This is a genomic window from Xanthomonas bonasiae, assembly GCF_014836395.1.
GTDB lineage: Bacteria > Pseudomonadota > Gammaproteobacteria > Xanthomonadales > Xanthomonadaceae > Xanthomonas_A > Xanthomonas_A bonasiae.
Window position 1 is genome coordinate 303,285 of record NZ_JACSQX010000007.1, and the last position, 55,505, is coordinate 358,789.

General features: G+C 69.1%; 57 protein-coding genes (1 of these 57 only partly in view). 42 read left to right on the forward strand and 15 right to left on the reverse strand.

Translation table 11 applies throughout. The features are described from left to right. From sufB to H9658_RS13645, 14 genes are all read left to right on the forward strand, one after another. Positions 1–160, forward strand: partial view of a Fe-S cluster assembly protein SufB gene (gene sufB, locus H9658_RS13580; protein ID WP_191825726.1) — the 3' end only. It extends 1,283 nt beyond the left edge of the window; only the last 160 of its 1,443 coding nucleotides appear in the window; its start codon lies off the left edge, out of view; the stop codon is at positions 158–160. A 165-nt stretch (positions 161–325) separates the two neighbouring features. After that, positions 326–1,090, forward strand: coding sequence for a Fe-S cluster assembly ATPase SufC (gene sufC, locus H9658_RS13585; protein ID WP_191825727.1), 765 nt, complete (start codon positions 326–328; stop codon positions 1,088–1,090). After that, positions 1,090–2,352 carry a Fe-S cluster assembly protein SufD gene (sufD, locus tag H9658_RS13590; RefSeq protein WP_191825728.1) on the forward strand — a complete coding sequence of 421 codons (1,263 nt, stop codon included), beginning with the start codon at positions 1,090–1,092 and terminating at the stop codon, positions 2,350–2,352. Before sufC ends, sufD begins: the two co-directional genes overlap by 1 nt. Beyond that, positions 2,349–3,602, forward strand: a complete 1,254-nt coding sequence (locus tag H9658_RS13595; protein ID WP_179566180.1) for a cysteine desulfurase — start codon at positions 2,349–2,351, stop codon at positions 3,600–3,602. Before sufD ends, H9658_RS13595 begins: the two co-directional genes overlap by 4 nt. Positions 3,603–3,708: 106 nt before the next feature. Then, a complete protein-coding gene (locus tag H9658_RS13600; protein ID WP_053841579.1) occupies positions 3,709–4,245 on the forward strand; it encodes a GNAT family N-acetyltransferase in 537 nt (178 codons plus the stop codon). Further along, positions 4,242–4,574, forward strand: coding sequence for a non-heme iron oxygenase ferredoxin subunit (locus H9658_RS13605; protein ID WP_053841580.1), 333 nt, complete (start codon positions 4,242–4,244; stop codon positions 4,572–4,574). The genes H9658_RS13600 and H9658_RS13605 overlap by 4 nt, the downstream gene beginning before the upstream one ends. Before the next feature lie 300 nt (positions 4,575–4,874). Further along, on the forward strand, positions 4,875–7,181 hold the full coding sequence (locus tag H9658_RS13610) for a catecholate siderophore receptor Fiu (protein ID WP_191825729.1): 2,307 nt from the start codon (positions 4,875–4,877) through the stop codon (positions 7,179–7,181). A gap of 67 nt (positions 7,182–7,248) precedes the next feature. Beyond that, on the forward strand, positions 7,249–7,941 hold the full coding sequence (locus H9658_RS13615; protein ID WP_179566184.1) for a Fe2+-dependent dioxygenase: 693 nt from the start codon (positions 7,249–7,251) through the stop codon (positions 7,939–7,941). A 149-nt stretch (positions 7,942–8,090) separates the two neighbouring features. Then, positions 8,091–8,732, forward strand: coding sequence for a PepSY-associated TM helix domain-containing protein (locus H9658_RS13620; RefSeq protein ID WP_191825730.1), 642 nt, complete (start codon positions 8,091–8,093; stop codon positions 8,730–8,732). 34 nt (positions 8,733–8,766) lie between these two features. After that, positions 8,767–9,279, forward strand: coding sequence for a DUF2271 domain-containing protein (locus tag H9658_RS13625; protein ID WP_191825731.1), 513 nt, complete (start codon positions 8,767–8,769; stop codon positions 9,277–9,279). Positions 9,280–9,308: 29 nt separating this feature from the next. Next, positions 9,309–10,115 carry a DUF4198 domain-containing protein gene (locus H9658_RS13630; RefSeq protein ID WP_191825732.1) on the forward strand — a complete coding sequence of 269 codons (807 nt, stop codon included), beginning with the start codon at positions 9,309–9,311 and terminating at the stop codon, positions 10,113–10,115. A gap of 43 nt (positions 10,116–10,158) precedes the next feature. Then, positions 10,159–11,148 (forward strand): FAD:protein FMN transferase, encoded by a 990-nt coding sequence (locus tag H9658_RS13635; RefSeq protein ID WP_191825733.1) that lies wholly within the window; start codon positions 10,159–10,161, stop codon positions 11,146–11,148. Beyond that, positions 11,145–12,776 (forward strand): sulfite reductase subunit alpha, encoded by a 1,632-nt coding sequence (locus H9658_RS13640; protein WP_191825734.1) that lies wholly within the window; start codon positions 11,145–11,147, stop codon positions 12,774–12,776. Before H9658_RS13635 ends, H9658_RS13640 begins: the two co-directional genes overlap by 4 nt. Before the next feature lie 553 nt (positions 12,777–13,329). Further along, positions 13,330–14,298, forward strand: a complete 969-nt coding sequence (locus H9658_RS13645) for a phosphotransferase family protein (protein ID WP_191825735.1) — start codon at positions 13,330–13,332, stop codon at positions 14,296–14,298. 400 nt (positions 14,299–14,698) lie between these two features. On the opposite strand, the gene xopAW is transcribed toward H9658_RS13645, so the two are convergent. The 4 genes from xopAW to H9658_RS13665 all read right to left on the reverse strand — a co-directional run bounded on the left by xopAW (position 14,699) and on the right by H9658_RS13665 (position 18,096). After that, positions 14,699–15,400: an EF-hand domain-containing protein gene (gene xopAW, locus H9658_RS13650; protein ID WP_191825736.1), complete on the reverse strand. Its 702-nt coding sequence runs from the start codon at positions 15,398–15,400 to the stop codon at positions 14,699–14,701. Positions 15,401–15,769: 369 nt separating this feature from the next. Next, a complete protein-coding gene (locus tag H9658_RS13655; protein WP_225209954.1) occupies positions 15,770–16,480 on the reverse strand; it encodes a response regulator transcription factor in 711 nt (236 codons plus the stop codon). 121 nt (positions 16,481–16,601) lie between these two features. Continuing rightward, entirely contained in the window at positions 16,602–17,198 is a 597-nt protein-coding gene (locus H9658_RS13660; protein ID WP_191825769.1) for a HutD family protein, read from the reverse strand. Positions 17,199–17,688: 490 nt separating this feature from the next. After that, a complete protein-coding gene (locus tag H9658_RS13665) occupies positions 17,689–18,096 on the reverse strand; it encodes a ComEA family DNA-binding protein (RefSeq protein ID WP_179566202.1) in 408 nt (135 codons plus the stop codon). A 132-nt stretch (positions 18,097–18,228) separates the two neighbouring features. Between H9658_RS13665 and H9658_RS13670 the strand changes: the two genes are divergently transcribed. From H9658_RS13670 to murU, 4 genes are all read left to right on the forward strand, one after another. Further along, a complete protein-coding gene (locus H9658_RS13670; protein WP_191825737.1) occupies positions 18,229–19,719 on the forward strand; it encodes a M20 family metallopeptidase in 1,491 nt (496 codons plus the stop codon). 192 nt (positions 19,720–19,911) lie between these two features. Then, a complete protein-coding gene (locus tag H9658_RS13675; protein ID WP_179566206.1) occupies positions 19,912–20,181 on the forward strand; it encodes a GlsB/YeaQ/YmgE family stress response membrane protein in 270 nt (89 codons plus the stop codon). An 83-nt stretch (positions 20,182–20,264) separates the two neighbouring features. Beyond that, positions 20,265–21,293 carry an aminoglycoside phosphotransferase family protein gene (locus H9658_RS13680; protein ID WP_191825738.1) on the forward strand — a complete coding sequence of 343 codons (1,029 nt, stop codon included), beginning with the start codon at positions 20,265–20,267 and terminating at the stop codon, positions 21,291–21,293. Next, a complete protein-coding gene (murU, locus tag H9658_RS13685; RefSeq protein WP_191825739.1) occupies positions 21,290–22,021 on the forward strand; it encodes an N-acetylmuramate alpha-1-phosphate uridylyltransferase MurU in 732 nt (243 codons plus the stop codon). Before H9658_RS13680 ends, murU begins: the two co-directional genes overlap by 4 nt. Positions 22,022–22,220: 199 nt before the next feature. On the opposite strand, the gene hda is transcribed toward murU, so the two are convergent. Genes hda through H9658_RS13700 form a run of 3 tightly spaced genes read right to left on the reverse strand, consistent with a single transcriptional unit; the run spans position 22,221 to position 25,221 of the window. Beyond that, complete coding sequence (gene hda, locus H9658_RS13690) at positions 22,221–22,940, reverse strand: DnaA regulatory inactivator Hda (protein WP_179566212.1); 720 nt, start codon at positions 22,938–22,940, stop codon at positions 22,221–22,223. After that, on the reverse strand, positions 22,937–24,106 hold the full coding sequence (locus H9658_RS13695; RefSeq protein WP_185822641.1) for an AI-2E family transporter: 1,170 nt from the start codon (positions 24,104–24,106) through the stop codon (positions 22,937–22,939). The genes hda and H9658_RS13695 overlap by 4 nt, the downstream gene beginning before the upstream one ends. Then, complete coding sequence (locus H9658_RS13700) at positions 24,103–25,221, reverse strand: DUF2066 domain-containing protein (RefSeq protein WP_191825740.1); 1,119 nt, start codon at positions 25,219–25,221, stop codon at positions 24,103–24,105. The genes H9658_RS13695 and H9658_RS13700 overlap by 4 nt, the downstream gene beginning before the upstream one ends. A 128-nt stretch (positions 25,222–25,349) precedes the next feature. Between H9658_RS13700 and purM the strand changes: the two genes are divergently transcribed. From purM to H9658_RS13730, 6 genes are all read left to right on the forward strand, one after another. Then, positions 25,350–26,375 (forward strand): phosphoribosylformylglycinamidine cyclo-ligase, encoded by a 1,026-nt coding sequence (gene purM, locus H9658_RS13705; protein ID WP_179567929.1) that lies wholly within the window; start codon positions 25,350–25,352, stop codon positions 26,373–26,375. 5 nt (positions 26,376–26,380) lie between these two features. After that, positions 26,381–27,007 carry a DUF2238 domain-containing protein gene (locus H9658_RS13710; protein ID WP_191825741.1) on the forward strand — a complete coding sequence of 209 codons (627 nt, stop codon included), beginning with the start codon at positions 26,381–26,383 and terminating at the stop codon, positions 27,005–27,007. A 52-nt stretch (positions 27,008–27,059) separates the two neighbouring features. Beyond that, positions 27,060–27,464, forward strand: a complete 405-nt coding sequence (locus H9658_RS13715; protein ID WP_225209956.1) for a hypothetical protein — start codon at positions 27,060–27,062, stop codon at positions 27,462–27,464. Then, entirely contained in the window at positions 27,461–28,114 is a 654-nt protein-coding gene (gene purN, locus H9658_RS13720) for a phosphoribosylglycinamide formyltransferase (protein ID WP_191825743.1), read from the forward strand. Before H9658_RS13715 ends, purN begins: the two co-directional genes overlap by 4 nt. A 65-nt stretch (positions 28,115–28,179) precedes the next feature. Continuing rightward, on the forward strand, positions 28,180–29,031 hold the full coding sequence (locus tag H9658_RS13725; protein WP_179566223.1) for a DUF3108 domain-containing protein: 852 nt from the start codon (positions 28,180–28,182) through the stop codon (positions 29,029–29,031). A 2-nt stretch (positions 29,032–29,033) separates the two neighbouring features. Beyond that, positions 29,034–29,717: a DUF3108 domain-containing protein gene (locus tag H9658_RS13730; RefSeq protein WP_191825744.1), complete on the forward strand. Its 684-nt coding sequence runs from the start codon at positions 29,034–29,036 to the stop codon at positions 29,715–29,717. Between the two features lie 174 nt (positions 29,718–29,891). Here H9658_RS13730 and H9658_RS13735 read toward each other — a convergent pair whose 3' ends face one another. The 4 genes from H9658_RS13735 to H9658_RS13750 form a co-directional block, all read right to left on the reverse strand. Next, complete coding sequence (locus H9658_RS13735) at positions 29,892–32,873, reverse strand: TonB-dependent receptor (protein WP_191825745.1); 2,982 nt, start codon at positions 32,871–32,873, stop codon at positions 29,892–29,894. Positions 32,874–33,411: 538 nt separating this feature from the next. Next, positions 33,412–33,723: an EF-hand domain-containing protein gene (locus tag H9658_RS13740; protein ID WP_179566229.1), complete on the reverse strand. Its 312-nt coding sequence runs from the start codon at positions 33,721–33,723 to the stop codon at positions 33,412–33,414. After that, positions 33,720–34,994: a UDP-N-acetylglucosamine 1-carboxyvinyltransferase gene (murA, locus tag H9658_RS13745; RefSeq protein ID WP_191825746.1), complete on the reverse strand. Its 1,275-nt coding sequence runs from the start codon at positions 34,992–34,994 to the stop codon at positions 33,720–33,722. Before murA ends, H9658_RS13740 begins: the two co-directional genes overlap by 4 nt. A gap of 44 nt (positions 34,995–35,038) precedes the next feature. Further along, positions 35,039–35,269 (reverse strand): BolA family protein, encoded by a 231-nt coding sequence (locus tag H9658_RS13750; RefSeq protein ID WP_003478139.1) that lies wholly within the window; start codon positions 35,267–35,269, stop codon positions 35,039–35,041. 52 nt (positions 35,270–35,321) lie between these two features. Here H9658_RS13750 and H9658_RS13755 point away from each other — a divergent pair, with 52 nt between their 5' ends. From H9658_RS13755 to H9658_RS13835, 17 genes are all read left to right on the forward strand, one after another. After that, positions 35,322–36,323, forward strand: a complete 1,002-nt coding sequence (locus H9658_RS13755; RefSeq protein WP_179566231.1) for a KpsF/GutQ family sugar-phosphate isomerase — start codon at positions 35,322–35,324, stop codon at positions 36,321–36,323. Between the two features lie 90 nt (positions 36,324–36,413). Beyond that, complete coding sequence (locus H9658_RS13760; RefSeq protein WP_179566232.1) at positions 36,414–36,962, forward strand: KdsC family phosphatase; 549 nt, start codon at positions 36,414–36,416, stop codon at positions 36,960–36,962. Further along, entirely contained in the window at positions 36,959–37,525 is a 567-nt protein-coding gene (gene lptC / locus H9658_RS13765) for an LPS export ABC transporter periplasmic protein LptC (protein WP_191825747.1), read from the forward strand. Before H9658_RS13760 ends, lptC begins: the two co-directional genes overlap by 4 nt. Beyond that, entirely contained in the window at positions 37,503–38,084 is a 582-nt protein-coding gene (lptA, locus tag H9658_RS13770; protein WP_191825748.1) for a lipopolysaccharide transport periplasmic protein LptA, read from the forward strand. Before lptC ends, lptA begins: the two co-directional genes overlap by 23 nt. Then, positions 38,084–38,803 (forward strand): LPS export ABC transporter ATP-binding protein, encoded by a 720-nt coding sequence (gene lptB / locus H9658_RS13775; protein WP_191825749.1) that lies wholly within the window; start codon positions 38,084–38,086, stop codon positions 38,801–38,803. Before lptA ends, lptB begins: the two co-directional genes overlap by 1 nt. Before the next feature lie 85 nt (positions 38,804–38,888). Beyond that, positions 38,889–40,295, forward strand: a complete 1,407-nt coding sequence (locus H9658_RS13780) for an RNA polymerase factor sigma-54 (RefSeq protein ID WP_406848130.1) — start codon at positions 38,889–38,891, stop codon at positions 40,293–40,295. Positions 40,296–40,353: 58 nt separating this feature from the next. Continuing rightward, the gene (hpf, locus tag H9658_RS13785) at positions 40,354–40,671 is read left to right on the forward strand and encodes a ribosome hibernation-promoting factor, HPF/YfiA family (RefSeq protein WP_003478125.1); all 318 of its coding nucleotides are present in this window, start codon (positions 40,354–40,356) and stop codon (positions 40,669–40,671) included. A gap of 22 nt (positions 40,672–40,693) precedes the next feature. Further along, positions 40,694–41,149, forward strand: a complete 456-nt coding sequence (locus H9658_RS13790) for a PTS sugar transporter subunit IIA (RefSeq protein ID WP_179566238.1) — start codon at positions 40,694–40,696, stop codon at positions 41,147–41,149. A 2-nt stretch (positions 41,150–41,151) separates the two neighbouring features. Continuing rightward, positions 41,152–42,102 (forward strand): HPr(Ser) kinase/phosphatase, encoded by a 951-nt coding sequence (hprK, locus tag H9658_RS13795; protein WP_179567931.1) that lies wholly within the window; start codon positions 41,152–41,154, stop codon positions 42,100–42,102. After that, entirely contained in the window at positions 42,099–42,977 is an 879-nt protein-coding gene (gene rapZ / locus H9658_RS13800; protein ID WP_179566240.1) for an RNase adapter RapZ, read from the forward strand. The genes hprK and rapZ overlap by 4 nt, the downstream gene beginning before the upstream one ends. A 145-nt stretch (positions 42,978–43,122) precedes the next feature. Beyond that, positions 43,123–43,515 (forward strand): PTS sugar transporter subunit IIA, encoded by a 393-nt coding sequence (locus tag H9658_RS13805; RefSeq protein WP_179566242.1) that lies wholly within the window; start codon positions 43,123–43,125, stop codon positions 43,513–43,515. Further along, positions 43,508–43,777, forward strand: a complete 270-nt coding sequence (locus tag H9658_RS13810) for an HPr family phosphocarrier protein (RefSeq protein ID WP_009591660.1) — start codon at positions 43,508–43,510, stop codon at positions 43,775–43,777. The genes H9658_RS13805 and H9658_RS13810 overlap by 8 nt, the downstream gene beginning before the upstream one ends. A 58-nt stretch (positions 43,778–43,835) precedes the next feature. Further along, the gene (gene ptsP, locus H9658_RS13815; protein ID WP_179566244.1) at positions 43,836–45,542 is read left to right on the forward strand and encodes a phosphoenolpyruvate--protein phosphotransferase; all 1,707 of its coding nucleotides are present in this window, start codon (positions 43,836–43,838) and stop codon (positions 45,540–45,542) included. A 446-nt stretch (positions 45,543–45,988) separates the two neighbouring features. Continuing rightward, the gene (gene mgtE / locus H9658_RS13820; protein WP_179566246.1) at positions 45,989–47,347 is read left to right on the forward strand and encodes a magnesium transporter; all 1,359 of its coding nucleotides are present in this window, start codon (positions 45,989–45,991) and stop codon (positions 47,345–47,347) included. 225 nt (positions 47,348–47,572) lie between these two features. Beyond that, positions 47,573–48,406, forward strand: coding sequence for a carboxylesterase family protein (locus H9658_RS13825; protein WP_191825751.1), 834 nt, complete (start codon positions 47,573–47,575; stop codon positions 48,404–48,406). Between the two features lie 322 nt (positions 48,407–48,728). Beyond that, positions 48,729–49,178, forward strand: coding sequence for a hypothetical protein (locus H9658_RS13830; RefSeq protein ID WP_191825752.1), 450 nt, complete (start codon positions 48,729–48,731; stop codon positions 49,176–49,178). 427 nt (positions 49,179–49,605) lie between these two features. Continuing rightward, positions 49,606–50,874 carry an arsenic transporter gene (locus H9658_RS13835; RefSeq protein ID WP_191825753.1) on the forward strand — a complete coding sequence of 423 codons (1,269 nt, stop codon included), beginning with the start codon at positions 49,606–49,608 and terminating at the stop codon, positions 50,872–50,874. Positions 50,875–51,014: 140 nt separating this feature from the next. On the opposite strand, the gene H9658_RS23140 is transcribed toward H9658_RS13835, so the two are convergent. Together H9658_RS23140 and H9658_RS13840 are read right to left on the reverse strand one after the other, a co-directional pair. Then, complete coding sequence (locus H9658_RS23140) at positions 51,015–51,149, reverse strand: hypothetical protein (protein ID WP_263604333.1); 135 nt, start codon at positions 51,147–51,149, stop codon at positions 51,015–51,017. A 158-nt stretch (positions 51,150–51,307) separates the two neighbouring features. Further along, on the reverse strand, positions 51,308–52,702 hold the full coding sequence (locus tag H9658_RS13840) for an amino acid permease (RefSeq protein WP_191825754.1): 1,395 nt from the start codon (positions 52,700–52,702) through the stop codon (positions 51,308–51,310). Positions 52,703–53,352: 650 nt separating this feature from the next. On the opposite strand from H9658_RS13840, the gene H9658_RS13845 reads away from it, so the two are divergent. Then, the gene (locus tag H9658_RS13845) at positions 53,353–53,835 is read left to right on the forward strand and encodes a hypothetical protein (RefSeq protein ID WP_191825755.1); all 483 of its coding nucleotides are present in this window, start codon (positions 53,353–53,355) and stop codon (positions 53,833–53,835) included. 222 nt (positions 53,836–54,057) lie between these two features. On the opposite strand, the gene H9658_RS13850 is transcribed toward H9658_RS13845, so the two are convergent. Both H9658_RS13850 and H9658_RS13855 read right to left on the reverse strand, forming a co-directional pair. Then, positions 54,058–54,651 carry a hypothetical protein gene (locus H9658_RS13850; protein WP_191825756.1) on the reverse strand — a complete coding sequence of 198 codons (594 nt, stop codon included), beginning with the start codon at positions 54,649–54,651 and terminating at the stop codon, positions 54,058–54,060. Between the two features lie 200 nt (positions 54,652–54,851). After that, positions 54,852–55,505, reverse strand: a 654-nt coding sequence (locus H9658_RS13855) for a methyl-accepting chemotaxis protein (protein ID WP_225209957.1), incomplete at its 5' end; no start/stop codon positions are given.

A 55,505-nucleotide genomic window follows, 5' to 3' on the forward strand; every position in this document is an offset into this window, starting at 1 on the left:
CCAGCTGTTCTACTGCCGCGCCCGCGGCATCGACCAGGAAAACGCGGTGTCGATGATCGTCGACGGCTTCTGCAAGCAGGTGTTCCGCGAACTGCCGATGGAGTTCGCGGTGGAAGCCAAGAAGCTGCTCGAAGTCTCGCTGGAAGGCAGCGTCGGCTGACGCCTTACCCTTCTCCCACCGGGAGAAGGTGGCGCGAAGCGCCGGATGAGGGTACGGGCGAAGCCTCGCGTCCCCAAATCCACGAGACGCTTCGCGCCGTACCCTCACCCCAACCCCTCTCCCGGCGGGAGAGGGGCTACACAAGAATTCTGACGGATCATCTGCATGCTCAACATCGAAAACCTCCACGCTTCCGTCGCCGGCAAGGACATCCTCAAGGGCCTGTCGCTGCAGGTGCAGCCCGGCCAGGTGCACGCCATCATGGGTCCCAACGGCGCCGGCAAATCCACGCTGGGCAATATCCTCGCCGGCCGCGACGGCTACGAAGTGACCCAGGGCAGCGTGCGCTTCGAAGACCGCGACCTGCTCGAGCTGGAACCGGAAGAACGCGCCGCCGCCGGCGTGTTCCTGGCCTTCCAGTACCCGGTGGAAATCCCCGGGGTCAACAACACCTACTTCCTGCGCGCCGCGCTCAACGCGCAGCGCAAGGCGCGCGGCGAGGCCGAACTGGATTCGATGCAGTTCCTGAAGCTGGTGCGGCAGAAGCTCGCCGTGCTGCACCTGAAGGACGAACTGCTGCACCGCGGCGTCAACGAGGGTTTCTCCGGCGGCGAGAAGAAGCGCAACGAGATCTTCCAGCTGGCGGTGCTGGAGCCGAAGCTGGCGATCCTCGACGAGACCGACAGCGGCCTGGACATCGACGCGCTGAAGACCGTCGCCGAAGGCGTCAACGCGCTGCGTTCGCCCGACCGCGCGTTCCTGGTCATCACCCACTACCAGCGCCTGCTCGACTACATCAAGCCGGACGTGGTGCACGTGCTGGCCGACGGCCGCATCGTGCAGAGCGGCGGCCCGGAACTGGCGCTGGAACTGGAAGCGCATGGCTACGCATGGTTGAAGGACCGTGTGGCGCCGGAGGCGACGGTCTGATGAGCGCCCTGCTCGACTCCCTGGCGGCCGCCTTCCACGGCGACGGCGCACGCCGCGCGCCGCTGGAACAGGCGCTGCGCGACGGCCTGCCCGGCCCGCGCAGCGAGGCGTGGAAGTACACCTCGCTGCGTGCGCTGGAGCGGCGCAGCTTCAGCCCGGCGCCGAGCGCGGCGCCCGCCGTGGATGCGGCCATCGTCGACGGCATTCCTGCGCCGCGGCTGGTGTTCGTCAACGGCCGCGCCAGCGATGCGCTGTCCGATCTGGCCGGCCTGCCGGCCGGGGTCGAACTGCAGCGCCTGTCCACGATCCTGCGCAGCGGCGACGATGCGATGCGCTTCCTCGGCCGCCGCTTCGAGCGCAGCGACGAAGTGTTCGCCCAGCTCAACGCCGCGCTGGCCGACGAAGGCAGCGTGCTGCGCGTGGATGCCGGCGTGCAGGCCGCGGTGCCGCTGCACCTGGTGTTCGTGTCCACCGCCGGCGCCGGCGACCATGCCTGGCACCATCGCCACCTGATCGAACTGCGCCAGGACGCGGCGCTGTCGCTGGTCGAGCATCACCTGCACCTGGGAGAGGCCGCGCACCTGAGCAACACCCTGGCGCACGTGCACCTGGCCGCCGGCGCGCAGCTGACCCACGCGCGGGTGCAGGCGGACGCGTCCGGCGTCACCGCGCTGCTGCGCACCGATGCGGTGCTGGCGCGCGACGCGCAGTACCGGCGCATCGACCTGGAGCTGGGCGGCGCGCTGTCGCGGCACGAGCTCAACGTCCGCCTGGAAGGCGACAACGCGCGGCTGGTCGCCAACGGCGTGCTGCTCGGCAACGGCCGCCGCCAGATCGACACCCGCCTGGGCATCGAGCACATCGCCCGCGACACCGCCTGCGAACTGCTGTGGCGCGGCGTGGCCGCGGCGCGCAGCCGGGTGGTGTTCCATGGCGGCATCCACATCCGCCAGGGCGCCGACGGCAGCGATGCCAACCTGTCGAACAAGAACCTGCTGCTGTCCGCCGATGCCGAGATCGATACCCAACCGGTGCTGGTGATCGACGCCGACGAGGTCAAGGCCGCGCACGGCGCCACCGTCGGCCAGCTCGACGCCAATGCGCTGTTCTACCTGCGCTCGCGCGGGCTGCCGCGCGAGCGTGCGCAGCAGCTGCTGACCGCCGCGTTCTGCCGCGAACCGCTGCGCGTGCTGGATGCATCGCTGAGCGAATTCCTGGTCGCGCGCCTGGACCAGGCGCTGGCCGCCGCGGGCGTGGCATGAGCAGCGTCGCCCCGCACAAGACCGCGCCGGACCAGGCGCCGGACTGGGACAAGGTCCGCAGCGATTTCCCGCTGCTGATGCGACAGGTGCACGGCAAGCCGCTGATCTATTTCGACAACGCCAACACCGGGCAGAAGCCGCTGCAGGTGATCGCGGCGCTGGACGAGTTCTACCGGCGCTACAACGCCAACGTCAGCCGCGCGGTGCACGCGCTGGGCACCGAGGCCACCGACGCCTACGAGGGCGCGCGCAACAAGCTGGCGCGCTTCCTCAACGTGCGCGCCGACGAGCTGGTGCTGTGCAGCGGCACCACCTTCGCGATCAACCTGGTGGCCTATTCGTGGGCCTTGCCGCGGCTCAAGGCCGGCGACAGCATCCTGGTGTCGCGGATGGAGCACCACGCCAACATCGTGCCGTGGCAACTGGTCGCGCAGCGCACCGGCGCCACCATCAAGGTCGCCGAGATCACCGCCGACGGCGCGCTGGACCTGGACGCGCTGCGCAAGGCGATGACCCCGGACGTGAAGCTGCTGGCGCTGACCCACGTGTCCAACGTGCTGGGCACGGTCAATCCGGTGCGCGAGATCTGCCGCGAGGCGCGCAAGCGCGGCATCGTCAGCGTCATCGACGGCTCGCAGGCCGCGCCGCACCGCGCCCTGGACGTGGCCGCGATCGGCTGCGACTTCTACGCCATCACCGGACACAAGATGTGCGGCCCTACCGGCACCGGCGCGCTGTGGGCGCGGCGCGAGCATCTGCAGGCGATGCCGCCGTTCATCGGCGGCGGCGAGATGATCAAGGAAGTCAGCTTCGACGGCACCGTGTTCAACGATCCGCCGCACAAGTTCGAAGCCGGCACCCCCAACATCGCCGGCTTCGTCGGCCTGGGCGCGGCGGTGGACTACCTGACCGGGCTGGGCCTGGAACACGTGGAAGCGCGCGAGACCGAACTGCTGGCGCATTTCACCGAGGAACTGCAGAAGATCGACGGCCTGCGCATCTTCGGCACCGCGCCGGGCAAGGCCGCGGTGGTGTCGTTCCTGGTCGAGGGCGCGCACGCCCACGACCTGGCCACGCTGCTGGATCTGGAAGGCGTGGCGGTGCGCTCCGGCCAGCACTGCGCGCACCCGCTGCTGCAGTTCTACGGCGTCGCCGCCACCTGCCGCGCCTCGCTGGCGTTCTACAACACCCACGCCGAGATCGAGCGCTTCGTGGCGGCGTTGCTGAAGGTGCGCAAGCTGTTGATGTGATTGGAGCCGGGATTGGGGATTCGGTATTGGGGATTCGCAAAAGCGCTGCCTTGGCGAATCCCCAATCTCCACTCCCGAATCCCGGCCGCCAGGCTAAAATCGGCCCATGCACACCCTCACCTTCCGCACCGCCACCGTCGCCGATCTCGACGCCATCGCCGCCCTGGTCACCTCGGCCTATCGCGGCGACAGCAGCCGCATCGGCTGGACCACCGAAGCCGACCTGCTCGACGGCAACCGCATCGACCGCGAGGTGCTGCGCGCCGACATCCTGCGCCCGCGCAGCCTGGTGCTGCTGGCCGAGCGCGACGGCGACCTGATCGCCTGCGCGCACATCGCCGACGACGACGGCGCCGGCTATTTCGGCATGTTCTCGGTGCAGCCGCAGGCGCAGGGCGGCGGCCTGGGCAAGACCGTGCTGGCCGAGGCCGAACGCATCGCCTGGCAGGAATGGCAGCTGCCGGTGATGCGGATGGCGGTGATCGACGTGCGCGACGAACTGATCGCCTTCTACGAGCGCCGCGGCTACCGCCGCACCGGGATCAAGAAACCCTTCCCCTACGGCGACGCACGCTTCGGCGCGCCCAAACGCGACGACCTGCGCTTCGAAGTGCTGGAAAAACCGCTGGGCGGCGCCGCATGAGCGAGACCTGGACCTTCGTCTGCGCCGACGGCGCGCTGGCGCCGGGCGAGACCGCGACGGTGTGGGACGAAGTCACCGCCACCCCGATCGTGGTGTTCAACCTCGACGGCACCTTCTACGCGTTGGAGGACCGCTGCAGCCACGAGGACTACGAGTTGTCCCCCGGCACCTTCGATGCCGCCGCCGGCAGCATCGAATGCCTGCTGCACGGTGCCCGTTTCGACATCCGCGACGGCCGTCCGTTGTGCGCACCGGCCTACAGTCCGGTGCCCAAGTTCCCGGTGAAGTCCGAACACGGCGGACTGTGGACCCGCGACGACCGCGACTGAGCGCGCCGCTGCGCTCGCCCCCTAAAATCTTTATCTTTCAAATATCTACAGCGGAACAAGCTGCTTGCGCGGCGATCCCGGGAGCAGCGCCACCGGCCGCCATGTAACGCAATGTAACGAAAGCTATTGCAAATAATTCGCATTTGCGCGGAAATAGATGTGATGTCCGCGTTAAGCGGCCAGCGGCAGCCGGTCCATCCGGCCACCCTCCGACCTTTCGCACGCGCTTCCCTGTCCTTGCGGACACGGCGGCAGCGTGCGCGGCGGACCGCCCTTCCATCCTGCATAGCCGAACCCTCCATGACCTCCCCGATCAAGAGCCGCAAGCACGCCGTTTCCCGCCAGGTCTCCGCGCAGACCCTCACCGCCGCCGCACTGCTGAGCGGCCTGAGCCTGCTGTCCGCTCCGGCGCTGGCCGCCGATGCCGCGGCTGCCGACCAGCCCACCACCCTGGACAAGGTCGACGTGGAAGCGCAGCGCGCCAAGCGCTACCTGGTGGAAACCCCGGACTCGCCCAAGTTCACCCAGCCGCTGATCGACACCCCGCAGACGATCAACGTGATCAGCAAGGACCTGTTCAACGAACAGGGCGCCACCACGCTGACCGAGGCGCTGCGCAACAGCCCGGGCGTGGGCACCTTCTACGTCGGCGAGAACGGCAACACCACCACCGGCGATGCGATCTACATGCGCGGCTTCGACAGCTCCAGCAGCATCTTCGTCGACGGCGTGCGCGACCTGGGCTCGATCTCGCGCGATGTGTTCAACATCGAGCAGATCGAGGTCGAGAAGGGCCCGGCCGGCACCGACAACGGCCGCAGCGCGCCGACCGGCGCGATCAACCTGGTGACCAAGCAGGCGAACCTGACCGATGCTGTCAGCGGCACGCTGTCCGGCGGCAGCGACAACCAGCGCCGCGTCACCGCGGACTGGAACCAGGCGCTGGGCGCCAGCAGCGCGCTGCGGGTCAACGTCATGGGCCAGGACAGCGATGCGATCGGCCGCGACCACGTCAACAACAAGCGCTGGGGCCTGGCCTCGTCGCTGGTGTTCGGTCTCGGCAGCGACACCCGTTATTACTTCGACCTGCTGTACGTGAAGCAGGACAACGTGCCCGACGGCGGCGTGCCGACCTTCGGCCTGCCCGGCTACACCTCGCCCGATCCGGCGCGTCCCTGGCTGACCAACGCCCCGCGCGTGGACAGCGAGAACTTCTACGGCACCCGCTACGACCACGACGACGTGACCGCGAAGATGGCGACCTTCCGCTTCGAGCACGACTTCTCCGACACGGTCAAGCTGACCAACACCGCGCGCTGGGGCCGCAACGAACAGGACTACCTGCTGTTCGCGTTCATGCCCAACACCGCCAACCTGCGCACGCCGAACCCCGCCGACACCTCGACCTGGACGGTGGCGCGCAGCCTGCCCACGTTCAAGGACCAGCAGTACACCATCCTCACCGACCAGCTGAACCTGCGCGTGGACTTCGCCACCGGCGCGGTCCAGCACAACCTCAGCACCGGCGTGGAAGCCGCGCGCGAGGAGCTGCAGAGCTGGGGCCACAACATCGTCAACCGCGCTGCCTGGCTGGCGGCCAACCCGGCCAACGTCTACGCCCCGGACTGGAACACCACGCCGCTGCTCACCGCGCGCAACGGCGCGCACAGCAAGGGCACCACCACCACGTTCTCGGCCTACGCCTTCGACACGCTGAAGTTCGGCGACAGCTTCCTGGTCACCGCCGGCGTGCGCGCCGACCGCTACAAGACCGACTTCAACAGCCTGACCTGCACCACCGCCACCTCCACCGCCGTGCCCTGCACCACCGCGGTCGGCGTGGACGCGGACGTGTCCGATACGCTGTTCAGCTGGAAGCTCGGCGCGGTCTACAAGGCGGCCGACAACGTCAGCCTGTACGCCAACTACGCGATCTCGCAGCAGCCTCCCGGCGGCAGCTCGCTGGAACTGAGCGCGTCGGCCAACAACGCCAACAATCCGAGCTTCGACCCGCAGAAGGCCAAGACCGCCGAAGTCGGCACCAAGTGGAACTTCCTGGACGACAACCTGTTCGTGACCATGGCGCTGTTCCGCACCGACGTCAGCAACGAGATCGCGCAGGGCAGCGACGGGCTGTACTACCAGACCGGCGAGAAGCAGGTGCAGGGCGTGGAACTGTCGGCGGTCGGCAAGCTCAGCGACAACTGGTCGATCTCCACCGGCTACACCAAGCTCGACGCGCAGGTGAAGCAAGGCGCCAAGGTGTCGCAGGACGGCAGCATGGACCTGGCCTACACCCCGGACAGCGCGTTCACCGCGTGGACCACGTACACCCTGCCGTTCGGCCTGACCGTCGGCGGCGGCGCCCGCTACTCCGGCGAGATGAAGCGCGGCACCGACGGCGCGGTGGGCACGCCGACCCTGGTGAAGTCGTATACGGTATGGGACGCGGTCGTGACCTACCCGATCAACGACCACTTCAACCTGCGCCTGAACGTGTACAACGTGTTCGACAAGGACTACGTCGCGGCCATCAACAAGAGCGGCTTCCGCTACACGCCCGGCGCGCCGCGCTCGGCGATGCTGAGCGCCGAAATCAAGTTCTGACCGCCGCTTCGTCCATCCATGCGCAGCGGCCGCCTTCGCTCGAAGGCGGCCGCTGCCGGAGCGCCCCATGCTGCTGCACATCCCCGATATCCTCAGCGCCGACGAAGTGGCGCGCTTCCGCCAGGCGCTCGACGGCGCAGACTGGACCGACGGCCGCGAGACGGTCGGCGCGCAAGGCGCGCAGGTCAAGCGCAACCTGCAACTGCCCGACGCCTCGCCGCTCAAGCACGAACTCGGCCAGGCTGTGCTCAACGCGCTGGCGCGCAGCCCGCTGTATTTCGCCGCCGCGCTGCCGCTGCGCACGATCCCGCCGCGCTTCAACCGTTACGAGGGCGGCGGCGAGTACGGTTTCCACGTCGATGGTTCGGTGATGACCCTGGCCGCCAGCGCCACGCAGCCGGCGCTGACCCTGCGCACCGATCTGTCCTGCACCCTGTTCCTGTGCGAACCGGAGGAGTACGACGGCGGCGAACTGGTCATCAGCGACACCTACGGCGAGCACGAGGTGAAGCTGCCGGCGGGCGACCTGATCCTGTATCCGTCGAGCAGCCTGCACCGCGTGCTGCCGGTGACCCGCGGCGCGCGCCTGGCCTCGTTCTTCTGGGTGCAGAGCCTGGTGCGCGACGCCAGCCGGCGGCAGTTGCTGTTCGAGCTGGACACCTCGATCCAGGCGCTGACCGCAACCAAGGCCGACGCCGCGGCGCTGCTGCGGCTGAGCAACGTCTACCACAACCTGTTGCGCGACTGGTCCGAGACCTGACCCGGGCGGTCAACCGGGACGGCGCCGCTGCGTTTGAGGTGTAGCCCGACCATTGCCGGGCCGCATCTGCGGCGGCAGCACCGCCGCAATTGCGACTAATTCTCATTTATGTAGAATGCATCCCGCCCTACTTCGATTCGACCGCCGCGTTGTCCGACTCCTCCTCTCCCGATCTGGCCACGGCGCAGCAGCGCCGCGGTTTCTGGCTGCGCACGCTGCACCAGTGGCACTGGATCAGCTCGGCGCTGTGCCTGATCGGCATGCTGGTGTTCGCCGCTACCGGGCTGACCCTCAACCACGCCGCGCGCATCGAGGCCAAGCCGCAGGTGCTCAATCGCACGACGCAGCTGCCGGCCACGTTGCTGCAGCGGCTCGGCGCCCATGCCGATGGCGACGCGCCGCTGCCGCGGCCGGTGTCGGCCTGGCTGGAACGCGAACTGGCGCTGAGCCTGGGCCGGCAACCGGCCGAGTGGTCGGCCGACGAGGTGTACCTGGCGCTGCCCGGTCCCGGCCGCGATGCCTGGCTGAGCATCGACCGCAGCAGCGGCGCGGTCGAGTACGAACGCACCGACCGCGGCTGGATCTCCTATTTCAACGACCTGCACAAGGGCCGCAATGCCGGCCCGGCGTGGGGCTGGTTCATCGACCTGTTCGCGGTGGCCTGCCTGGTGTTCTGCATCACCGGCCTGTTCCTGCTGCAGCTGCATGCGCGGCAGCGGCGCTTGACCTGGCCGCTGGTCGGGCTGGGCCTGCTGATTCCGCTGCTGATCGCACTGCTGCTGATCCACTGATCCGATCCACCTCTTTCACCCCATGGAGCCTCGCATGCGCGTCACCCTGACCATCGCCCTGAGCGGCCTGCTGTCGATGCCCGCGTATGCGGCCACGCTGGAACTGGACGTGGAGATTCCCAAGCTCAACGTCGCCGAATACCACCGCCCCTATGTCGCGATCTGGGTGGAAGGCGCCGACCAGCAGGTCGCGCGCAACCTGGCGGTCTGGTACCAGTCCAAGGACACCGCCGAAGGCCACGGCACCAAGTGGCTGCCGGACCTGCGCCAGTGGTGGCGGCGCAGCGGGCGCACGCTGCAGATGCCGGTGGACGGCGTCAGCGGCCCGACCCGCCCGGCCGGCAAGCACGCGCTGACGTTCACCGACGCGCAGCAGCTCAAGGGCCTGGCGCCGGGCCAGTACACGCTGGTGGTCGAGGCGGTCCGCGAAGTCGGCGGCCGCGAGCTGCTGAAGATCCCGTTCGCGTGGCCGGCCAAGGCCGGCGCAACCGGCAGCGCGCAAGGCAGCAGCGAACTGGGCGCGGTGCGCCTGAGCGTCAAGCCGTGATTCCCTCTTTCGTCGCAAGGAGCAAGTCCATGAAGCGTTCTTTCGTGCTGGCATTGGCCATCGCCGCAGTGCTGCCGTTCTCCGCCCTCGCCCACAAGGCCTGGCTGCAACCCTCGCAGACCGTGCTCGCCGGCGAGCGGCCGTGGATCACCGTCGATGCGGCGGTGTCCAACGACCTGTTCTACTTCAACCACGTGCCGCTGCGCCTGGACAACCTGGTCATCACCGCGCCCGACGGCAGCGCCGTGCAGCCGCAGAACCCGGCCACCGGCAAGTACCGCAGCGTGTTCGACGTGGAACTGGCGCAGACCGGCACCTACCGCCTGGCCCTGGTCAACGACGGCGTGTTCGCGAACTGGAACGAGAACGGCCAGCGCAAGCGCTGGCGCGGCAACGCCGCCAGCTTCGCCAGCGAAGTGCCGAAGGGCGCGAAGGATCTGCAGGTGTCGCAGTCGCTGGGCCGGGTGGAAACCTTCGTCACCAACGGCGCACCCAACCAGACCGCGCTCAAGCCCAGCGGCCGCGGCCTGGAACTGGTGCCGGTGACCCATCCCAACGACCTGTTCGCTGGCGAGAAGGCCACCTTCAAGCTGCACATCGACGGCAAGCCGGCGCCCGGGCTGGACGTGGAGATCGTGCGCGGCGGCACCCGCTACCGCAACGCGCAGGACGAACTGAAGCTCACCACCGACGCGCAGGGCAGCTTCAGCGTGACCTGGCCGGAAGCGGGCATGTACTGGCTGGAAACCAGCAGCGAGGACACCAAGACCTCGATGCCGCAGGCCAAGCAGCGCCGACTCAGCTACGTGGCGACGCTGGAAGTGCTGCCGCAGTGACGGCGACAGCGCGCACGCCCTGCGCATGGCGGCACGTAGCGGCATGAACGCGCCGCTCGCGCCCCAGGCCGATGTCGAGACCGAGATCGCCACGCTCGGCGGCCAGAGCATGGGCACGACCTGGAGCGCGAAGCTGGTACTGCGCCGCCGTCGCGACCTGCATCCGCTGCACGCGGCGATCCAGGCGCAGCTCGACCAGGTGGTCGCGCAGATGAGCACCTGGGAGGCGGACTCGGACATCGGCCGCTACAACCGCGCCCCCGCCGGCAGCGTGCACGTGCTGCCCGCGGCGTTCGCCGAGGTGCTGCGCTGCGCGTTGGACATCGCGCGGCGCAGCGACGGCGCGTTCGATCCCACCATCGGCGCGGTGCTGGGCCTGTGGGGGTTCGGCGCCGATGCCAGCCGCCAGCGCGTGCCCGATGCGGATGCGTTGCGCCAGGCGCGTGCCGCTGGCGACTGGCGGCAACTCGTGCTGGACGAGAGCGGCGCCAGGCTGCGCCAGCCGGGCGGCCTGCGCCTGGATCTTTCGGCGATCGCCAAGGGCTACGGGGTGGATCTGGCGGTGCGCGCACTGCAGGCGCAGGGCGTGGCCAGCGCGCTGGTCGAGGTCGGCGGCGAACTCTACGGCTACGGCCGCAAGCCGGATGGTCAGCCATGGCGGGTGCTGGTGGAATCGGCGCCGGACGAAGACGCGCAGGCGCCGACGCCGCCGCGGGTGCTGGCGCTGGACGGCCGCGCGGTCGCCACCTCGGGCGATCGCTGGCACCGCTTCGAACAGGACGGCCAGCGCTACAGCCATACCCTGGATCCGCGCAGCGGCAGGCCGATCGCGGCGACGCTGGCGGCGGTCAGCGTGGTCGCCACGGATGCGATGCAGGCCGATGCCTGGGCCACCGCGCTGAGCGTGCTCGGCGCCGACGCCGGCCTGGCCTGCGCCGAACGCGAACGGCTGGCGGCACGCTTCCTGCTGCGCGATGGCGAACGCGTGCAGGAGCGGCTCAGCAGCGCCTTCGCCGCGCTGCTCGACGCATGACCCGGCCGCGGCCGCAACGCAACTGGAATGCCGTCGGGCATGTGGCGACGTTCGCGTTGCTGGGCGCGATCGGCTATGCGCTGCTGCGGCTGCACCCGCAGCCATGGTGGAACGGTGCGCCATCGCAGCAGCGCATTCTCTACGCGGCGCTGGCAGCGGGCAGCTACGCGGCAGCCTGCCTTTGGCTGTGGTGGCGCGTTCGCCGCGGCGCGAAGCGCACCGGCAAGCAGGGCGACGCGCCGCTGCTGCTGGCCTGGGCCAGCCAGACCGGCTTCGCCCAGCAACTGGCGCTACGCAGTGCCGCGGCCTTGCGCGCGGCGGGCCAGGCGGTACGCGTGCTGCCCTTGCAGAACGTCACCGCGGCCGACCTGGCCGGCGCAACGCAGGCGCTGTTCGTGGTCAGCACCAGCGGCGAAGGCGATCCGCCCGACCACGCGCTGCCGTTCCTGCGCAAGACGATGGCGCAGTCGCAGGCCTTGCCGCAGCTGAGCTACGCGCTGCTGGCGCTGGGCGATCGCCGCTACGACCATTTCTGCGCATTCGGCCGCCAGCTCGATGCCTGGCTGCGCCAGCACGGCGCGCATCCGCTGTTCGACCGCATCGACGTGGACAACGCCGACGACGCCGCACTGCGCCACTGGCAGCAATTGCTCGGTCAGCTCGCCGGCGGCAGCGAGCAACCCGACTGGAGTCCGCCGGCCTACCAGCGCTGGCAGTTGCAGCAGCGGCGCCTGTGCAATCCCGGCAGCGTCGGCGGCGCGGTGTTCGAACTGGCGCTGCTGCCTGCCGACGGCGCCCTGCCTGCGTGGCAGGCCGGCGACCTGGCCGAGATCGGTCCGTGTCATGGCGACAGCGTGGTGCAGGCCTGGCTGCAGGCCAGCGGCGTGGACGGCACGGCGACGCTGCAGCGCCCCGGCCAGGCGCCGACGACGCTGGCCGCGCTGCTGGCGCGCAGCCACCTGCCGGAGCCGGAGCAGCTCGCCGGCACCGCGCCCGCCGCCGTGGCCGCGCGCCTGCAACCGCTGCCGCACCGCGAATACTCGATCGCCTCGATGCCCAGCGACGGCGCGCTGCGCCTGTTGCTGCGCCGGGCGCTGCACGCGGACGGCACGCCCGGCCTGGGCAGCGGCTGGCTATGCGACACCGCGCCGATCGGTGCCGAGATCGCGTTGCGGCTGCGCCCGAATCCGCACTTCCATCCGCCGGCCGATCCGGCGCGGCCGCTGATCCTGATCGGCAACGGCACCGGCCTCGCCGGGCTGCGCGCGCACCTGCGCGCGCGCATCGACGCCGGCGCGACCCGCACCTGGCTGCTGTACGGCGAACGCCATGCCGCGCACGACGACCATTACGGCGAAGAACTGCGCACGTGGCTGGCGCACGGCGCACTGCAGCGGCTGGATGCGGTGTTCTCGCGCGACGCCGGCGCGCACCGCTACGTGCAGGATGCGCTGCGCGCGGCCGCAGCGGACCTGCGCGACTGGGTCGCGCAAGGCGCGGCGATCTACGTCTGCGGCAGCCTGCGCGGCATGGCCCCGGGCGTGGACGCGGTGCTGGAGGAGGTGCTGGGGCGGCTGGGCAAGGAAACCCTGCTGCTGGAAGGGCGCTATCGGCGCGACGTGTACTGAGGCCAGCGCTTGCGCCGGCGTCGGGGCAATGCGATCCAGGCGTGGCCATGTGCGATAGCGGCTTGCGCAACCTGCCGGTGCCGCTTGCCATGTCGACACTGCCCCTGACCGACTCGATCAGCAGCCTGACGCAACGCTCCATAGGACCTGCGGTGCGCGGGCCGATCACGCCGTTGCGTCTGGCCATCGCGGTGGGTACGACGCCGCTCGGTGCGCCCCATCGTCGGCTGGGTCGTCGACGCATTCGGTCCACGCCGGGCACTGGGCATCGGTGCGGCCGCGAGCATCGCCGCGGCAATGGTCGCGCTCACCTACTTGGTAAAGCACCGTCACCTGCACCTACGCTTCGACGGTTGGCGTCCGCGCTTCACCAAGTAAGTGCGATGGTTCGCCACGCGCGCGTCGTCCCACTACCGACAATGGGATGACGCGATCTCGCAGACTGCTTTCCTGCCCGATACATGACACATGCAAAAGGCGCGAAAGCCCGCGCGGCGGCGGCGGCAAGGCGTGCCGGCGTATGATCGCGTGCGCAACGCCAGCACCTTCCGCAATGAAAATCTCCGTTGCCTGTTTGCCCGAACAACCCAGCATTGCCCAGTCCTGCGAGCTCATCGCGCGCGCGCCATTGAGTGACTGGATGCCGGTACTGGACCGGCTTCGACAAGCGTTTCGATTGCCGGGCGATCGCTGGACGCGGATCCCCGAGGGCGCCAATGCCTTGTTCCAGCTTGGCGACGAGGTGATCGTCAAATTGGTGCCGCCCAACTGGCGCCAGCAAGGCGAAAAGGAGCGCCTCGTCGCACCGTTGCTGGACGGCACATTGTCGCTGCAGACGCCGCGTCTCCTTGGCGGCGGCGTGGTCGACAATTGGGTGTTCGTGATCTGCAGCCGACTGCCGGGCTCCTCGCTCGCCGATGTCTGGCCGGCGCTGGAGGTCGGCCAGAAGCGTTCGATCATGCTGCAAGTGGGAACGCTGCTGCGCGAGCTGCGCAGCGTCGCGTTCGATGCCGACATCGCGATCCGGGTGGAGTGGCGCCACTACATCGCCACGCTGATCTCCGATTGCCTCGCGCGGCATCGGCGCAATGCGATGCCCGCGCATCTGGCGGCACAGGTCCTGCCCTACATCGAGGCGGCGGGCGATTTTTCGCCACCCGCGCAGCCGCGCTTCATTCACATGGACATCCATCCCTGGAATTTGATGGCGCACCACATCCAGGGGAAATGGACCCTCAGTGGGCTGCTCGATTTCGGCGACGCGATCGTCGGCCACTGCGATCTGTTCGAGTTGCTGACGCCACTGATCTTCATGGCGCAAGGCGACCCGACCCTGGTGAAGGCGCTGCTCGATGCCTACGGCCTGCTCGACGGCTACGATGCGCCAACCCTGCGCCGCCGGCTCATGGCCACCGCCTTGATCAGGCCCGATTCCGACATCGGCTTTTGCATGCAGCAGGTTCCGATCAGCGGACCGCGCGACACCTGGGAACAGATCGCCTTGCAGCTGTTCCCGTTGTGAGCCGGGACCGGCGCTGAACTGCGCGAGCGCGTCGTCGGCCGATCGCCTGCGATGCACGTTGCCGGACACGGCGCCGGCGCAGCACGCCGGCGCCTTGCGCTGGCCGAGGCACAGGGCGAACGTGACCTGTCGCGAGAAACGCGGAAGCAGCCGTACGCCATCGCTCCACTGCGCGCCGATGCGCATGAAGCACGATCATGCGAGCCAGGTCGGCAATGCCGTCGAGTGCGCGCTTACCGCTGTCCGCAGGCGTGCCCCGAGACATGCGGGATGCGCAATGCGCGCGCCGATGCCGTGCGAATCGCCTGAATGATCCCTGCGCTGCGTCGGCACCGGACGTGCCGTGCGCCAGCGGCGCACCACGGGGCGGACGGTCCGCCACGAGGGCGGACCGCCGCGGTCAGGCGGCGACGGAGAACGAACTCGATGCGCTGGCGGCGCCGCCGAAGCTGCGGTATTGGTTCGATGCCAGCTGGGCCAGCAAGGCATAGGCATCCTGCGCGCTGCTGTCGCTGCTTGAACCGGAGGCGCTGGAACTGCCGGTACCGGCGCTGGCGGCATCGCTGCCCTCCGCCCCCCGCGGCGGCGGCGGTCCCATCGGACGCGTGCCTTCCTTCAGCTCCTGCAGGCTGATCCCCCCATCCTGGTCGCTGTCGAGCGTGGCGAACAGATCGCTGCTGTCGCTGCCCTGGCTCGCTGCGCTCAACTCCTCGCTGCTGATGGTGCCGTCGCCATCGGTGTCCAGGCTGTTGAGCAGCGATTCGGCGTCCACCTTGTCGCCACCGCCATCGCCACGCGGCGGCGGCGGCTGCAAGGCCTGGGCGAACTCGCTTTCGCTGACGGTGCCGCCGCCATCCTGGTCGAGCATGCCAAGCAAGCCATCGATATCGATGCTGGAATCGGTGTCGCTGTCGCTGGACTTCAACGCCGTGCTCAGCTCGGAACTGCTGAGGCTGCCGTCGCCGTCGCTGTCGATGCTCTTGAACAATTGCTGGAGCGGATTCTGCTTTTCGGCCTGCATCGTCTGCGCTAGCGCACTGCTGGCCGTGCTGGTACGGCTGACGGCATAGGCCGAACTGCCACTGCTGATGCTGCTGATCATGTTGACCCCCTGTGGTCATGAAGTGCAGTCGTGGAATGCAGCCATCGCTGCGGTCATGGCTGCGCCGACGCGGCAACCCGACGTAGGCAGTGTCGATGCAGGGTTTGTCAGCCAGATATCGGCTTTGTATCGATATTGAAACACGCGATAAACATCACATTGCAGCCGCGACCGACAATGCGAAGCGGCGCGCGGCACCCGCTGGTCGAACACGTGCCGCGCGCGCCGGCAGTCTCATCGCGCCAGCCGCATGGGCGCGGCCATGCGCGGCACCGCGAGCGGTACCGGCAGCTGACACGCGGATCGGCGATGCCCGGCGTGCAGGCACGACTGAAGCGATCTCCATGCCGCCTGCAACGCGGCACGGGATCAGCGTGCGGCAGGCATCCCCAACCGATGCGGCTCGAACAGATAGCCCTTGCCGCGCACGGTGCGGATCCATTGCGGCACCAGCGGGTCGTCGCCCAGCTTCTGCCGCAGCCGCGAGACCTGCAGATCGATGCCGCGACCGCCCTGGGGAACGCTGCCGTCGCTGTCGCCGATCGCCGCCCGCAGGTCCTCGCGACTGAGCACGTTGCCAGGCTGCTCGAGGAACACCGCCATCAAGCGCAATTCGCTGGGCGACAACGGGATCGCGCGCCCATCCGGCGCCACCGCCTGGTGCCGGTAGGCATCGACCTGCCACGCGCCGTCCTGCGCCGGCGCTGGCGGCGGTGCCGCACGGGTACGCCGCAACACTGCGTTGAGCCGCGCCACCAGTTCGCGCAGGTCCAGCGGCCGGCTCAAATAGTCGTCCGCGCCCAGATCCAGGCCGATCACCCGATCCACCGGCTCCGCCTGGTCGGCCATCATCACGATCGCGATGCCGCCGCGGTCGCGCAGCTGCCGACACAGGTTCAGCCCTTCGCCGCCGCCGAGGCCGGCATTGAGCAGCACCGCGTCGTAGCGATCGGCCGCCAGCTGCGCATACAGCTGCACGCCGTTTTCGGCATCGTGGGTCTGCAAGTTGAAACGGGCCAGATAATCGCGAATCCGGTCGCGCAAGGCCGCGTCGTCGTCCACTACCAATACTTTCGCCAACCACCTGCTGTTATCCGAGGCCACCTGTTCGTTCCGGTCCACGGCTCCGGGATAGCCGCGTTCGCGCATTGGACGCGGTCGGCGGCAACCCCGCAAGAGCCACGCGCGTGGCGTAGGAAGCTCAGTCGGCGGGCATCGCCAGCGGCTCGATGCGGATTGCCAGCAGCTCGCCGCCACCGCTCAAAGCGAAGCGCTGCCTGGTGTTGGCGGCCAACCAGGCGCTGTCGCCGGCGGCCAGCGGCGGCAATCCGCAGCCCTCATCGAACTGCGCCTGCCCTGCCAGAAGATGAACGACCCAACGGATTCCAGGTTCGGCGAAGAACAGCATCGGCCCGACCAGAGGCCGATGCAGCAGTTGCGTGCGCAGGCGGTCGCGACGCCACATCAGGTTGAAGTCGTGGGTGGGGCCGTCGAGCAGTTCGCCGCGCAGCGGCCGCTCGCCGGCGAAGCGCAGCCGCGCATACGGCGGCTCGAGCAGGTGCACCGCGCCGTCGTCGAAGCGCAGGCGCAGGCCGGCGCCGCGCAGCAGCACCAGTTCCCGATCGATGCCGGGAAAACTGGAAAAGGCCGCGTCCTGCTCGATCTCGGCGATCGACAGGCGCAGCAGCCAGTCGTCGCTGTCCGCTTGCGGCAGGCGCAGGATCTCCCGCGTCCAACCCAGTCCGTTACGCCAGCGCTCGCGGCGGTAGTCGTTGGCGGGGATCACCCGCGAAGGCATGTTGCACCAGTCCATCGGCGCATTCTGCACGATCCGGCGGCGCTGCCGGAGGCAGCGACATCGGCAGGCATCTGCGGTTTCCCGCGCCTACCCCCCAGCCGTCGGCAAGTACGAACGGCGTCGGCGAGCACCAGCCAGCGGTCTTGCGAGAATCGCGACGGGCCATCACCCGTTCGGCGACGTCGGCGGGTCTCGCCAGCGCAGGCGCATCGGCGCGCCGCTCTGGCAGCCACCGATAGCAGGAGTACCGGATCGCGGCGAGCAGACCGGCGCGAAGCGCCCGACAAAAAACCTTCGCCCATAAAAAACGTCGCCCGGCTGCACGTCATTGTGCAACACCGGGCGACGATGTACGTCCTTGTCGGCTTCCTGCCTCCCCCGCTGAGCGTCCTGCTCAGCGAGGTCGCGACCGCGCGTCCTGCGCCAGCCGTATCCTCTGTCCTTTCAAATCCCTTGAATGCCTTTAAATCCGTTTAATCCTTAAATCCGTTTAACGCCTTTCCACCGGCTTGGCGGCTGCCGTCTTGGCTACCGTCGGCGTGGTCGCCTTCGTGGCTCCCACTTCGATCCGGTCGTGGTTCCGTTCGACCGTCTTGAGTCCGATTCCCTTCACCTGCGTCAGGTCCTCGACGCTTTTGAAGGGGCCGTGTGCCTGTCTGTAGTCGACGATCGCCTGTGCCTTGGAGGCACCCACGTTCAACAACACCCGGTCGATTTCCGCTGCACTAGCGGAGTTGATGTTGACCTTGTCCGCGGCGAGCGCGGAACCGGTCAGCAGCAACGCCAGGACCAGAGACTTCAGGACCACGATAAAAGACTGCATGGCAACACTCCTTGTGACTTGGATGGGGACTTCACCGGCCTCTCCTGCCGGTGTCGAAAGCATCCCTCGCCACATGGGTACAGCCTATCGCCAACGCCCTTTCCAAACAGCAGGTAAACGGCGCGTCAACGTGTAGGAAAAACCCTACACGGCGGTCGCGGCGTAGAATGTGCGTCACTTTCTTTTGCAACAAAGCTGGAGTGCTCCATGGACAGTGCCAAGATCGACCGTTTCCTGAGCGAGAAGTGGGACGAGGACATCGTCCCGCAACTGGTCGATTACATCCGCATCCCCAACAAATCGCCGATGTTCGACGCCGATTGGGTCGCCAATGGCTACATGGACGATGCGGTGCGGCTGATGGAGCGCTGGGCGCGCGCGCAGGCCATCCCTGGCCTGGCGGTGGAGGTGGTGCAGTTGGAAGGGCGCACGCCGCTGATCTATCTGGAAGTGCCGGCCACCGGCGCGGAGACCGGCGCGGACACGGTGCTGCTGTACGGGCACCTGGACAAGCAGCCGGAAATGACCGGCTGGGACGACGACCTGGGTCCGTGGACGCCGGTGCTCAAGGGCGACCGCCTGTACGGCCGCGGCGGCGCCGACGACGGCTATGCGCTGTTCGGTTCGCTGGCCGCGATCCTGGCGCTGCAGGACCAGGGCATCCCGCATGCGCGCTGCGTGATCCTGATCGAGGCCTGCGAGGAATCGGGCAGCTACGACCTGCCCGCCTACGTCGATCACCTGGCCGAACGCATCGGCAAGCCGTCGCTGGTGGTGTGCCTGGATTCGGGCTGCGGCAACTACGAGCAGCTGTGGTGCACGACCTCGCTGCGCGGCCTGGCCGGCGGCAACTTCAGCGTCAAGGTGCTCAGCGAAGGCGTGCATTCGGGCGATGCGTCCGGCGTGGTGCCGTCCAGCTTCCGCGTGCTGCGCGACCTGCTGTCGCGGCTGGAGGACGAGGCCACCGGCAAGATCAAGATCGAGGGCCTGTATTCGGAGATTCCGGAAGAACGCCTGGCGCAGGCGCGCAAGGTCGCCGAGGTGCTCGGCGACGAGGTCTACAGCAAGTTCCCGTTCCTGCCGGGGATGACCCCGATGGACGAGGACCTGACCGAACTGGTGCTCAACCGCACCTGGCGCCCGGCCCTGTCGGTGACCGGTGCCGACGGCCTGCCGCCGCTGGCCTCGGCCGGCAACGTGCTGCGCCCGCAGACCGCGGTGAAGCTGTCGCTGCGCCTGCCGCCGACGCTGGACGGCAAGCGCGCCGGCGAGTTGCTGAAGGACGTGTTGCTGCGCGATCCGCCGTACGGTGCCGAGGTGTCGCTGGCGCTGGAGAAGTCGTCCTCGGGCTGGAACGCGCCGGCGCAGTCGCCGTGGCTGACCGACGCGATCGAGGCCGCCTCGCAGGCGGCGTTCGGCAAGCCGGCGATGTACATGGGCGAAGGCGGCTCGATCCCGTTCATGGGCATGCTCGGCGAGAAGTTCCCCGGTGCGCAGTTCATGATCACCGGCGTGCTCGGCCCGCACTCCAACGCGCACGGGCCCAACGAGTTCCTGCACATTCCGATGGGCAAGCGGGTCACCGCCTGCGTGTCGAGGGTGATCGCCGAGCACCATGCGGCCAGCGTGCGCGGCGAGACCACCGGCAGCGCCGCGGTGGCCGGCGGCGAGCAGCACGGCGGGCACGGCTGCTGCTGAGCGTGCGGCGGCCGTCGGCGACGACGGCCGCCATGCTGCAGGCGCGGCCAGACCCGGTGCATCGCTGCAGCGCCTGCACGAGCCGCGCCTGCACGGCCGCTTAAAGGGCGTCGCCCGCCACTGCGCCATGTACGCCGCGTAGCGGCCGAATCTGGCACGATCCGCTTCACTTCCACGTTTCGGTACGCTCCCATGCACAACCTGTTCGGCAGCGACAGTTGGCTGTACGTCATCCTGGTCGGCTTCGTGGTCGGCCTGCTGGCGCGCTTCCTGGGTCCGAGCGGCGGCCGCTCCGGCTGCCTGTTCACCGTCGTGCTCGGCATCGCCGGCGCGCTGGTGGCCGGCTGGTTCGGCCACTACATGGGCTGGTACAGCCGCGGCGAGCCGGCCGGCTTCCTCGGTGCGCTGCTCGGCGCCATCGCCCTGCTCGCGCTGTTGCGGCTGTTCCTCGGCAAGCGCTGAGGCCGCACCGCGGCGCCGGCACGGCTCGCCATGCCGACGCCGCACGTTTACGCTGTGCGGCCAATGTCCGCCGCAGCGTACCGATGAGTTCCAGCACCGATCTTCCCGACGCGCCGGACCTGCGCGCAGCACAACGCCAACACTGGGCGCGCACCGCATTGGGCGATACGCAGGCGACGCTGCAGCGCGCGTCGATCGACGCCGGCTGGCGCAGCTACTGGCGCAGCCACGGCGCAGGCGCCAGCCGCGTGCTGATGGATTCGCCGCCCGGCCTGGAGGACGTGCGTCCGTGGTTGCACATGCATGCGCTGCTGCAGCAAGGCGGCGTGCGCGTGCCGGCGATCCTGGCGCAGGACGCGGAGGCCGGCTTCCTGCTGCTGGAAGATCTGGGCGGGCCGACCCTGGCGCAGACGCTGGACGCTGCCTCGGCCGATGCCCACTTCGATGCCGCGCTCGGGCAACTGCTGCGGCTGCAGGCGATCGCGCCGCCGCCGGAACTGGGCGTGTTCGGCGAGGCGCTGCTGCAGCGCGACGCCGGCTTGTTCGACGAGTGGTTCCTGCGTCGGCACCTGGGCCTGGACCTGGACTGCGCCGAAATCGACGCGCTCGAACTGGTGCAGCGCCGCTTGATGGACAACGCGCTGGCGCAGCCGCGGGTGCTGGTGCACCGCGACTTCATGCCGCGCAACCTGATGCCGGTGGCCGACGGCCCGGCGGTACTGGATTTCCAGGACTGCGTGCTCGGCCCGGTCGCCTACGATCCGGTCAGCCTGTTCAAGGACACCACGGTGAGCTGGCCGCTGGCGCGGGTCGATGGCTGGCTGGCGCGCTACCACGCGCGCGCGCTGCAGGCCGGGATCGCGCTGCCGCCGCTGGCCCAGTTCCTGCGCGATGCGGACTGGATGGGCGTGCAGCGGCACCTGAAGAACCTGGGCATCTTCGCGCGGCTGAACTACCGCGACGGCAAGGCCTGGTACCTGGACAACGTGCCGCGCTTCATCGGCTACCTCGACGAGGTGTTGCCGCGCCACCCCGCCCTGCAGCCGCTGGCGCAGTTGCTGGAGACGCGGATCAAGCCGGCGCTGGCGCAGCGCGCGGCGGCCGACGCATGAAGGCGCTGATCTTCGCCGCCGGCTTCGGCGAACGCATGCGGCCGCTGACCGAACGCACGCCCAAACCGCTGCTGAGCGTGGGCGGCACGCCGTTGATCGTCTGGCACCTGCGCAAACTCGCCGCACTCGGCGTGCGCGACGTGGTGATCAACACCTCGTGGCTGGCCGAGCAGTTCCCGCAGGCGCTCGGCGACGGCAGCGCGTTCGGCCTGCGCATCGCCTATTCCTACGAAGGCGCCACGCCGCTGGAGACCGGCGGCGGCATGCTGCACGCACTCCCGCTGCTCGGGCCGGCGCCGTTCCTGCTGGTCAACGGCGACATCTGGACCGATTTCGATTTCGCGCAGCTGGCGCCGGAGCCGGCCGGGCTGGCGCAGCTGGTGCTGGTCGATCCGCCGGCCTACGCGGCGCACGGCGATTTCGCGCTGCATGCCGACGCCACGCTGCGCAGCGACGGCGCGCCGCTGCTGACCTACGCCGGCGTGGGCGTCTATCGGCCGGAGCTGCTGCGCGATTGGCAGGCGGCGTTCGCTACGCCGATTGCCGACCACGGCACGCCGCCTCGATTCGCCTTGGCGCCGATCCTGCGTGCGCACATGCGCGACGGCGCCATCCATGGCCTGCACCATCGCGGCCGCTGGACCGACGTCGGCACGCCGCAGCGGCTGGCAGCGTTGGATGGAGAGCTGGGAATGGGGAATGGGGAATCGGGAATGGGGAAAAGCTGAGGTTCCCGCGGGGTTGCCCGCGTCACGCTGGCGCGCAGCCCCCTCCAAGAACGTCGATTCCGAGAACGGCACGCCAGGGCACGGCCGATGAAATGCGAACGCGTGCGTCGAGTTCTTGGGAGATCGGGGACGTCCGTGCATCGCCCAAGCAGGGAAAATCGCGTACCGAGTTCGCAGCACGGCTTCCGGTTGCGGAGTGTCAGCTCTTCCCCATTCCCGATTCCCCACTCCCCATTCCCAGCCTGCGCAAGAACGGCACCGTGACCCGCCGCTGCGCCGCCAGCGATTCGCGGTCCAGCCGCTCCAGCAACGCGACCAGGCCGGCCAGGTCGCGGCCGGCATGGGTCAGCAGCCAGTCGATCGCCGCATCCTCCAGCACCAGCCCGCGGCGTTGCGCGCGCTCGCGCAGCACCGCGGCGCGGCCGGCGTCGTCCAGCGGCGACAGCGCGATGCGCGTGCATTGCGCCAGCCGCGAGCGCAGGTCGGGCAGATTCAGCGCCAGCCCGTCGGGCATCGCCTGCGCGGTGTACAACAGGGTGCCCCCCGCGCTGCGCGCGCGGTTGTGGAAATCGAACAGCGCCACTTCGTCCTCGCGCTGCCCGGCGATCGCCTCCAGCCCGTCCAGCGCGACCACGTCGCGGCCTTCCAGCGCTTCCAGCGCGTCGCGCAGGCGCCCGGACGCGGCCTGCAGCGGCAGGTAGGCGGCGCTGCGCCCGGCCTGCTCGGCCGCCGCGCACAGCGCCAGCGCCAGATGGGTCTTGCCGGTGCCGGCGGGACCGGACAGGTAGATCCAGTCCACGTCGCGGCCGTCGGCGACGGCCTGCAATTGCGCCAGCAGGCCGGCCGGGGCGCCGACATAGCGGTCGAAGCGCTGCTCCGGCGGATAGCGCAACGCCAACGGCAGCTGCGGCACGCTCACGGCTGGTCGGGGCTACGCGGCGGCAGTTCGATCAGCGGCGCGCGCTCGGCGCTGCCATCGAGCAGGATCGCCGACTTGTCGCCGGCATACAGTTCGCTCTGCCGGTACTGCTCGTGCAGGTAGTGCAGCAGCACGTTGGCCACCGCCGCCACCGGCAGCGCCAGCAGCATGCCGAGGAAGCCGAACAGCTGCCCGCCGGCCATCACCGCGAAGATCACCGCCACCGGGTGCAGACCGATCTTGTCGCCGACGATGCGCGGGGTCAGCACGTAGCTTTCCAGCAACTGGCCGACGGTGAACACCACGCCGACCAGGATCATCAGCTGCAGGTCGAAACCCTTGGACTGGACCAGCGCCGCCAGGATCGCCAGCAGGATGCCGGTGGTCGCACCCAGGTACGGGATGAAGCTGATCAGGCCGGCGACGATGCCGATCAGCAGGCCCAGATTGAGCCCGATCAGGCTCAGCCCGCCGGCGTAGATCACCCCCAGCGCCAGCATCACCAGGAACTGGCCGCGGATGAACGCGCCCAGCACGTCGTTGGACTGCCGCGCCAGGCGGCCGACCGTGGCGACGTGGTTGCGCGGAATGGTCGCGGCCACGCGCTCGACCAGGATGTCCCAGTCGCGCAGGAAGTAGAAGGTCAGGATCGGCAGCAGCACCAGGTTCACCACCCAGGTGACCATCGCGAAACCCGAGCGCGACAGATAGCCGAAGAAGGTCGCGGCGACGCCGCCGGCCTGCTGCCAGTGGCCGCGGATCCATTCGATCAGCCGCTCCGGATCCAGCCAGGCCATCAACTGCAGCCCGGTCTTCTGCTCGGCCCACGGGATCGCGGTGCCGGTGAACCAGTCGCGCGCCTGCGGCAGCACATCGATGAAGGTGACGATCTGCCGCTCCAGCATCGGCACCAGGATCAGCAGCGCCAGCACCAGCAACAGCAGCATCAGCACGAACACCAGGGTCACCGCCATGTTGCGCGAACGGCCGGCGCGCTCCAGGCGATCGACCAGCGGATCGCCGAGCCAGCCCAGCAGCAGCGCCAGCACGAACGGGGTCAGAATCGGCGCCAGCAACGCGATCACCCACAGCACGCCCAGGATCACCGCGGCCCATTTCAGGCGGCGCAGGAACTGGGCGATTTCCGCTTCGGGGGACAGCGTCATTTGAGCCGGTACTCCGTGCGCTCGGTATTGAGGATGATCGGACCGCCCTCGACCGGCACCGTCACCGGCTGCAGCGGACTGTCGGCGCCGAGCATGCGGTTCAGCCCGGACACGCCGCTGAGCAGGTCCAGATCCAGTTCCAGGCGGTCGCCGCTGGCCTGGATCGGCACGATGCGCCGCACCACCGAGGTGTTCTGCAGCGCCGCGGACACGCGCAGGTAGTCGTCGGCGCTACGGATGCCGCTGATCACCACCCGGTACACGCCGGCCGGCCCGGTGCTGGCCGCCTTGGCGTAGCGCTTGACCAGCGCGTCGGCGGCACCGTCGGCGCCGGCGGCCATGGCCCGGCGCGCGTCGGCGTCGCTGACCGACCAGCTGGACAGCGTCTTGCCGCTGTCGACGAACACCCAGTCGGCGGTCCAGCCGCCGGACTTGCTGCGGTACAGCTTGCCGATCAGCTGCATCGGCGGGCTGTAGCGCGACGAGGCGCTGGCCACCGCGGCGGTGTCCTGGCGCCAGATCGCGCCGACCAGCGCCTGCTCGGCGGCGCTGCCGGTAGGCAGGCCGAGCCGGTAGCCGCGCTCGATCGCCCGGTCCAGCACGCTGCGCGCGGCATTGGACTGCTGCACGCCGACCAGGCGCGGGCCGCTGCCGTCGTCGATCGCCAGCCACAGCACCGGCTTGGGCCGCGGCTGCGGCCACAGCGGCAGGCCCAACGCCGCGGCCAGGCCGTCGACGTCGCTCTGCCGGAAGCGCGCGATCAAGGTGGTACGGAAGGTCGGCGCGCCGCTCGGCGAGGTGCCCTGGTCCTGGCGGTAGTCGTAGCTGTCGACGAAGTTCTTGGCGTTGCGCAGCGCCTGGGTCACCCCCGGGCGCGACATCACCGCGCGGTCGCCGGAGATCTTGCCGAGCACCACGCCCAGCGCGCGCGCCACCGCGCCGTTGCGGTCGGCCTCGCTCTGGCTGTTGACCGGCACCTCGGCGTCGTAGGGGCTCTGCGCGCCGGCGACGTCGCCTTCGGTGCGCAGACCGGCCTGGGCCAGGGCGGCCGCGGCAGGCAGGCACAGCGCGAAAGACAGGAGTAAGGCAAGGCTGCGGCGCATCGAAGGTTCCATTGCTCGGCGTATCCGGGGCGAATTGTTGCCCGAATGCGGTCGTAGCGCCAATGCGGCCTGTTAAAATCGCCGTCTTTCCGCCGACGCCACCGCCCGTGACCACTCCCAAGACCCCCGCCGCCGCCCCGTTGACCTACCGCGACGCCGGCGTCGACATCGATGCCGGCAATGCCGTCGTCGAACGCATCAAACCCTTGGTCAAGCGCAGTTTCCGCCCCGAAGTGATGGGCGGGCTGGGCGGTTTCGGCGCGCTGTTCGACCTGTCCGGCAAGTACCGCGAGCCGGTGCTGGTGTCCGGCACCGACGGCGTCGGCACCAAGCTGAAGCTGGCGCAACAGCTGGGCCGGCACGACAGCATCGGCATCGATCTGGTCGGCATGTGCGTCAACGACGTGCTGGTGCAGGGCGCCGAGCCGCTGTTCTTCCTGGACTACTTCGCCACCGGCAAGCTCGACGTGGAGACCACCGTGGCGGTGGTCGGCGGCATCGCCCGCGGCTGCGAACTGGCCGGCTGCGCGCTGATCGGCGGCGAAACCGCGGAAATGCCCGACATGTACCCGCCAGGCGAATACGACCTGGCCGGCTTCACCGTCGGCGCGGTGGAGAAGTCGCAGCTGCTCGACGGCGCCAAGGTGCGCCAGGGCGACGTGCTGATCGGCATCGCCTCTTCCGGCCCGCACTCCAACGGCTATTCCCTGGTCCGCCGCATCTACGACCGCGCCGGGCGCCCGGCCGAGCTGCAGCTCGGCGGCACCACCCTGGCCGACGCGCTGATGGCGCCGACCGCGCTGTACGTCAAGCCGATCCTGTCGCTGCTGCGCGGCGAGCACGCCGACGGCATCCACGCGATGGCGCACATCACCGGCGGCGGCCTGACCGAGAACATCATCCGCGTCATCCCCGACGGCCTGGGCCTGGACATCCGCGCCAGCGCCTGGACCCTGCCGCCGGTGTTCGAATGGCTGCAGCGCGAAGGCGCGGTCGCCGACAGCGAGATGTGGCGCACCTTCAACTGCGGCATCGGCTTCGTGCTGGTGGCCGCCCCCGACCAGGTCGCCGCGCTGGAGCGCAGCCTGGACACGCTGGGCCTGGCGCATTGGCAGATCGGCGCGGTGGTGGCGGCCGGCGCCGGCGAACGCGTGCACATCGGCTGAGCCGCATGGCGGCGGGCAAACGCGCCTGGCTGGCGCTGACCCTGGCGGTGTTCACCGCCAGCTGGGTGCATCCGCTGTGGCCGGCGGAACAGGCGATGCACAGTTCGCTGGCGGTGCTGGGCATCGCCTGGCTGGTCTGGCACGACCGCCGCTGGCCGCTGCGCAGCGCGCACTTCGCCGCGATCTGCGCGTTCATCAGCGTGCACAACATCGCCGCGCACTGGCTGTATTCCAACGTGCCCTACGACCAGTGGCTGCGCACGCTGAGCGGCGGCTGGTCGCCGAACGCCGCGTTCGGCTGGCAGCGCAACCACACCGACCGGCTGATCCACCTGCTGTTCGGGCTGTGCTTCGCGCCGGCGCTGCGCGACTACGCCCGTCAGCGCTGGCCGGCGCTGACCGCACGGCAGGCGTTCGTGCTGGCGACGATGGCGATCATGTGCGCCAGCCTGCTCTACGAATGGCTGGAGTGGCTGATCGCGCTGCTGCTGTCGCCGGAGCAGGCCGAGTCCTACAACGGCCAGCAGGGCGATCCGTGGGACGCGCACATGGACATGCTGCTGGCCACGCTGGGCTGCGCGAGCGCCTGGCCGTGGCGGCGTGCCGGCCACCCCCTCCCACCGCCGCGCTAGAGACCGCACGATGTCGCCGCCCCCGCCCCTGCCCACCCCGGACCTGGATCGGATGGCGTCCCTGCGCGCCGAATCGGATGTCCGCACCCTGGCGACCCTTTACGCGGTGATGGCGTGGCTGCAAGGCCTGTCGCTGCTGTTGCTGGGCGGCTTCCTCGCCTTCGGCATCCACTACGAAGCCGCCAAGACCGCGGCCGGGCAGAGCGCCCACGACGAGCGCAACGGCCAGGCGGTGATCGTCATGCTCTCGGTGATGCTGGCGCTGGGGCTGGCGTTGCTGCTGGCGAACGTGGCCGCCGCGTTGGCGCTGCGCCGGCGCCGCCAGCTGACGCTGTGCAAGGCCGCCGCGACGCTGGGCTGTTTCGGTTTCCCGCTCGGCACCGCGCTGGGGGTGTGGACCCTGCTGGCGCTGCAGCGCCCGGCCTGCGCCGCGCTGTTCCGGGACCCGCGCCGATGACGATCCGTCTTGCGGTGCTGGTCTCCGGCCGCGGCTCCAACCTGCAGGCGCTGCTCGATGCGATCGCCGCCGGCGCGCTGGACGCGCAGGTGGCGGGCGTGTTCAGCGACCGCGCGCAGGCGCCGGCGTTGGCCAAGGTGGCGCCGGCACAGCGCTGGTCGGCGGCGCCTGGCAGCTTCCCCGACCGCGCCGCCTTCGACCAGGCGCTGGGCGACGCGGTCGCCGCCGTGCAGCCGGACTGGATCGTCTGCGCCGGCTACATGCGCATCCTCGGCGCCGGCTTCGTGCAGCGCTTCGCCGGCCGCCTGCTCAACATCCACCCGTCGCTGCTGCCCAAGTACCGCGGCCTGCACACGCATGCGCAGGCGCTGGCGGCCGGCGATGCCGAACACGGCGCCAGCGTGCACTTCGTGGTGCCGGAACTGGATGCCGGCGCGGTGGTCGCGCAGGTGCGGGTGCCGGTGCAGCCCGGCGACCGCCCGGAGGACCTGGCGCAACGCCTGTTGCCGCGCGAGCACCAGCTGCTGTGCGCGGCGCTGCAGCTGGCCGCGTCCGGGCGCCTGGCTGAACGGGATGGCAGGGTCTGGCTCGACGGTCAGTGCCGGTTTAGTCCGCTGCGCCTAGATTGCCAGGGCATGCTGATTCCCTGAATACGTCGCAGCGCGAAGCGCACTGGTCGTGTTCGCGCCCAACTCCCCTCCCTCGCAGCCATCCCATGAAGCTCCTTCCGCGTCAGTTCGCTGTTCTCGCCGTGGCCAGCCTCGGCCTGCTGGCGCCAGCCGTCGGCGTGCTCGCGCAGGCGCCGCCGCCTGCGCCATCTGCACCGGCATCGGCCCAGGCCGCACCGGCCACGGCCGCCGCCCCCGGCGCGCCTGCCGCGGCGGCGCCGGGCCTGCCGGCCGAAGCCTGGACGCCGCCGCCGCTGCAGCCGTTCGTGGCCACCTACCAGGCGCTGTACAAGGGCAAGCAGGCCGGCGACGCGCGCATGGAAGTCAGCCACGGCAATGGCGACGAATGGCGCGTGGACCTGGGCGTGCAGGGACGCAGCGGCTTCGCCAGCATCCTCGGCCTGAACATCGAGCAGAGCACGGTGTTCCGCACCCAGGACGGGCGCTACGTGCCGCAGAGCCAGAGCACGGTGAAGAAGGCGATGTTCTTCGGCAAGAAGGTCACCGGCGTCTACGACTGGAGCAAGGGCGTGGCGCGCTGGGACGGCGACCTGAAGAAGGACCGGCAGCAGCCGATCCCGCTGCAGCCTGGCGACCAGAGCGCGCTGCTGATCAACCTGTCGATCATGCGCGACGCGCAGCCGGGCAAGACCATGACCTACCGTTTCGTCGATGTCGGCCGGGTGCGCGAACACATCTACCACGCCGCCGAGCAGACCGAGACGGTGCAGGTCGGCGACATCAGCTACGACGCGCTGCGCGTGTCGCGCACCAACGGCGGCAAGAATGAGACCATTCTGTGGATCGCCAACGGCGTGCCGACGCCGGTGCGCATCCTGCAGCGCGAAGACGGCGAAGACCGCATCGACCTGCGCCTGACCGAATACCAAGGAGTCTGACCATGACATGCATCGCCCGCCCGCTGTCCGCCGTCGCCGCCGCCCTGCTGGCGCTGGCCAGCCTGCCCGCCCTGGCGCTGGAGCCGTTCAAGGCGGACTACCAGGCCAGCTACATGGGCATGCAGGCCAACGGCTTGATGACCCTGGCCAGCGAAGGCAACAACCGCTGGCGCTACAGCCTGTCGATCAAGAACCAGGTCGCCGACCTGAGCCAGAGCACCGTGTTCGAGGAAAAGGGCGGGCAGCTGCGCCCGCTCAGCAGCGACGACCGCTCGCTGTTCCTGATCAAGAAGAAGGCAGTGACCGCCAACTACGACTGGAGCACCGCGCAGGCGACCTGGGCCGGCGACATCAAGCCCGACCGCCGCGGCCCGGTGAAGCTGCAGCCCGGCGACATGGACGCGCTGCTGATCAACCTGGCGATCGCGCGCGACGTCAACGCCGGCAAGACCCCCAGCTACCGCATGGTCGACGAGGGCCGCGCCAAGCCGATGACCTACAAGGTGGCCGGCAAGGAAGCCATCACCGTCAACGGCAAGAGCGAGCAGGCGACCAAGGTCAGCCGCAGCGACGGCTCCAAGGAAATCATCGCCTGGATCGTGCCGGACATGCCGGTGCCGGTACGCATCCTGCAGCGCGAGAACGGCCAGGACGCACTGGACCTGACCATCAAGACGCTGCACTGATCCGCGCAAGGGCGGCGAGGCTCGCCCACGGCGCGGACCGCCAGATATTCCGCACCGTGCGCGCCGGCAACGCCCTTCCGCAAAAAGAAACCCCGGCCGAGACCGGGGTTCTCTTTTAGCCGATGGCGGACGCCAGGGTCCGCCGACCGTGCGTTCGGGCACGGCACCGGCGCATCACCATTCGTACATCAGCTGCAGACGCGCATAGCGCGGCGTTTGGTAGTACTGACCGAGCTTGTAGTACTCGTAGTAGCTGGTACCGGACGAGCTCACGGTCTCGTAGGCCTGATACACCTGCAGCGGCTTGACGTTGTTGAAGACGTTCAACAGCGAGAGTTGCGCCGTCAGGCCCTTGATCGCGGCAGGCTTGTAGACCAGATTCGGACTGGCGTTGAAGGTCCACGGCGTGCGCCCCTGCGTTCCCTGGGTGCTGATCTCGCCGTTGCACACGTGCCACTGCGCCCCATAGCCGTAGTAGGTATCCAAGGTGCCGTAGCCACCGCCGTAGCAGCTGATCGGAGCGCCCGACTGCACCTGCAGGGACAGGCCGACCTGCCATTCCGGTGAGAACTTGTAGGCCCCATAGAGCTTCAGCGTGTGCATGTGGTCGTTGGGAAGGAAGCCGTACGCGCCTTGCATGATCTGCGCGAAATCGAAATCCGCCGTGGTTCCGGTATCCGACTGGCCGTTGTTGGATTTGACCAGGCCCTCGTAGTTGCCCTTGCTCTGCGACCACGTGTAATTGACGTTGGCATACCAGGTGTCGGTGGACTTCTCCGCGCTCAGGGTCAACGCCTTGTAGGTGCGCCGGGCCTTGGAACCGAGCGAATCGGCGGACATGGTGATGGTATCGAGCTTGCCGTCGCCATCGACGTCGACACTGACGGTGGAGGAGCTTCCGGGATTGTAGAGCCAGCAACCCGAAGCGCCTTCCGGCGCAGTCCACTCGTCCCATGCCGAGGTGTCGTAGCCGGCGGAAGTGGCCGCGTTGTAGAGCGACTGGGTCGAACAGGTATCGTCGATGGCGTTGTGGATCTTGCGGTAGGTTCCCTTGATTCCCAGCACCCAGCTGTTGAGGAAATCGTTCTGGGTGTTCAAGGTGTACTGGTAACCGAGGATCGCCTCGTCCTGGGTATACGGCTTGAGGTTCTTGCTGGTCACGCTTGTCGCATTGGGCGAGGTGCCGTTCTCGCCGTTGTAGTAGTAGGTGTCGCCGATCTGCGAGGCGTTGAGCGGCACGCCGGTCGAACTGACGCCGCTGTAGCTGTACAGCGTCTCCGAGTAGACCGAGGCGCTGGCCGCGCGCAGCGCGACGTTCGCGGCGATCGGCAGGGCGTAGCGTCCCAGGTTGCCGAACAGACGCGACGCGCCGTCGCCGTTCACGTCCCAGGAAAAGCCCAGGCGCGGCTGCCAGATGTTGTCCTGCTTGACGAACACGTCGCCGGCGGTGTTGTAGTTCTTGAAGCCATCGTTGCGGATGCCCAAGGACAGCAGGAAATTGCTGGTGACATGCCACTTGTCCTGCACGTACCACGAATTCTGCTTCACCTCGACGGTGCCGCCGGTCTTGTAGACGTAGTCGTAGACGTAGTTGTCGTTGTAATAGTAGTAGTAGTGGCCGCCGGAATACGAAGTGCCCTGGCGAGCGGTGAAGTCGTTGTAGTCGTAGCCGAAGGACAGATCGTGGTTGCCCAGCGTCCACTGGAAATCGAGCCGGGTGTCCTCGCGCTGGCTGTAGCCATTGCTGATGCCCAGCGTCGAACTGGCGTAGCAGCTGTTTTCGGCACCGGTATAGCGCGACGCATAGAAGGTGACCGGGCAGCCGGAGCTGCTGGTGGAATTCACATCGCCGTCGTAGGTCGTCGTCGTGCCGTCCGGGCTTCTGGTGTATTGCTCGCTGACGGTCTTCATCTTGCCGTATTGCAGCGACGCGGTCAGATTGTCGGTCAGGTTGCTGGTCCACTTGAAGACCGTCGTGGGACCACCGCTCTTGGACACGAGCCGGCCGTTGTAAGTAGTCCGGGTTACGTCGTCGCCGCTGAACGAGGTCTTGAAATAGTCGTAGCTGGTCCGGCTGCTGTCGTCGAAGCCGGTGAATTCCAGATGGTTGCGATCGTTCGGGAACCAGTCCAGCTTGACCAGCTTGTACGGCTTGCTGGTGTTGTAGTCGTAGCTGGTGCTGCTGGTGCTGGTGGACGCGGTGCGTCCGTTCCAGACGCTGCCGGTGTTGCGCTGAAACTGTCCGATCACGAACACGAACAGCTTGTCCTGGATCAGCGGACCGCCTTCCCAGAGCGAGTAGGTATTGGAGTTGGTGGTGTTGTTGCTTTGCGGGCGGTACAGGCTGCCGCTGCGGAAATACTCGTCGTCCAGGTGCGCGCGCAACGCGTCAGGCGCCGAGTCGATGCTCACGCCGCCGTGCCACTCGTTGGTGCCGCGCTTGATGTTGACGCTGGTGACGCCGCCAGTGGAAAAGCCGTACTCGGCGCCATAGCCGCCGGTCTGCACGTCGAGCTGGTCGATCGCCTGCCACGGCACCTCGCTGAAGGACAGGCTGTCGTAGGAGTCGGTGATGTTCATGCCGTTGACGTAGTACGCGTTCTCGGCCACCGACGCGCCACCGAACGAATTCAGGTTGCCGAAATAGCCGCTGCCCTGCGAGGTGCCTGGGGTCATGCGGGCGACGCTGCTCACGTCCCGCGGCAACGGCAGTTCGTTCAACTGTGCGGCATTGAAGGTGCTGCGCGATTCGACGCTGCTGGTGTCGATGCCGTTGACCACGATCGGCGCCTTGACCGTGACGGCACGCAACGACTTGGTCGCCGGCTCGCCGAAATCGACCGTCACCGTCTTGCCGGCCACGACCATCACGTTGCGCGTGGCGACCACATTGCCGTTTTCGATGAGACTGACATCGTAGCTGCCGCTCGGCAGCGCGGGGATGCGGAACTTGCCTTCCGCGCCCAACGCGACGACGCGGGCTGTCCCGCTATCCAGGCTCTTGATCTGGATCTGCACGCCTTGCACATAGGCCGCGCTGCCGGCGATGTCGCCGGCGGTGCTCTGCGCCAGCGCAGTGCCCTGCACCAGGCACAGGCTGAGCATCGTGGCTATTACGGTAGGTTTGAACGAGTAGCGTGAACGTGTCTGGCTCATGAGGGCGGGTTCTTGCAGGACGAGGCGTTGGGGCCTTCCGCGGCACGCGCGGCGAGAGACGCACACGTGGGCGGAAGACGGAGTCGCCGTTACGCAGGCTCTTAACGAAATTCCTACGAAGGCTTGACCCGCATTTACGCATCGGGGTTGCGCCGGACGTTTACCGGGCATCGCCGCCGCTCCACGCGATCACGACGTTCAGGCAAGAACCACGACATTGCGGACACGCTTTGCCCGCGCGCTGCGCCGAAAACGCCTGTCCACCAGAATTTCAGTCGTTGCGGTCACCGATACAAATGGCGCCACGCATGAACGGCGGGCTGCAAATCGGCCCACCGTTCTTCATAAAACGTTCATATGCGCGATGTGGCGCACCCGGAGCAGCTGCGTGCGCAGCTTCCACGCCATCCGGTGCGGCCGTCCCGATGCCGCCATGCAGGCGCAAGACGCGGCGCATGCGAACTGCCGGGCGTTGCGTCGTGGCAACGCCCGGCCTTGGCGCGGCCGCCGCGATCGACGGCGGGGCCGTGGCCGCCGACTACTTGGCGTGGTTGGCCGGCGCGAACGTGGTGCGGCAGTCCACGCGGATCTGCGCGCCGCTGTCGCGCCAGTAGAAGGTGCTGCACTGGCGCGGGCCGTCCTGGGTGCGGGTCACGCCGACCGCGTAGAACGCCTGCGCGATCTCGCTGCGGCTGACCTGGCCGTCGCCGTTCCAGTCCATGTCGCGCTGTTCGATGCCCTGGGTGATGGCGATGCCCGCATACCAGGCGTAACCGACCCAGGCCAGCACCAGGATCACCACCGCCAGCAGCACCTTGCGCCGGCGGGTGAAGCGGCCCTTGAGGATCATGCGATGCGCCGGATGGACGCGCCCAGCGCCCCCAGCTTCTCCTCGATGTTCTCGTAGCCACGGTCCAGGTGGTAGATGCGGTCGATGGTGGTGTCGCCGTCGGCGACCAGCCCGGCCAGGATCAGCGAGGCCGAGGCGCGCAGATCGGTGGCCATCACCGGCGCGCCGCTGAGCCGCTCGTTGCCGCGCACGATCGCGGTGTGGCCTTCGACCTGGATGTCCGCGCCCAGGCGCAGCAGTTCGTTGACGTGCATGAAACGGTTCTCGAAGATCGTCTCGTTGATCACGCCGACGCCGTCGGCCACGCAGTTGAGCGCCATGAATTGCGCCTGCATGTCGGTCGGGAACGCCGGGTACGGCGCGGTGGTCAGGCTGACCGCACGCGGACGCTTGCCGTGCATGTCCAGGCGGATCCAGTCCGGGCCGCTCTCGATGGTGGCGCCGGCCTCGCTCAGCTTGTCGATCACCGCGTCGAGCGTGTCGGCGCGCGCGCGGCGCACGGTGACGCTGCCGCCGGTCATCGCCGCGGCGACCAGGAAAGTGCCGGTCTCGATGCGGTCGGGCAGCACCGCGTGGCGGCCGCCGGACAGGCGTTCCACGCCCTGCACCACGATGCGCGAAGTGCCGGCGCCTTCGATCCTGGCGCCGAGCGCGATCAGGCAGTCGGCCAGGTCGGTGACTTCCGGCTCCATCGCCGCGTTCTCCAGCACCGTGGTGCCGTCGGCCAGGGTCGCGGCCATCAGCACGTTCTCGGTGCCGGTGACGCTGACCATGTCGAACACGTAGCGGCCGCCCTTCAAGCGACCGTTGCTGGTCGCCTTGATGTAGCCGTTCTCGACGCTGATCTCCGCGCCCAGCGCCTGCAGGCCCTTGATGTGCTGGTCCACCGGCCGCGAGCCGATCGCGCAGCCGCCGGGCAGCGACACTTCGGCCGCGCCGAACTTGGCCAGCAGCGGGCCCAGCACCAGGATCGAGGCGCGCATGGTGCGCACCAGCTCGTACGGCGCGACGTGCTGGTCGACCTTGCGCGGATCGACGGTGATCGCACTGCCGCGCGCCAGGGTGCCTTCGTCGATGGTGACTTCGGCGCCCAGTTCGCCGAGCAGCTTCACCGTGGTGATCACGTCGTGCAGTTGCGGCACGTTGGTGATCTCCACCGGCGCATCGGCCAGCAGGGTCGCGCACAGGATCGGCAGCACCGCGTTCTTGGCGCCGGAAATGTTCACTTCACCGTGCAGCGGGTTGCCGCCGGTCACTACGATTTTGGCCATGGGTCTCGGGGGATTCGAAAAGAAGAAACGGAACGGAACGCGGCTCAGCCGGCCTGCTCGGGGGTCAGCGTGGTCAGCGCCAGCGCATGGATCGCCCCGCCCATCAGCTCGCCCAGCGTCGCGTAGACCATGCGGTGGCGGGCCAGCGGCAGCTTGCCGGCGAACGCGGCGCTGACAACGGTGGCCTCGAAGTGCACGCCGTCGTCGCCCTGCACCTGCACGCGCGCGCCGGGCAGGCCGGCCTCGATCAGTTTACGGATGGTTTCGGCGTCCAACGGGCTTTCCTAATAAAATGATCGGCCATTCTACCCTCCGACCGGCATCCGCATGGCTGTATCGCCCCTGTCCCCCGCCGCGATCGACGACGCCAGCCTGGTCGCCAGCGGCCGCCGCGTGGTCGAGATCGAGCAGGCTGCGCTGGGCGCGGTCGGCGCGCGCATCGGCGCCGAGTTCGCCGCCGCCTGCCGGCTGATCCTGGCCTCGCGCGGGCGCGTGGTCGCCACCGGCATGGGCAAGTCCGGGCACGTGGCGCGCAAGATCGCCGCCACCCTCGCCTCCACCGGCACCCCGGCGTTCTACGTGCATCCGGGCGAGGCCGGGCACGGCGACCTGGGCATGATCACCGATGCCGACGTGGTCCTGGCGCTGTCCTATTCCGGCGAATCCGACGAGATCCTGATGCTGCTGCCGGTGCTCAAGCGCCAGGGCAACGCGGTGATCGCGATGACCGGCCGCGCCCAGTCCACGCTGGCGCGCGAGGCCGACCTGCACCTGGACGTCAGCGTGCCGGCCGAGGCCTGCCCGCTTGACCTGGCGCCGACCTCCAGCACCACCGCCTCGCTGGCGCTGGGCGATGCGCTGGCGGTGGCGCTGCTGGACGCGCGCGGCTTCACCGCCGACGATTTCGCCCGCTCGCACCCGGCCGGCAGCCTGGGCCGGCGCCTGCTGCTGCACATCACCGACGTGATGCACGGCGGCGACGACCTGCCGCGGGTGCGCGAGGACGCCAGCCTCAGCGAAGCGCTGGTGGAGATGAGCCGCAAGCGCCTGGGCATGACCGCGGTGGTCGATGGCGACGGGCGCCTGCTCGGCCTGTTCACCGACGGCGACCTGCGCCGTACCCTGGACAGCGCGCTGGACGTGCGCCAGACCCGCATCGCCGACGTGATGACCCGGCAGCCGCGCACGATCGGCGCCGACCAGCTCGCCGCCGAGGCCGCACGGCTGATGGAAACCCATAAGATCAACGGCTTGATCGTGGTCGACGGCGACGGCCGCGCGGTCGGCGCGCTCAACATTCACGACCTGTTGCGCGCCAGAGTGGTTTAACAGCCTGAACTTGTTCACCGCCCGCCGGCGCCTGCGCCGCTGGCCCTGGCCTGCTGGAAAGCCGGCCTTCCCGCCCCGATATAGCGAACCATGCCCTATTCCCCGCTGGCCGACCTTCCCGCCGACCTGATCGACCGCGCCGCCCGCATCCGTCTGGCGTGCTTCGACGTCGACGGCACGCTGACCGACGGCCGCCTGTACTACGACCGCGACGGCAACGAGAGCAAGGCGTTCAACGTGCTCGACGGCCAGGGCCTGGTGCAGTTGCGCCGGCACGGCATCGAGGTGGCGCTGATCACCGCGCGGCCCAGCCTGGCCGCGGAGAAGCGCGGCCAGGAACTGGGCCTGCTGGTGCAGATCGGGGTCAAGGACAAGCGCGCCGGGGTGCAGGCGCTGTGCGACGAACGCGGGCTGAGCCTGGAGCAGGTGTGCTTCATGGGCGACGACCTGCCGGATCTGGCGCCGCTGCGCGTGGTCGGCCTGGCGGTGGCCCCGGCCAATGCGCATCCGTGGACCGCCGAGCACGTGCACTGGCTGACCCGCGCCCGCGGCGGCGAAGGCGCCGCACGCGAACTGTGCGACGTGCTGCTGGCCGCGCAAGGCCACGTCCCCTCCCTGCTGCAGGAGCATGGCGCATGAGCTGGCGCACCGTTCTCGGCGGCCTGTTGCTGGTCGCGGCCGTGGTCAGCGGCTGGTCGGCCTGGCACCAGCGCAGCAAGCGGGTGCCGACGAGCGACGCCGAGGCCCGCTCGGACTACATCGCGCACGATTTCCAGATCGTCGCGCTGGACAAGCAGGGCAAGGAGTCGATGACCCTGCGCGCGCCGCAGATGGAACGCAGCCGCGCCGACCAGACCATGGCGATCGAAACCCCGCTGTTCCTGATGCCGGACGCCAATGGCCAGCACTGGGAAATGCGCAGCAAGACCGGCTGGGTCAGCGCCGACGGCACCGAACTGCGCCTGCGCGGCGACGTCGCCGGCGACAGCCCCAAGGTGCCCAGCATCCCGCCCACCACCTTCCGTACCCAGAGCCTGGACGTCTTCCCGCAGACCAGCACCGCGCGCACCGCCGAACCGGTCACCATGACCCGGCCCGGTATGATGCAGTCCGGCGTCGGCTTCGAGGTCGACTTGAAATCCCGGCAGTACAAGCTCCTTTCACAGGTCAAGACCCGCTATGAACCCAACGCTGCCCGCTAAGCTCGCGCTGCTCGCCCTGCTGCTGCCCGCACTGGCGATGGCCAAGTCGACCGATCGCAATCAGCCGATGGACATCAAGTCCAATGCCAGCGACTGCAACCTGATCGACGACAACGGCAAATGCCACCTTTCGGGCAACGTCGTCATCATCCAGGGCACGCTGGAAGTGCACGCCGACACGGCCGACATCTTCCGCAAGAACGGCGACATCGACCGCGTGCTGCTCAAGGGCAAGCAAGCGACGCTGAAGCAGGAAATGGATGACGGCTCGCCGATGGACGGCGTCGCCGACAACATCGACTACACCATGTCGAACGATACGGTGATCCTCACCGGCAACTACCGCATGACCTCGCCCAAGGGCACCAATGCCGGCCAGCGCATGGTCTACAACACCAAGACCGGCGACATGCAGGGCGGCGGCGACGGCACCCGCGTGCACACGGTGATCCAGCCGAAGAACGCGGCGCCGGCAGGCGCCGCTGGCGCCAAGCCGGCCGCCAAGCCCGCCGCGACGCCGGCCAAGCCCACCACCCCGGCCAAGCAAGGAGGCCAGTGATGCTGCTCGCCGAAGGCCTGCGCAAGCGCTACAAGCAGCGCGAGGTCGTGCGCGAGTTCGCCCTGACCCTGGAGGCGGGCGAAGTGGTCGGCCTGCTCGGCCCCAACGGTGCCGGCAAGACCACCTGCTTCTACATGATCGTCGGCCTGGTCGAGGCCGATGCCGGGCGCATCGTGCTCGACGGCAACGACATCACCGCGCTGCCGATGTACAAGCGCGCCAAGCTCGGCGTCGGCTACCTGCCGCAGGAGCCGTCGGTGTTCCGCAAGCTCAGCGTGGCCGACAACATCCGCCTGGTGCTGGAACTGCGCGAGGACCTGGACGACGCCGGCCGCGAACGCGAACTGTCCTCGCTGCTGGACGAACTGCAGATCGGCCACGTCGCCGACCAGCTCGGCGCCAGCCTGTCCGGCGGCGAACGCCGCCGCTGCGAGATCGCCCGCGCGCTGGCCGCCAAGCCGCGGATGATGCTGCTCGACGAACCCTTCGCCGGCGTCGACCCGATCTCGGTCGGCGAAATCCAGCGCATCGTCACCCACCTCAAGCAACGCGGCATCGGCGTGCTCATCACCGACCACAACGTGCGCGAAACCTTGGGAATCTGCGACCGGGCGTATATCCTCAACGAAGGCAGCGTGTTGGCGCAGGGGGCGCCGGAAGCGCTGCTGGCCAATAGCGACGTCCGCCGCGTCTACCTCGGGGAAACCTTCAGGCTCTGACCGCGCGGGCGTTGCGCCACGCCCTTTCCCGTTCGGCACAGGCATGAAAGCACGGCTGCAGACATCGCTGGGACAGCATCTGGTCATGACGCCGCAGTTGCGGCAGGCGATCAAGCTGTTGCAGATGTCCAGCGCCGAACTGGAAGTGGAGATCGCCGAGGCGGTGGAGAGCAACCCGCTGCTGGAATGGGCCGAAGACGCCGCACCCACGCTCGATGTGGCCGGCGCCGGCAGCGCCGAAGGCGAGGCCGAGGTCGCGCCGCCGGCCGGCGATACGCTGGACAACGTGCCGCAACACGACGGCGACGACTGGTCCGATGCCGAGCCGGCCTGGAGCAGCGGCGGCGGCGGCTCCTTCGACGACGACGACGACATGGGCAGCGCCGCCGAGCGCGTCGCCGAACCCGACACGCTGATCGATCACCTGTTGTGGCAGTTGCACCTGTCGCACCTGTCGCCGCGCGACCGCAGCATCGGCGCGGCGCTGATCGACGCGCTCGACGACGACGGCTACCTGCGCGAACCGCTGGCCACGATCGCCGAAACCTTGCAGCCGGACATCGTCGCCGAGGAGGAGGAAATCCTCACCGTGCTGCACCAGATCCAGCGCTTCGACCCGGTCGGCATCGCCGCGCGCACGCTGGGCGAATGCCTGAACCTGCAGTTGGACGTGCTGCCCGCGGACACGCCCGGGCTGGAACTGGCGCGCGCCATCGCCAACGGCCCGCTGGAGAAACTGCCGCGCAGCGGCATCGCCGGCATCGCCCACGAACTCAAGCGCCCGGCCTCGGCGGTGGAGACCGCGGTCAAGCTGCTGCGCTCGCTGGACCCGCGCCCGGGCAAGCAGGTCGGCGAACTCAGCGCCGACACCTACGTGGTGCCCGACTGCGTGATCTGGCGCCAGCGCGGCGTCTGGCACGCGGCGCTGGCCGGGCACGCGCGGCCCAAGGTCACCATCCACCGCGGCTACGAACAGCTCATCCGCCAGTGCGGCGAAAGCGACGCCGGCTACCTGCGCGGCCAGTTGCAGGAAGCGCGCTGGCTGCTGAAGAGCCTGGAGGCGCGCGGCGAGACCCTGCTCAAGGTGACCCGCTGCCTGCTGCGCCAGCAGGCCGGATTCCTCGAATTCGGCGAACAGGCGCTGCGCCCGCTGACCCTGCGCGAGATCGCCGGCGAACTGGGCCTGCACGAGAGCACCATCTCCCGCGCCATCGCCCGCAAGTACGTGCGCACCCCGCGCGGCACCATCCCGCTGCGCGCCTTCTTCGCCTCGGGCATCGACACCGACAGCGGCGGCGAAGCCTCCAGCACCGCCATTCAGGCGATGATCCGGCGCCTGATCGAGGCCGAGAACCCGCGCAAGCCGCTTTCTGACGCCAAGCTGGCCGACCTGCTGAAAGGCGCCGGCGTGCCTGTAGCGCGGCGCACGGTTGCGAAGTATCGTGAGGCCATGAACATTTCCGCTTCCCACGAACGCGTCCGCATCGGTTGACGCATCGGCGGCAGGCGGCAATGGTTCATAAGGTGAATCCCGAACCAAGGAGTATCCGATGCGTATCGAGACCTACGGCCAGCAGATCGAAGTCACCCCCGCCTTGCGCGAGTACGTGGAGACCAAGCTGCAGCGGCTGAAGCGGCATTACGAGGAAACCATCGAGGTCCGCGCCCAGCTGGCGCTGCGCAAGCCCGACCACCACGTCGAAGCCACGGTCAACGTTCCCGGCCGCACCCTGCACGCCGATGCCAGCGCGCAGACCATGTACGCGGCAATCGACCTGCTCGCCGACAAGCTCGACCGGCTGATCATCAAGCACAAGGAAAAGAAACAGGACCACCACGCCGCCGAGGTGCGCGACAATATCGTGTGATCCTGCACACGTTGCTCCTGCCATGCCCTTGACCGATCTGATGGCGGCCGTCCGCACCCAGGTGCTGCCGGCCGCCGATCGCGACACCCTGCTGCGTACCGCCGCCGGCCTGCTGGCCTGTCCGCAAGCCGGCTTCGACGAACTCTTCGCCAGCCTGCGCGAGCGCGAACAGCTCGGCAGCACCGCCATCGGCCATGGCATCGCCATCCCGCACGGCCGCGCCCCGCATCTCGACGCACCGCGTGGCGCGTTGTTGCGGCTGGACCAGCCGATCGACTTCGACGGCCACGGCGCGCAGGTCGACCTGATCTTCGCGATGGCCGTGCCGGCGCACTACACCCACCAACACCTGATGCTGTTGTCGGAACTGGCCGAACAGTTCTCCGACGAGGGCTTCCGCGCCGCGCTGCGCCGCGCCCCCGACGCTGCCGCATTGCACGACCTGCTCGGCGGCGCCCCCCAGGCCAGCGCCGCATGAGCATGAATACCAGCATCACCGCCCGCGAACTGTTCGACCAGCAACGCGACCGGCTCGGCCTGCGCTGGCTGGGCGGACAGAAGGGCGAACACCGCGAGCTGGAAGCCGGCAACGCGGTGTCGCGGCGCCCGTCGCTGGCCGGCTACCTCAATACGATCTACCCGAACAAGGTGCAGATCCTCGGCACCGAGGAACTGGCCTGGCTGGATTCGCTGGATTCGCGCCAGCGCTGGGAGACCATCGAGAAGATCGTGCAGGTGCGGCCGCTGGCGCTGGTGATCACCAAGAACCAGTCGTGCCCGGAAGACCTGCGCGCGGCCGCCGACGAATCCGATACGCCGCTGTGGGGCTCGCCCAAGCGCGGCCACGAACTGCTCAACCACCTCTCCTATCACCTGGCGCGCACGCTGGCGCCGCGGGTGATCCTGCACGGGGTGTTCATGGAGATCTACTCGATCGGCGTGCTGATCACCGGCGAGGCCGGCTCCGGCAAGAGCGAGCTGGCGCTGGAACTGCTCAGCCGCGGCCATCGGCTGGTCGCCGACGACGCCCCCGAGTTCACCCAGATCGCGCCCGACGTGCTCGACGGCACCTGCCCGGAACTGCTGCAGGACCTGCTGGAAGTGCGCGGCCTGGGCGTGCTCAACGTGCGCGACATGTTCGGCGACACCGCTGTAAAGAAGAACAAGTATCTTCGCCTGATCGTGCACCTGACCCGGCCCATGACCGAACCGACCCCGCATGGCTACGAGCGCCTGACCGGCGATTCCGGCACCCGCCACGTGCTGGACCTGGACGTGCCGCTGATCACCCTGCCGGTGATGCCCGGGCGCAACCTGGCGGTGCTGACCGAGGCCGCCACGCGCCTGCACATCCTGCGCACCAAGGGCATCGACCCGGCGGCGATGTTCATCGCCCGCCACAGCAACCTGCTCGAACGGCGCACGCCATGAACGCGGTGGCGAACACCTCCACCCTGGTGATCGTCAGCGGCCTGTCCGGCTCCGGCAAATCGGTGGCGCTGAAGACCTTCGAGGACCTGGACTACTACTGCGTCGACAACCTGCCGGTGGAACTGCTGCCGGCCTTCGTCAAGAGCCTGGTGCGCGACGACGTCGGCCCCGGCAAGCTGGCGGTGGGCATCGACGTGCGCAGCCGCCACAGCGACCTGGCGCAGCTGTCGCGCTGGCGCGAGGCGGTGGCCCAGTTCGGCCTGGACGCGCGGCTGCTGTTCTTCGACGCCACCGACGAGGCGCTGATCAAGCGCTACGCCGACACCCGCCGCCGGCACCCGCTGTCGCACCTGGGCCTGTCGCTGCCCGAGGCGATCGAGCGCGAGCGCGCGCTCACCGAACCGCTGCGCCGCGAGGCCGACGCGGTGATCGACACCAGCACGCTCAACGTGCACCAGCTGCGCCGGCGGGTGACCACCGAGTTCGCGCTGACCAACGAGAACAGCCTGTCGCTGCTGTTCGAATCCTTCGCCTACAGGCGCGGGGTGCCGGCCGAAGCCGACTTCGTGTTCGACGCGCGGGTGCTGCCCAACCCGCACTGGGATCCGGAACTGCGGCCGCTGACCGGCCGCGACAGCGGCGTGCGCGACTACCTGGACGCACAACCGGACGTGCAGCGGTACACCGCGCAGATCGTCGACCTGCTCGACACCTGGCTGCCGCGGCTGCGCAACGACACCCGCAGCTACGTCACCATCGCCTTCGGCTGCACCGGCGGCAAGCACCGCTCGGTGTACCTGGCCGAACGCCTGGCCCGCCACGCGCGCGAGCAGGGCTGGCCGGAAGTGGCGACGTTCCATCGCGAGCAGGACTGAAGGGCCGGGATTGGGGATTCGGGATTGGCAAAAGCGGGAGCGGCTGCGGCCGTTGCTCTGGCGTTTGCGAATCCCCAATCCCGAATCCCCACTCCCGGCCTTCCGGCCATTCCCTGCGCCCTGCCCGACCTGTTAACGTTCTCCCATGGCCTGTGGCATTCTCCTGATTACTCATCCCGGTGTGGGCGCGTCGCTGTTGAGCGTGGCCACCGGATTGTTGCGGCAGTTGCCGCTGAAGACCGAAGCGTTCGAAGTTCCGCTCGATGCCGATCTGGATGCGCTGCTGCCGCAGGCGTCGGCGGCGTTGCGGCGGGTCGATGACGGCGACGGCGTGCTGGTCGTGACCGACCTGTACGGCGCCAGCCCGAGCAACCTGGCGACGAAACTCGCCCGCCTCGGCACGCCGGTGCGGCGCGTCTCGGCGCTGAGCCTGCCGATGCTGCTGCGGATCATGAACTACCCCGAACAGGGGCTGGACCAGTTGCCCGCGACCGCGGCCGCTGGCTCGCGCAATGGAGTGGTGATCGACGATGCTTGAACGCGAACTCATCGTATCCAACCGACTGGGCCTGCATGCGCGCGCGACCGCCAAGCTGGTGCAGACGCTGTCCTCGTTCCGCTGCAACGCCACGCTCGCGGCCAAGGGCCGCGAGGTCAACGCCAAGAGCATCATGGGCGTGATGCTGCTGGCCGCCGCGCAGGGCACGCCGGTGACGGTGCGGGTGGACGGCGCCGACGAAGCCGACGCGCTGGAGGCCGTGGTCGGCCTGTTCGAGCGGCGCTTCGACGAGGACAGCTGAGCATGCGGTGCCGGCCGCCGGCCGCGACCACGCCGCCGCGCCAACGCGGGTGCGCGCGGTGAGCCTGCGCATCGCCGGCCATGGCGCCTCGCGCGGCAACGCGCTGGGCCGCGCGCGCGTGCGCCTGCCGCATGCGCTGGACGTGGCCGAACAACGCATCGGCGCAGCGCAGGTGCCCGAGGAACTGGAACGCCTGCACCTGGCGGTGAACGCCGCGCGCGAGGAAATGCACGGCCTGCGCCAGCGCCTGCATGGCGCCCTGGCCAAGGAGGTCGGCGAGTTCCTCGACCTGCACGCGCTGCTGCTCGACGACCCGGAACTGCTGCACGGCCTGGACGAACTGATCCGCACCGGCCGCTACAGCGCCGACTATGCGTTGCGCCTGCAGCGCGACCGCCTGGCGACCGTGTTCGACGCCATGGAAGACGCCTACCTGAAAAGCCGCATGGACGATCTGGACCATGTGATCGGGCGCATCCACGCGTTCCTGCAGAAGCGCCAGCCCGACAGCGCCGGCCTGGCCGGCGAGATCCTGGTGTGCGAGAACGTGGCGCCGTCGGAACTGGCGCAATTGCAGGCGCAGGGCGTGGTCGGCATCGTCACCAGCGCCGGCAGCGCGCTGTCGCACAGCGCGATCCTGGCGCGCAGCCTGCACCTGCCGCTGGTGGTCGGCGTCGCCGATGCGCTGCAGAAGATCAACGACGGCGACGTGCTGATCGTCGACGGCGTGCAGGGCGCGGTGATCGTGGAGCCCACGCCCGACGACCTGCGCGACTACCGGACCCGCGTGCGCGACCAGGCCAAGCTGCAACGCGGCCTCGGCAAGCTGCGCTCCAAGCCCAGCCGCACCCTGGACGGGGTCGATATCGTGCTGCTGGCCAATGCCGAGTCGCGCGACGACGTGGCCCGCGCGCATGCGCTCGGCGCCGACGGCCTGGGCCTGTACCGCACCGAATTCCTGTTCCTGCAGCGCGACGCGCTGCCCGACGAGGAAGAACAGTTCCGCACCTACCGCGACGCGGTGCTCGGCATGAGCGGGCGGCCGGTGACCATCCGCACCCTGGACCTGGGCGCGGACAAGGCCGACCGCACCGGCCTGACCATGAGCAACGAGCAGAACCCGGCACTGGGCCTGCGCGGCGTGCGCCTGTCGCTGGCCCGGCCGAAGGTCTCGGACACGCAGCTGCGCGCGATCCTGCGCGCCTCCGGCTACGGCCCGGTGCGCGTGCTGGTGCCGATGATCAGCGCGCGCGAGGAGATCATGGCGATGCGCCGGCATCTCAAGCGCATCGCCGCGCAACTGCGCCGCGAGGGCCACGCCATCGCCGAACAGGTGCAGATCGGCGCGATGATCGAGGTCCCGGCCGCGGCGATCGCGCTGGACACCTTCATCGACGCCATCGACTTCCTGTCGATCGGCACCAACGACCTGGTGCAATACCTGCTCGCCGCCGACCGCAACAACGAAGCGCTGGGCGAGCTGTATTCGCCGCTGCATCCGGCGGTGCTGCGCCTGATCGCGCAGGTCATCGCCACCGGCCACGCCCACGCCAAGCCGGTGGCGGTGTGCGGCGAGATCGCCGGCGATCCGGCGCTGACCCCGATCCTGCTGGCGCTGGGGCTGCGCGAGTTCAGCCTGCACCCGGCGACGATGCTGGAAGTACGCCGGGTGATCCGCGACACCGACCTGCAGGCGCTGCGCTTGCGCGGCGCCAAGCTGCTGCAGGCGCGCGACCGCAAGGGCATCGAGCGCTGGTTGGCTTGAGAGCCGGGATTGGGGATTGGGGATTGGGGATTCGCAACAATCAAGAGCGTGCGTGGCCACGTGCGCTACCGCCGCGCCGGTGCTAGCGCAGTGACCCCTGCTCCAGCTCCCGCGCTTTCAGGCCCCACCGCCTCTGGAAAGCAGATTCGGGATCTGCAGCTGCGCCTGCGCAGGAAGAGCTTCAGCCCCGGCGCTCTAACGGCAAGGCGTCGGGGCTGAAGCCCCTCCTACAGGGAGCGGACGCTGAGTTGCGGGCATGGCACTTTTTTCGCCAGCCCGCAGGACGCGATTTCGCCGGACGGCGCCGCGCCGTTGCGACTCCCCAATCCCGACTCCCAAATCCCGGCCCGCTGTGCTTCCCGCAACATGCAGGCGATAATGTTGCGATGAACATCTGACCGACCGCGAGCCCTCGGCGCGCGGCCTTCCACTTTCAGGAGCAGCGCATGGCCGATGCCGTCCGCCACGACAAGACCGCGCGGCAGCTGCGTTTGCTGTCCGATGCGCTGGACAGCGGGCGCCTGGGCCCGGTGCGGCGGCTGGTCAATACGCTGGCGCCGGCCGAGATCGGCAACCTGCTCGAGTCGCTGCCGCCCGGCAAGCGCGTGGTGGTGTGGGGCCTGGTCGATCCGGAAGACGACGGCGAAGTGCTGCTGCACGTCGGCGAGGAGGTGCGCGAAAGCCTGCTCGCGGACATGGACCCGGACGAGATCATCGCCGCGGTCGAAGACCTCGACATCGACGACCTGGCCAACCTGGTCGAGGATCTGCCCGACACGGTCATCGACGAAGTGCTCAAGTCGATGGACCGCGAGAACCGCGAGCGCCTGGAACAGGTGCTGTCCTATCCCGAGGACAGCGCCGGGCGCCTGATGAACCCGGATGTGGTCACCGTGCGCGCCGACGTCAACGTCGACGTGGTGCTGCGCTACCTGCGCCTGCGCGGCGAACTGCCGGACCACACCGACCACCTGTTCGTGGTCAGCCGCCGCCACCAGTACCTGGGCCGGGTGTCGCTGGCCGCGCTGGTCACCCACGAGGATTCCACCCCGATCAACCGGCTGATCGACGACGAGCAGCCGGCCATCGACGTGGGCGAAGGCGCCGACGAGGTCGCGCGGCAGTTCTCCGACCACGACTGGATCTCCGCGCCGGTGGTGGACGACAACAACATCCTGCTCGGCCGCATCACCATCGACGACGTGGTCGACATCATCCGCGACCAGGCCGAGCACCAGGCGATGAGCGCCGCCGGCCTGGACGAGGACGAGGACATGTTCAGCCCGGTGCGGCGCGCGTTCCGGCGCCGCCTGCTGTGGCTGACCATCAACCTGGGCACCGCGTTCATCGCCTCCAGCGTGGTCAGCCAGTTCGAGGGCACCATCTCCAAGCTGGTGGCGCTGGCCGCGCTGATGCCGATCGTCGCCGGCATGGGCGGCAACGCCGGCACCCAGGTGCTGGCGCTGATGGTGCGCGGCCTGGCGCTGGGCCAGATCGGCGCGTCCAACGTCACCGTGCTGTTGCGCAAGGAACTGGCGGTGGCGCTGATCAACGGCCTGGCGCTGGGCATCGGCCTGGGCCTGATCGTACTGGCCTGGTTCAAGCAGCCGCTGCTGTCGCTGGTGATCGGCTCGGCGCTGACCATCAACCTGCTCACCGCCGCGCTCGGCGGCGTGCTGGTGCCGCTGACGCTCAAGCGCCTGGGCTTCGATCCGGCGCTGGCCGGCGGCGTGATCCTGACCACCCTGACCGACGTGATGGGCTTCCTCAGCTTCCTCGGCCTGGCCACGCTGGTGCTGCTGTAGGCAAGCCTGCGCGGCATGCGCATTGCCGCGAACGCCGTCGCATCGCCCGCGCGCGCACATGTGTCGGCTTTCTCGCCGTCGCGTGCCGGGCGGCCGCGACAGGCTGAACGCCGCGCGGGCGGCGCCTGACTGGCGCATGTCCGGGCCCGGCCCTGGCCGCACGCCGCTCTGTCGCCGAAGCGCCGGGACGCCGATACTGGGGACCTCCACCGCCGAGGGCCGCCCATGTCCATGCGTTCGTTGCTGATGCTGCTGTGCCTGTCGATGGTCGGTTGCAGCAGCCTGCCCAGCGACCCGGCCACCGGCCATTTCGTGTCCCGCCAGCTGACCGTGGACGGTCGCCTGTATCGCTACCAGGTGTTCGTGCCGGCGCCGCCGCACCGCCAGGGACCGGTGCCGGTGGTGCTGTTCCTGCACGGCTCCGGCGAGCGCGGCAGCGACGGCAGGCAGCAGGCCGATGCCGGCGTGGGCCCGTACCTGCGCCGCCACCTGGGCGACTTCCCGGCGCTGGTGGTGATGCCGCAGGTGCCGGACGAGCAGGAGTGGAACGGGGTCAACGCGACCATGGCGCTGCAGGCGCTGGACGCGGCCAGCGCGGAATTCAACGGCGATCCGCAGCGCACCTACCTGACCGGCATGTCGATGGGCGGCTACGGCACCTGGGAAATCGCGCTGCAGCAGCCGCAGCGTTTCGCCGCGCTGGTGCCGGTGTGCGGCGCGATCCTGTCCCCGCACGAGGATCGCGAATACCTGGTGGTGACCCCGGTGGCGGAACTGCCCGACCCCTACACCGCACTGGCCGAACGCCTGCAACGGATCCCGGTGTGGATGTTCCATGGCGCCGAGGACGACGTGGTGCTGCCGCACGACGACCGCAAGATCTACCGCGCGTTCAAGAACCTGGATGCCGACGTGCGCTACACCGAATATCCGGAAGGCAACCACAACGCCTGGGATGCCACCTACCGCGACCCGAAGATGTGGCAATGGCTGTTCGCGCAGAAGCGCGGCGGCGACACCGCCGACGCGGCGCCGGAAACCGCGACCGGCGGCAGCTGAGCCGGCGGTGCGCACCGGCGCGTCTTCCGGCCCTGCCGCCTGTAGGAGCGGCTTCAGCCGCGACCGAACCCTTGCCACAAGCGGCAGCGCCCGGACCGGAAATGCGCCCGACACGGCCGGCGCCAAGCCAGGCGAAGGCAGGACAGCAACGGCGACCAGACGAAGGCGCCTGAATGCCGCAGCGGCGCGCTCACCCGCCGAATGTGCGTGCAGATGCTGCGCGCCCGCGCGGCATGCACACCGCGCCCTTCCCCGGCGGCGCAGCACCCACCCCACGCGCAAAACCGCGTACAGTCCGCGCTCGTTTCTTCCCGGGCCGCCCATGGCTACCGACACCGCCTCCGCACAGGCCGATTTTCTCGAACGGCTGCAGCGCCTGGACGCGAGCGCCGCCGGCCTCGCCGATGCCGCGATCCCGCCGTTGCTGATCGCCACCTCCGATCCCGCCGCGCCCTGGCGGCTCAGCGAGACCGGGCAATGGCTGCTGCAGGTACTGAAGGCCAGGCAGGCGCTGTCGTACGCCGCGCACGCCACCACCCTGTCCGCCGATGCGCTGCGCCGCGACCAGAAGTTCGCGCCGCCTGGGCGGCCGTCGCTGCACATCGTGCAGTTGCGCCAGCAGCAGGCGGCCGCGCAGCAGGCGACGCGGCGTGCGAAACAGGACTTCGCCCAGGCCGCGGCCGGTTTCGCGCGCAGCGCCGGTCTATCGCCGCCGACCAGGCTGAGCCTGAGCGAGTTCCTGCAGCGCTGGATCGATAGGTATGTGCGGTAGGGGAATGGGGAATGGGGAATCGGCAGAAGCGGGGTCTAATCGATCGCTGCCTGCACCACGCGCGCGCAGTGCATTCGCAGCGCTGGTGCGTGCTTTTCCGAGGCCGGCAGAAACGTGCGTGGGCGGTCGCCGCGTGCAACGCATAGTGGCGACGCCGCCATGGCCCTTGTCCCTGCTTGTCGGAGTTCGCGTGTCGCTACCGCCTCGCCGCTGAACGCCGACGCGCGCCCGCTCCGCGAAGCGGGTTGAACGCCAGGCCGCAGGCGACCGGCTTGCTATCCTTGCCGGCCCGTTCTTCCCCGCCGATACGCGCGCCGATTGCCGCCATGTCCGTTCTTCCCTCCGCATCCGCCGCAGACCGCGCCACCACCCTCGCCGACTGCCGCGTGCATGCGCCCTGCCCGGCCGCAGCCGCCGCATCGGCGGCATGACCATGCTCAGCGGACACACGGCGAACCTCGCCACCTGGAGCATCTGCGCGCTGGCCACGGCGGGCGTGATCACGCGGCCGTTCAAGCTGCCCGAGGCGCTGTGGGCGGTGGGCGGCGCGGTGCTGTTGATGGTCCTCGGCCTGATGCCCGGCGTCGAAGCCTGGCATGCGGTGCTGAAGGGCTACGACGTCTACCTGTTCCTGATCGGGATGATGCTGCTGTCGGAAACCGCGCGCGCCGAGGGCCTGTTCGACTGGGTGGCGATGCATGCGGTGAACCTGGCCAAGGGCTCGCCGCGGCGCCTGTTCGCGCTGGTGTTCGGGGTCGGCATCGTGGTCACCGCGTTCCTGTCCAACGACGCCACCGCGGTGGTGCTGACCCCGGCGGTATACGCGGCCGCACGCAAGGCCGGGGCCAAGCCGCTGCCGCTGCTGTTCGCCTGCGCGCTGATCGCCAATGCCGCCAGCTTCGTGCTGCCGATCTCCAATCCCGCCAATCTGGTGCTGTACGGCGGCACCATGCCGACCCTGGGCGCGTGGATGGCCGCGTTCGCGCTGCCGTCGCTGCTGGCGATCGGGGTCACCTTCGGCATGCTGTACTGGGCCGAGCGCAAGGACCTGCGCGGACGCTGCGCCGAACGCGTGAACACGGTGCCGCTGAGCCGCGGCGGCGCCTTCGCGCTGGCCGGCATCCTCGCCACCGCGGCGCTGCTGGTCGGCGTCTCGGCGCTGGGCCTGGAGCTGGGCCTGCCCACCTGCCTGGCCGGCGTGGCCACGCTGGCGGCGGTGTGCCTGGGCGGCCGGCAATCGCCGCTGCCGCTGGCCAAGGCGGTGTCGTGGGCGGTGCTGCCGCTGGTGGCCGGGCTGTTCGTGCTGGTCGAGGCGTTGTCGCGCACCGGGGTCATCGCCTGGCTCGCGCAGACGCTGTCCGCCTCCGCGGCGCAGTCGCCGCTGGTCACCGCCGGCGCGTCCGGCACGCTGCTGGCGTTCGCCTCCAACCTGATGAACAACCTGCCGGCCGGATTGATCGCCAGCACCACCATCGCCCAGGCGCATCCGCCGCAACTGGTCGTCGACGCGCTGCTGATCGGCGTGGACCTGGGGCCGAACCTGTCGATCACCGGCTCGCTGGCCACCATCCTTTGGCTGACCGCGATCCGCCGCGAAGGCGAGGACGTGGGCTTCTGGCGCTTCCTGAAAGTCGGCGCGCTGGTGATGCCGCCGGCCCTGCTGTGTGCGCTGGGCGCGCGCCTGTTGCTGGGCTGAGCCGTCGCCGCTCTTGTGTACGAGCGGCTTCAGCCGCGACGAACGTGAGCACCGGGCGCTCTGCGTCCCTCGCAAAAAACGCAACGTGCTCTTCAGCCTTCATCGCAGTGCCCGGCATCAGGTCGCGGCTGAAGCCGCTCCTACAGGAAGCTGGGCGCCCTGCCCTGCCCTGCCCGCTGCGCGCGCAGCCGCCGCGCCACGCCGCCGATCAACGCGATCGCGGCGGTCAGCGCGGCCATCGACAGGAATTGCGCACGGGTGTCGGGCAAGGCCACCAGGCCGTTACCGCTTTTGTGTAGGAGCGGCTTCAGCCGCGACGAACGTGAGCCAGAGGGCTTTGCGTTCTCGCAAGAACCCCGTGCTGTGCGGGCCTGATCGCGTTACCCACCTTCCGGTCGCGGCTGAAGCCGCTCCTACAAGGTAGCGCGACGCCCTACCCTGCCCGCCCGCCGCGCAGCCGCCGCGCAACGCCGCTGATCAACGCGATCGCGGCGGTCAGCGCGGCCATCGACAGGAACTGCGCGCGGGTGTCGGGCGAGGCCACCAGCAGGCCGAAGATCATCGCCAGGATCGCCAGCGCCAGCAGGGTCAGCACCGGATAGCCGCGCATGCGGAACGGCAGGCGCGTCCCGGCGCGATCGGCGCGCGCGCGCAGGATCAGCTGCGACAGCAGCGAGATCGTCCACACCAGCAGGCAGGTCGCGCCGACGATGTTCAGCAGCGTCGGCAGCACCCGATTCGGATACAGCAACTCCAGCACCGCGGCGACGAAGCCGAACAGCACGCTCGCCAGCACCGCCAGCAGCGGCACCTGCTGGCGGTTGGTGAAGGCCAGCACGCGCGGCGCCTCGCCGCGCTGCGCCAGCGAGAAGATCATCCGCGAGGCGCCGTACAGATTGGCGTTGAGCGCCGACAGCAGCGCGATCACCGCGATCAGGGTGATGCCGGTGGCCGCGCCGGGAATCTTGGCCGCCTGCAGCACCGCGGCGAACGGCGAACTCAGCGCCTCGCTCTGCCACGGCACCACCGCGATGATCACGCTCAGCGAGCCGATGTAGAACACCAGGATGCGCCAGGCCACGGTGCGGATCGCGCGCGCGATGCTGCGCTCCGGGTCGGCGGTCTCGGCCGCCGCCACCGCCACGATCTCGGTGCCGCCGAAGGCGAACACCACCACCAGCAGCGCCGCGCCGATGCCGGCGGCGCCCTTCGGCGCGAAACCGCCGTTGCCGGTGACGTTGGACCAACCCGGCGAGGCCACGTTCGGCAGCCAGCCGGCCAGCAGCGCCACGCCGACCAGGATGAAGGCGACGATCGCCACGACCTTGAGGATCGCGAACCAGAATTCGAACTCGCCGAAATTGCGCACGCCGAGCAGGTTGATCGCGGTGAAGGCGGCCATGAACACCACCGCGACCAGCGGCACCGGCAACGCCGGCCAGACCGTGGCCAGCAGCCCGGCCGCACCCACCGCCTCGGCGGCGATCACGATCACCAGCTGCAGCCACCACAACCACCCCACCGTCGCGCCCGCGGTGGCGCCCATCGCATCGGCGGCATACACCGAGAATGCGCCGCTGGCCGGCTTGGCCGCGGCCATCTCGCCCAGCGCGTTCATCACGATGATCACCAGCGCGCCGGCGACCAGGTAGGAAATCAGCACCGCCGGCCCGGCCGCGTGCACGCCCACGCCCGAACCCAGGAACAGGCCGGCGCCGATCGCGCTGCCCAGCCCCATCATGATCAGTTGCCGCGGCTTCAGCGCATGGCGCAACGCAGGCGCGGCGGACGGGGCGGCGGGACCGGGAGGCATGGACGGATGCGGCATCGGGTTCGTCGATTGGCAAGAATCCCGACACGATACCGCGTCGCGATGGTGCCGTGCTCGCCGCCGCGCAGCAGCCGATCCTGAGCGGGTCGCGCCGGATCTTCAGACCCGCAGCCGGTCTGGACGGGCGCGGCCTGCGCTCGGTGGCGCCGAGCGTGCGGCGCCGCGTCCGCGCTGTCGAGCGGCGACCGCCCCATCCACTGCTCTGCGCGTTCGCGCGCAGCCGAGAGCAGCGGCGCCGCCGCCACCGGATGCATGCCCGTCGCTCCGCCCTTCGCGTTCCCTGCCCGTCTCAACCTGCCCGCGCGCGTGCGGACCGGGCACGACCTGCACGGCCGATAGGCGACACCCCGAGTTCGGAGATACAAAACCATGAAATTTCGGCGAGCGCGACGTATGTCGTTGATTTTAGATATTGACAGCGATACTAACGTCAGAAATACTGAACAAAGCGTCGAATCGGAAGCGTTGCCCGACGACCGGCGTAGCGCCGCCCAAAGGCGCTACGTCGATCGTCAGGTACGGCTCCGTCCGCACGCGTGATGGCAGGCCGGGAGATGGCCTGCACCGAGCGGCTCGGCCGGAAAGGACCACGGCTGCCGCCCGGCCCGAGCGCAACGGTCCGCTGCATCAAGACAAGGAGAGACACCATGATCAAACCCCTGTTGACCCTGGCCGTTCTGGCGGTCGCATTCACCGCGGCGCAGACCCACGCCACCGGGCAGAAGCTGGACGCCAACGACACGATCCAAGGCCTGGGCGAACGCGTCCCGGCCGGCAAGAAGAACGTCAGCCTGTCGCCGCTGTTCAAGGTCTACACGTTCGAGAAGTCCGGGCTGACCTTCGCCCAGATCAACTCGGCGAAGGACGAGGTGATCACGGTACTCGGGATCACTCCGGGTGCCCAATCGCGCCTGCCGATCGGCCTGGCCGCCGAAGAGCAGCTGATCGTCGTCAACGACGAGAAGGACCGCCCGCTCGGCATGGTCACCGCCGCCGCGAGCTGCCCGTGCAGCGCCACCGTGGTCTACCAGGACGCCAACCAGATGATCGTCGTGGTCTACGGCTCCAACGGCGAGTACATCACCTCGTACGTGCTCCCGCGCACCAAGGCGCCGAGCGCGCCGCAGTAACCGGCCTCGCCTGCACCTGCATCACAGCGCCGCGGCTGGCGACGGCCGCGGCGTTTTTTGTTGCATGCGCAAGTCCACATTCGACCAAGCAGGATCGCGATCCATAACCGCGTGCAGCTCTGGGCGAATCAGACACGCCGGCATTACCGGGACAGCGGACGCTGCATCACCTCATGCATCCGCGCGCGGCACGGGCACCCGCGTCGGCGACGCGCCGCCGGCTCAGGGCAGTTGGTTGCCCGACAAGACCTGTTGCACCACCAGCAGTGCCGGATCGCGGGCATCCACCTGCTGCAGGCGTTGCTCCAGTTCCTCGCTGCTCAGCACACCCTCGCGATGCAGCCATTTGAAGCGGTTGCGGCGCTGCTCGGGATGCTCTTCGGCGAGCATGACGTCGTACTCGCGCCGCAGGTAGCTGGCGCGGCGCTGCTCGATCTGCGCGACGATACGCTCGCCGTCGGCATTCTTGATCACCAGCAGATTGCCTTTTTCGGTCGGAATGATCAGGTAGTGGGTCACCACGAGGTGATAGGCGCAATAGCAGATCATGCCGACCCACAGCCAGAACGAGGGCGCGAACGCGTGGTATTTCAGCGAGGACATCACGGTCAGCACCAGCCCCAACACGCCCCACAGCAGGCCGGCATTGCGCAGCCACTGGTTGCGTTCGGTCAGCGCCTGGCGGTCGCGGCCGATATCGCCGTAAGCCACCGAGAAGCTGCGGCTGCCGGAACTGTCCTGCACCGAATAGTGCACTTCGTCGTCGCCGAAAACGTAGCCGATACGGTTCGAAAAGCGGCGTTGCTGGATTTCCACGATCTTTCCTTGATCTGCGACGCCCGCCCCCTGCCGGCGCCCATGCGGCAAATATAGCCAAAATCGTGGCGCTGCGCCGCTGCCTGACACGGCGTTTGCCTGGGACAATCGGCCCGTGAAACCTGTGCGACACGCGATGCTTGCGTGCCGCGACGGCAAGCCGCCCTCCGCTCGGAGGGCGGCCAACACCGCAGTGCCGATCAGAACTCCTGCCAATCCTTGTCGTTGGTCACCGCGGCGACCGCCTGCAGGCGACGCGCGGCGGTCGGCGCCGGCGACGGCACCGGACGCGCGTAGCTCCTCGGCTTCGGCGCTATCGCCGGAGTCGGCTGGCGCACCGGCACGGCGTTCTCCTCCAGCTTGAACAAGGCCACTGCCTGCGCCAGTTCGGTCGCCTGCTGCTCCATCGACCGCGCCGCGGCGCTGGCCTCTTCCACCAGCGCCGCATTCTGCTGCGTGCTCTCGTCCATCTGGGTCACGGTCTGGTTGACCTGTTCGATACCGGCGTACTGCTCCTGCGAGGCGGCGGAGATCTCGCTCATGATGTCGGTCACGCGCTGCACCGAGGACACGATCTCGTGCATGGTCTTGCCGGCCTGGCCGACCAGCGCCGAACCTTCGGCGACGCGGCTCACCGAGTCGTCGATCAGCTCCTTGATCTCCTTGGCCGCGCTGGCCGAACGCTGCGCCAGCGTGCGCACTTCCGAGGCGACCACGGCGAAGCCACGGCCCTGTTCGCCGGCGCGCGCCGCTTCCACCGCCGCATTGAGCGCGAGAATGTTGGTCTGGAAGGCGATGCCGTCGATGACGCTGATGATGTCGGCGATCCTCTTCGAGGAGGCCTCGATGCCGCT

Excerpts from the sequence above, each read along its gene's own strand:
- sufC (WP_191825727.1), top strand. The coding sequence starts at position 326 with ATGCTCAACATCGAAAACCTCCACGCTTCCGTCGCCGGCAAGGACATC.
- sufD (WP_191825728.1), top strand. The coding sequence starts at position 1,090 with ATGAGCGCCCTGCTCGACTCCCTGGCGGCCGCCTTCCACGGCGACGGC.
- H9658_RS13595 (WP_179566180.1), top strand. The coding sequence starts at position 2,349 with ATGAGCAGCGTCGCCCCGCACAAGACCGCGCCGGACCAGGCGCCGGAC.
- H9658_RS13600 (WP_053841579.1), top strand. The coding sequence starts at position 3,709 with ATGCACACCCTCACCTTCCGCACCGCCACCGTCGCCGATCTCGACGCC.
- H9658_RS13605 (WP_053841580.1), top strand. The coding sequence starts at position 4,242 with ATGAGCGAGACCTGGACCTTCGTCTGCGCCGACGGCGCGCTGGCGCCG.
- H9658_RS13610 (WP_191825729.1), top strand. The coding sequence starts at position 4,875 with ATGACCTCCCCGATCAAGAGCCGCAAGCACGCCGTTTCCCGCCAGGTC.
- H9658_RS13615 (WP_179566184.1), top strand. The coding sequence starts at position 7,249 with ATGCTGCTGCACATCCCCGATATCCTCAGCGCCGACGAAGTGGCGCGC.
- H9658_RS13625 (WP_191825731.1), top strand. The coding sequence starts at position 8,767 with ATGCGCGTCACCCTGACCATCGCCCTGAGCGGCCTGCTGTCGATGCCC.
- H9658_RS13630 (WP_191825732.1), top strand. The coding sequence starts at position 9,309 with ATGAAGCGTTCTTTCGTGCTGGCATTGGCCATCGCCGCAGTGCTGCCG.
- H9658_RS13635 (WP_191825733.1), top strand. The coding sequence starts at position 10,159 with ATGAACGCGCCGCTCGCGCCCCAGGCCGATGTCGAGACCGAGATCGCC.
- H9658_RS13640 (WP_191825734.1), top strand. The coding sequence starts at position 11,145 with ATGACCCGGCCGCGGCCGCAACGCAACTGGAATGCCGTCGGGCATGTG.
- H9658_RS13645 (WP_191825735.1), top strand. The coding sequence starts at position 13,330 with ATGAAAATCTCCGTTGCCTGTTTGCCCGAACAACCCAGCATTGCCCAG.
- xopAW (WP_191825736.1), bottom strand. The coding sequence starts at position 15,400 with ATGATCAGCAGCATCAGCAGTGGCAGTTCGGCCTATGCCGTCAGCCGT.
- H9658_RS13660 (WP_191825769.1), bottom strand. The coding sequence starts at position 17,198 with ATGCCTTCGCGGGTGATCCCCGCCAACGACTACCGCCGCGAGCGCTGG.
- H9658_RS13665 (WP_179566202.1), bottom strand. The coding sequence starts at position 18,096 with ATGTGGCGAGGGATGCTTTCGACACCGGCAGGAGAGGCCGGTGAAGTC.
- H9658_RS13670 (WP_191825737.1), top strand. The coding sequence starts at position 18,229 with ATGGACAGTGCCAAGATCGACCGTTTCCTGAGCGAGAAGTGGGACGAG.
- H9658_RS13675 (WP_179566206.1), top strand. The coding sequence starts at position 19,912 with ATGCACAACCTGTTCGGCAGCGACAGTTGGCTGTACGTCATCCTGGTC.
- H9658_RS13680 (WP_191825738.1), top strand. The coding sequence starts at position 20,265 with ATGAGTTCCAGCACCGATCTTCCCGACGCGCCGGACCTGCGCGCAGCA.
- murU (WP_191825739.1), top strand. The coding sequence starts at position 21,290 with ATGAAGGCGCTGATCTTCGCCGCCGGCTTCGGCGAACGCATGCGGCCG.
- H9658_RS13695 (WP_185822641.1), bottom strand. The coding sequence starts at position 24,106 with ATGACGCTGTCCCCCGAAGCGGAAATCGCCCAGTTCCTGCGCCGCCTG.
- H9658_RS13700 (WP_191825740.1), bottom strand. The coding sequence starts at position 25,221 with ATGGAACCTTCGATGCGCCGCAGCCTTGCCTTACTCCTGTCTTTCGCG.
- H9658_RS13710 (WP_191825741.1), top strand. The coding sequence starts at position 26,381 with ATGGCGGCGGGCAAACGCGCCTGGCTGGCGCTGACCCTGGCGGTGTTC.
- H9658_RS13715 (WP_225209956.1), top strand. The coding sequence starts at position 27,060 with ATGGCGTCCCTGCGCGCCGAATCGGATGTCCGCACCCTGGCGACCCTT.
- purN (WP_191825743.1), top strand. The coding sequence starts at position 27,461 with ATGACGATCCGTCTTGCGGTGCTGGTCTCCGGCCGCGGCTCCAACCTG.
- H9658_RS13725 (WP_179566223.1), top strand. The coding sequence starts at position 28,180 with ATGAAGCTCCTTCCGCGTCAGTTCGCTGTTCTCGCCGTGGCCAGCCTC.
- H9658_RS13730 (WP_191825744.1), top strand. The coding sequence starts at position 29,034 with ATGACATGCATCGCCCGCCCGCTGTCCGCCGTCGCCGCCGCCCTGCTG.
- H9658_RS13735 (WP_191825745.1), bottom strand. The coding sequence starts at position 32,873 with ATGAGCCAGACACGTTCACGCTACTCGTTCAAACCTACCGTAATAGCC.
- H9658_RS13740 (WP_179566229.1), bottom strand. The coding sequence starts at position 33,723 with ATGATCCTCAAGGGCCGCTTCACCCGCCGGCGCAAGGTGCTGCTGGCG.
- murA (WP_191825746.1), bottom strand. The coding sequence starts at position 34,994 with ATGGCCAAAATCGTAGTGACCGGCGGCAACCCGCTGCACGGTGAAGTG.
- H9658_RS13755 (WP_179566231.1), top strand. The coding sequence starts at position 35,322 with ATGGCTGTATCGCCCCTGTCCCCCGCCGCGATCGACGACGCCAGCCTG.
- H9658_RS13760 (WP_179566232.1), top strand. The coding sequence starts at position 36,414 with ATGCCCTATTCCCCGCTGGCCGACCTTCCCGCCGACCTGATCGACCGC.
- lptC (WP_191825747.1), top strand. The coding sequence starts at position 36,959 with ATGAGCTGGCGCACCGTTCTCGGCGGCCTGTTGCTGGTCGCGGCCGTG.
- lptA (WP_191825748.1), top strand. The coding sequence starts at position 37,503 with ATGAACCCAACGCTGCCCGCTAAGCTCGCGCTGCTCGCCCTGCTGCTG.
- lptB (WP_191825749.1), top strand. The coding sequence starts at position 38,084 with ATGCTGCTCGCCGAAGGCCTGCGCAAGCGCTACAAGCAGCGCGAGGTC.
- H9658_RS13780 (WP_406848130.1), top strand. The coding sequence starts at position 38,889 with ATGACGCCGCAGTTGCGGCAGGCGATCAAGCTGTTGCAGATGTCCAGC.
- hpf (WP_003478125.1), top strand. The coding sequence starts at position 40,354 with ATGCGTATCGAGACCTACGGCCAGCAGATCGAAGTCACCCCCGCCTTG.
- H9658_RS13790 (WP_179566238.1), top strand. The coding sequence starts at position 40,694 with ATGCCCTTGACCGATCTGATGGCGGCCGTCCGCACCCAGGTGCTGCCG.
- hprK (WP_179567931.1), top strand. The coding sequence starts at position 41,152 with ATGAATACCAGCATCACCGCCCGCGAACTGTTCGACCAGCAACGCGAC.
- rapZ (WP_179566240.1), top strand. The coding sequence starts at position 42,099 with ATGAACGCGGTGGCGAACACCTCCACCCTGGTGATCGTCAGCGGCCTG.
- H9658_RS13805 (WP_179566242.1), top strand. The coding sequence starts at position 43,123 with ATGGCCTGTGGCATTCTCCTGATTACTCATCCCGGTGTGGGCGCGTCG.
- H9658_RS13810 (WP_009591660.1), top strand. The coding sequence starts at position 43,508 with ATGCTTGAACGCGAACTCATCGTATCCAACCGACTGGGCCTGCATGCG.
- mgtE (WP_179566246.1), top strand. The coding sequence starts at position 45,989 with ATGGCCGATGCCGTCCGCCACGACAAGACCGCGCGGCAGCTGCGTTTG.
- H9658_RS13825 (WP_191825751.1), top strand. The coding sequence starts at position 47,573 with ATGTCCATGCGTTCGTTGCTGATGCTGCTGTGCCTGTCGATGGTCGGT.
- H9658_RS13830 (WP_191825752.1), top strand. The coding sequence starts at position 48,729 with ATGGCTACCGACACCGCCTCCGCACAGGCCGATTTTCTCGAACGGCTG.
- H9658_RS13835 (WP_191825753.1), top strand. The coding sequence starts at position 49,606 with ATGACCATGCTCAGCGGACACACGGCGAACCTCGCCACCTGGAGCATC.
- H9658_RS13840 (WP_191825754.1), bottom strand. The coding sequence starts at position 52,702 with ATGCCGCATCCGTCCATGCCTCCCGGTCCCGCCGCCCCGTCCGCCGCG.
- H9658_RS13845 (WP_191825755.1), top strand. The coding sequence starts at position 53,353 with ATGATCAAACCCCTGTTGACCCTGGCCGTTCTGGCGGTCGCATTCACC.